At 37.8% G+C, this 57,671-nt stretch carries 60 protein-coding genes, 1 pseudogene and 2 other annotated features (1 of these 63 cut by a window edge); of the genes and pseudogenes, 53 read left to right on the top strand and 8 right to left on the bottom strand.

The genetic code is table 11. From position 1 onward, the window contains the following. A protein-coding gene (locus ACFFIX_RS01790; RefSeq protein WP_378929892.1) for a TRAP transporter large permease crosses the window boundary here: on the top strand, positions 1-57 show its final stretch. 1,218 nt of this gene lie to the left of the window's left edge; the window shows 57 of its 1,275 coding nt (coding positions 1,219-1,275); its start codon lies off the left edge, out of view; the stop codon is at positions 55-57. A 281-nt stretch (positions 58-338) separates the two neighbouring features. Here the strand turns inward: ACFFIX_RS01790 and ACFFIX_RS01785 are convergent, their stop codons facing one another. Continuing rightward, positions 339-824: a LiaI-LiaF-like domain-containing protein gene (locus tag ACFFIX_RS01785; RefSeq protein ID WP_378929890.1), complete on the bottom strand. Its 486-nt coding sequence runs from the start codon at positions 822-824 to the stop codon at positions 339-341. 250 nt (positions 825-1,074) lie between these two features. Between ACFFIX_RS01785 and hemA the strand changes: the two genes are divergently transcribed. The 8 genes from hemA (at position 1,075) to ysxE (ending at position 9,812) form a co-directional block, all read left to right on the top strand. Then, positions 1,075-2,436 carry a glutamyl-tRNA reductase gene (gene hemA / locus ACFFIX_RS01780; RefSeq protein ID WP_378929888.1) on the top strand — a complete coding sequence of 454 codons (1,362 nt, stop codon included), beginning with the start codon at positions 1,075-1,077 and terminating at the stop codon, positions 2,434-2,436. Between the two features lie 17 nt (positions 2,437-2,453). Then, the gene (locus ACFFIX_RS01775; RefSeq protein ID WP_378929886.1) at positions 2,454-3,287 is read left to right on the top strand and encodes a cytochrome C assembly family protein; all 834 of its coding nucleotides are present in this window, start codon (positions 2,454-2,456) and stop codon (positions 3,285-3,287) included. A 24-nt stretch (positions 3,288-3,311) separates the two neighbouring features. Further along, positions 3,312-4,244 (top strand): hydroxymethylbilane synthase, encoded by a 933-nt coding sequence (gene hemC, locus ACFFIX_RS01770; protein WP_378929884.1) that lies wholly within the window; start codon positions 3,312-3,314, stop codon positions 4,242-4,244. Continuing rightward, positions 4,241-5,038, top strand: coding sequence for a uroporphyrinogen-III synthase (locus ACFFIX_RS01765; RefSeq protein ID WP_378929882.1), 798 nt, complete (start codon positions 4,241-4,243; stop codon positions 5,036-5,038). Before hemC ends, ACFFIX_RS01765 begins: the two co-directional genes overlap by 4 nt. A 1-nt stretch (position 5,039) precedes the next feature. Further along, the gene (hemB, locus tag ACFFIX_RS01760; protein WP_378929880.1) at positions 5,040-6,017 is read left to right on the top strand and encodes a porphobilinogen synthase; all 978 of its coding nucleotides are present in this window, start codon (positions 5,040-5,042) and stop codon (positions 6,015-6,017) included. Positions 6,018-6,048: 31 nt separating this feature from the next. Further along, positions 6,049-7,335 (top strand): glutamate-1-semialdehyde 2,1-aminomutase, encoded by a 1,287-nt coding sequence (hemL, locus tag ACFFIX_RS01755; protein WP_378929878.1) that lies wholly within the window; start codon positions 6,049-6,051, stop codon positions 7,333-7,335. A gap of 154 nt (positions 7,336-7,489) precedes the next feature. Beyond that, positions 7,490-8,632 (top strand): stage VI sporulation protein D, encoded by a 1,143-nt coding sequence (spoVID, locus tag ACFFIX_RS01750; RefSeq protein ID WP_378929876.1) that lies wholly within the window; start codon positions 7,490-7,492, stop codon positions 8,630-8,632. Between the two features lie 136 nt (positions 8,633-8,768). Next, entirely contained in the window at positions 8,769-9,812 is a 1,044-nt protein-coding gene (ysxE, locus tag ACFFIX_RS01745) for a spore coat protein YsxE (RefSeq protein ID WP_378930350.1), read from the top strand. A gap of 79 nt (positions 9,813-9,891) precedes the next feature. Here ysxE and ACFFIX_RS01740 read toward each other — a convergent pair whose 3' ends face one another. Beyond that, entirely contained in the window at positions 9,892-10,083 is a 192-nt protein-coding gene (locus tag ACFFIX_RS01740; RefSeq protein WP_378929874.1) for a YszA family small membrane protein, read from the bottom strand. A gap of 244 nt (positions 10,084-10,327) precedes the next feature. Continuing rightward, positions 10,328-10,575, top strand: a binding site (T-box leader). Positions 10,576-10,624: 49 nt separating this feature from the next. Here ACFFIX_RS01740 and ACFFIX_RS01735 point away from each other — a divergent pair. The 3 genes from ACFFIX_RS01735 (at position 10,625) to ACFFIX_RS01725 (ending at position 16,506) form a co-directional block, all read left to right on the top strand. Further along, positions 10,625-13,276: a valine--tRNA ligase gene (locus ACFFIX_RS01735; protein WP_378929872.1), complete on the top strand. Its 2,652-nt coding sequence runs from the start codon at positions 10,625-10,627 to the stop codon at positions 13,274-13,276. Between the two features lie 109 nt (positions 13,277-13,385). Continuing rightward, positions 13,386-14,696: a bifunctional folylpolyglutamate synthase/dihydrofolate synthase gene (locus ACFFIX_RS01730; protein WP_378929870.1), complete on the top strand. Its 1,311-nt coding sequence runs from the start codon at positions 13,386-13,388 to the stop codon at positions 14,694-14,696. 97 nt (positions 14,697-14,793) lie between these two features. Continuing rightward, positions 14,794-16,506 carry a sensor domain-containing diguanylate cyclase gene (locus ACFFIX_RS01725; protein WP_378929868.1) on the top strand — a complete coding sequence of 571 codons (1,713 nt, stop codon included), beginning with the start codon at positions 14,794-14,796 and terminating at the stop codon, positions 16,504-16,506. 80 nt (positions 16,507-16,586) lie between these two features. On the opposite strand, the gene ACFFIX_RS01720 is transcribed toward ACFFIX_RS01725, so the two are convergent. Genes ACFFIX_RS01720 through ACFFIX_RS01710 form a run of 3 tightly spaced genes read right to left on the bottom strand, consistent with a single transcriptional unit; the run spans position 16,587 to position 18,870 of the window. Further along, on the bottom strand, positions 16,587-17,849 hold the full coding sequence (locus tag ACFFIX_RS01720; RefSeq protein WP_378929866.1) for a type IV pilus modification PilV family protein: 1,263 nt from the start codon (positions 17,847-17,849) through the stop codon (positions 16,587-16,589). A gap of 10 nt (positions 17,850-17,859) precedes the next feature. Next, a complete protein-coding gene (locus tag ACFFIX_RS01715; protein ID WP_378929864.1) occupies positions 17,860-18,345 on the bottom strand; it encodes a PulJ/GspJ family protein in 486 nt (161 codons plus the stop codon). A gap of 15 nt (positions 18,346-18,360) precedes the next feature. Next, complete coding sequence (locus ACFFIX_RS01710) at positions 18,361-18,870, bottom strand: hypothetical protein (protein ID WP_378929862.1); 510 nt, start codon at positions 18,868-18,870, stop codon at positions 18,361-18,363. 217 nt (positions 18,871-19,087) lie between these two features. Here ACFFIX_RS01710 and ACFFIX_RS01705 point away from each other — a divergent pair, with 217 nt between their 5' ends. The 29 genes and pseudogenes from ACFFIX_RS01705 to pheA all read left to right on the top strand — a co-directional run bounded on the left by ACFFIX_RS01705 (position 19,088) and on the right by pheA (position 43,254). After that, entirely contained in the window at positions 19,088-19,648 is a 561-nt protein-coding gene (locus ACFFIX_RS01705) for a hypothetical protein (RefSeq protein ID WP_378929860.1), read from the top strand. Then, positions 19,645-20,706, top strand: coding sequence for a VanW family protein (locus ACFFIX_RS01700; RefSeq protein WP_378929858.1), 1,062 nt, complete (start codon positions 19,645-19,647; stop codon positions 20,704-20,706). The genes ACFFIX_RS01705 and ACFFIX_RS01700 overlap by 4 nt, the downstream gene beginning before the upstream one ends. A gap of 43 nt (positions 20,707-20,749) precedes the next feature. Further along, positions 20,750-22,408, top strand: coding sequence for a GspE/PulE family protein (locus tag ACFFIX_RS01695; protein ID WP_378929856.1), 1,659 nt, complete (start codon positions 20,750-20,752; stop codon positions 22,406-22,408). A gap of 7 nt (positions 22,409-22,415) precedes the next feature. After that, entirely contained in the window at positions 22,416-23,456 is a 1,041-nt protein-coding gene (locus ACFFIX_RS01690) for a type IV pilus twitching motility protein PilT (RefSeq protein ID WP_378929854.1), read from the top strand. Next, complete coding sequence (locus ACFFIX_RS01685) at positions 23,457-24,662, top strand: type II secretion system F family protein (RefSeq protein ID WP_378929852.1); 1,206 nt, start codon at positions 23,457-23,459, stop codon at positions 24,660-24,662. It begins immediately after the preceding gene. Between the two features lie 112 nt (positions 24,663-24,774). Next, complete coding sequence (locus ACFFIX_RS01680; protein WP_378929850.1) at positions 24,775-25,182, top strand: type II secretion system protein; 408 nt, start codon at positions 24,775-24,777, stop codon at positions 25,180-25,182. 3 nt (positions 25,183-25,185) lie between these two features. After that, complete coding sequence (locus ACFFIX_RS01675) at positions 25,186-25,956, top strand: prepilin peptidase (protein ID WP_378929848.1); 771 nt, start codon at positions 25,186-25,188, stop codon at positions 25,954-25,956. A 3-nt stretch (positions 25,957-25,959) separates the two neighbouring features. Beyond that, positions 25,960-26,895 carry a type IV pilus biogenesis protein PilM gene (gene pilM, locus ACFFIX_RS01670; RefSeq protein WP_378929846.1) on the top strand — a complete coding sequence of 312 codons (936 nt, stop codon included), beginning with the start codon at positions 25,960-25,962 and terminating at the stop codon, positions 26,893-26,895. Next, entirely contained in the window at positions 26,896-27,525 is a 630-nt protein-coding gene (locus ACFFIX_RS01665) for a PilN family protein (RefSeq protein ID WP_378929844.1), read from the top strand. It abuts the gene before it with no gap. Beyond that, a complete protein-coding gene (locus ACFFIX_RS01660) occupies positions 27,506-28,270 on the top strand; it encodes a hypothetical protein (RefSeq protein WP_378929842.1) in 765 nt (254 codons plus the stop codon). The genes ACFFIX_RS01665 and ACFFIX_RS01660 overlap by 20 nt, the downstream gene beginning before the upstream one ends. A gap of 117 nt (positions 28,271-28,387) precedes the next feature. After that, positions 28,388-28,885 carry a hypothetical protein gene (locus ACFFIX_RS01655; protein ID WP_378929840.1) on the top strand — a complete coding sequence of 166 codons (498 nt, stop codon included), beginning with the start codon at positions 28,388-28,390 and terminating at the stop codon, positions 28,883-28,885. After that, complete coding sequence (locus ACFFIX_RS01650; protein WP_378929838.1) at positions 28,882-29,388, top strand: SPOR domain-containing protein; 507 nt, start codon at positions 28,882-28,884, stop codon at positions 29,386-29,388. The genes ACFFIX_RS01655 and ACFFIX_RS01650 overlap by 4 nt, the downstream gene beginning before the upstream one ends. 179 nt (positions 29,389-29,567) lie before the next feature. Next, on the top strand, positions 29,568-30,137 hold the full coding sequence (locus tag ACFFIX_RS01645) for a Maf family protein (RefSeq protein WP_378929836.1): 570 nt from the start codon (positions 29,568-29,570) through the stop codon (positions 30,135-30,137). A gap of 66 nt (positions 30,138-30,203) precedes the next feature. Then, positions 30,204-30,893, top strand: a complete 690-nt coding sequence (gene radC / locus ACFFIX_RS01640) for a RadC family protein (RefSeq protein WP_378929834.1) — start codon at positions 30,204-30,206, stop codon at positions 30,891-30,893. Positions 30,894-31,090: 197 nt separating this feature from the next. Further along, positions 31,091-32,113: a rod shape-determining protein gene (locus ACFFIX_RS01635; protein ID WP_378929832.1), complete on the top strand. Its 1,023-nt coding sequence runs from the start codon at positions 31,091-31,093 to the stop codon at positions 32,111-32,113. Positions 32,114-32,168: 55 nt separating this feature from the next. Next, on the top strand, positions 32,169-33,056 hold the full coding sequence (gene mreC, locus ACFFIX_RS01630) for a rod shape-determining protein MreC (protein ID WP_378929830.1): 888 nt from the start codon (positions 32,169-32,171) through the stop codon (positions 33,054-33,056). Further along, positions 33,053-33,571, top strand: a complete 519-nt coding sequence (gene mreD / locus ACFFIX_RS01625; RefSeq protein ID WP_378929828.1) for a rod shape-determining protein MreD — start codon at positions 33,053-33,055, stop codon at positions 33,569-33,571. Before mreC ends, mreD begins: the two co-directional genes overlap by 4 nt. 130 nt (positions 33,572-33,701) lie before the next feature. Next, positions 33,702-34,388, top strand: coding sequence for a septum site-determining protein MinC (gene minC / locus ACFFIX_RS01620; RefSeq protein WP_378929826.1), 687 nt, complete (start codon positions 33,702-33,704; stop codon positions 34,386-34,388). 1 nt (position 34,389) lies between these two features. Then, complete coding sequence (minD, locus tag ACFFIX_RS01615; protein ID WP_378929824.1) at positions 34,390-35,196, top strand: septum site-determining protein MinD; 807 nt, start codon at positions 34,390-34,392, stop codon at positions 35,194-35,196. 162 nt (positions 35,197-35,358) lie between these two features. Then, a complete protein-coding gene (locus tag ACFFIX_RS01610) occupies positions 35,359-36,138 on the top strand; it encodes a peptidoglycan DD-metalloendopeptidase family protein (RefSeq protein WP_378929822.1) in 780 nt (259 codons plus the stop codon). After that, positions 36,131-36,995: pseudogene (locus ACFFIX_RS01605) on the top strand (M50 family metallopeptidase). Before ACFFIX_RS01610 ends, ACFFIX_RS01605 begins: the two are co-directional and overlap by 8 nt. Positions 36,996-37,084: 89 nt before the next feature. Next, positions 37,085-38,554 carry an Rne/Rng family ribonuclease gene (locus tag ACFFIX_RS01600; protein ID WP_378929820.1) on the top strand — a complete coding sequence of 490 codons (1,470 nt, stop codon included), beginning with the start codon at positions 37,085-37,087 and terminating at the stop codon, positions 38,552-38,554. Positions 38,555-38,607: 53 nt separating this feature from the next. Then, positions 38,608-38,694: a sequence feature (ribosomal protein L21 leader region), on the top strand. A 13-nt stretch (positions 38,695-38,707) separates the two neighbouring features. After that, positions 38,708-39,016 (top strand): 50S ribosomal protein L21, encoded by a 309-nt coding sequence (rplU, locus tag ACFFIX_RS01595; RefSeq protein ID WP_378929818.1) that lies wholly within the window; start codon positions 38,708-38,710, stop codon positions 39,014-39,016. Positions 39,017-39,027: 11 nt separating this feature from the next. After that, on the top strand, positions 39,028-39,363 hold the full coding sequence (locus ACFFIX_RS01590; protein ID WP_378929816.1) for a ribosomal-processing cysteine protease Prp: 336 nt from the start codon (positions 39,028-39,030) through the stop codon (positions 39,361-39,363). Positions 39,364-39,378: 15 nt separating this feature from the next. Continuing rightward, positions 39,379-39,669, top strand: coding sequence for a 50S ribosomal protein L27 (gene rpmA, locus ACFFIX_RS01585; protein WP_378929815.1), 291 nt, complete (start codon positions 39,379-39,381; stop codon positions 39,667-39,669). 272 nt (positions 39,670-39,941) lie between these two features. Continuing rightward, a complete protein-coding gene (locus ACFFIX_RS01580; RefSeq protein WP_378929814.1) occupies positions 39,942-40,490 on the top strand; it encodes a Spo0B C-terminal domain-containing protein in 549 nt (182 codons plus the stop codon). A gap of 62 nt (positions 40,491-40,552) precedes the next feature. Next, positions 40,553-41,842 carry a GTPase ObgE gene (obgE, locus tag ACFFIX_RS01575; protein WP_378929812.1) on the top strand — a complete coding sequence of 430 codons (1,290 nt, stop codon included), beginning with the start codon at positions 40,553-40,555 and terminating at the stop codon, positions 41,840-41,842. 87 nt (positions 41,843-41,929) lie between these two features. Then, the gene (thrR, locus tag ACFFIX_RS01570; RefSeq protein WP_378929810.1) at positions 41,930-42,373 is read left to right on the top strand and encodes a transcriptional regulator ThrR; all 444 of its coding nucleotides are present in this window, start codon (positions 41,930-41,932) and stop codon (positions 42,371-42,373) included. 14 nt (positions 42,374-42,387) lie between these two features. Continuing rightward, on the top strand, positions 42,388-43,254 hold the full coding sequence (gene pheA, locus ACFFIX_RS01565; protein ID WP_378929808.1) for a prephenate dehydratase: 867 nt from the start codon (positions 42,388-42,390) through the stop codon (positions 43,252-43,254). A 138-nt stretch (positions 43,255-43,392) separates the two neighbouring features. Here the strand turns inward: pheA and ACFFIX_RS01560 are convergent, their stop codons facing one another. Both ACFFIX_RS01560 and ACFFIX_RS01555 read right to left on the bottom strand, forming a co-directional pair. After that, positions 43,393-43,941 carry a transcription repressor NadR gene (locus ACFFIX_RS01560; RefSeq protein WP_378929806.1) on the bottom strand — a complete coding sequence of 183 codons (549 nt, stop codon included), beginning with the start codon at positions 43,939-43,941 and terminating at the stop codon, positions 43,393-43,395. 13 nt (positions 43,942-43,954) lie between these two features. Next, entirely contained in the window at positions 43,955-45,079 is a 1,125-nt protein-coding gene (locus ACFFIX_RS01555; RefSeq protein ID WP_378929804.1) for an IscS subfamily cysteine desulfurase, read from the bottom strand. Between the two features lie 143 nt (positions 45,080-45,222). Here ACFFIX_RS01555 and nadB point away from each other — a divergent pair, with 143 nt between their 5' ends. From nadB to yajC, 12 genes are all read left to right on the top strand, one after another. Next, a complete protein-coding gene (gene nadB, locus ACFFIX_RS01550) occupies positions 45,223-46,782 on the top strand; it encodes an L-aspartate oxidase (protein ID WP_378929802.1) in 1,560 nt (519 codons plus the stop codon). A 3-nt stretch (positions 46,783-46,785) separates the two neighbouring features. Then, the gene (nadC, locus tag ACFFIX_RS01545) at positions 46,786-47,616 is read left to right on the top strand and encodes a carboxylating nicotinate-nucleotide diphosphorylase (protein ID WP_378929800.1); all 831 of its coding nucleotides are present in this window, start codon (positions 46,786-46,788) and stop codon (positions 47,614-47,616) included. A gap of 11 nt (positions 47,617-47,627) precedes the next feature. Further along, a complete protein-coding gene (nadA, locus tag ACFFIX_RS01540; protein ID WP_378929798.1) occupies positions 47,628-48,737 on the top strand; it encodes a quinolinate synthase NadA in 1,110 nt (369 codons plus the stop codon). Between the two features lie 302 nt (positions 48,738-49,039). Continuing rightward, the gene (gene safA, locus ACFFIX_RS01535; RefSeq protein WP_378929796.1) at positions 49,040-50,629 is read left to right on the top strand and encodes a SafA/ExsA family spore coat assembly protein; all 1,590 of its coding nucleotides are present in this window, start codon (positions 49,040-49,042) and stop codon (positions 50,627-50,629) included. A 201-nt stretch (positions 50,630-50,830) separates the two neighbouring features. After that, positions 50,831-51,562 (top strand): YhcN/YlaJ family sporulation lipoprotein, encoded by a 732-nt coding sequence (locus ACFFIX_RS01530; protein ID WP_378929794.1) that lies wholly within the window; start codon positions 50,831-50,833, stop codon positions 51,560-51,562. 485 nt (positions 51,563-52,047) lie between these two features. Beyond that, complete coding sequence (locus ACFFIX_RS01525; protein ID WP_378929792.1) at positions 52,048-52,596, top strand: BofC C-terminal domain-containing protein; 549 nt, start codon at positions 52,048-52,050, stop codon at positions 52,594-52,596. A gap of 112 nt (positions 52,597-52,708) precedes the next feature. Next, positions 52,709-53,314: a Holliday junction branch migration protein RuvA gene (gene ruvA, locus ACFFIX_RS01520; RefSeq protein WP_378929790.1), complete on the top strand. Its 606-nt coding sequence runs from the start codon at positions 52,709-52,711 to the stop codon at positions 53,312-53,314. 12 nt (positions 53,315-53,326) lie between these two features. Next, a complete protein-coding gene (gene ruvB, locus ACFFIX_RS01515; RefSeq protein WP_378929788.1) occupies positions 53,327-54,328 on the top strand; it encodes a Holliday junction branch migration DNA helicase RuvB in 1,002 nt (333 codons plus the stop codon). Next, positions 54,325-54,525 (top strand): DUF2905 domain-containing protein, encoded by a 201-nt coding sequence (locus tag ACFFIX_RS01510; RefSeq protein ID WP_378929786.1) that lies wholly within the window; start codon positions 54,325-54,327, stop codon positions 54,523-54,525. Before ruvB ends, ACFFIX_RS01510 begins: the two co-directional genes overlap by 4 nt. An 18-nt stretch (positions 54,526-54,543) precedes the next feature. Then, positions 54,544-55,572 carry a tRNA preQ1(34) S-adenosylmethionine ribosyltransferase-isomerase QueA gene (gene queA, locus ACFFIX_RS01505; RefSeq protein WP_378929784.1) on the top strand — a complete coding sequence of 343 codons (1,029 nt, stop codon included), beginning with the start codon at positions 54,544-54,546 and terminating at the stop codon, positions 55,570-55,572. A gap of 22 nt (positions 55,573-55,594) precedes the next feature. Beyond that, complete coding sequence (tgt, locus tag ACFFIX_RS01500; RefSeq protein WP_378929782.1) at positions 55,595-56,740, top strand: tRNA guanosine(34) transglycosylase Tgt; 1,146 nt, start codon at positions 55,595-55,597, stop codon at positions 56,738-56,740. Between the two features lie 24 nt (positions 56,741-56,764). Continuing rightward, positions 56,765-57,028, top strand: coding sequence for a preprotein translocase subunit YajC (gene yajC, locus ACFFIX_RS01495; RefSeq protein WP_378929780.1), 264 nt, complete (start codon positions 56,765-56,767; stop codon positions 57,026-57,028). A gap of 266 nt (positions 57,029-57,294) precedes the next feature. Here yajC and ACFFIX_RS01490 read toward each other — a convergent pair whose 3' ends face one another. Further along, positions 57,295-57,657: a TIGR04086 family membrane protein gene (locus ACFFIX_RS01490; RefSeq protein WP_378930348.1), complete on the bottom strand. Its 363-nt coding sequence runs from the start codon at positions 57,655-57,657 to the stop codon at positions 57,295-57,297. Between the last annotated feature and the right edge of the window lie 14 nt (positions 57,658-57,671).

The raw sequence follows: 57,671 nt of genomic DNA, 5'->3' as shown, positions 1-57,671 counted from the left end.
GTTCTACTTTCCTTCTTCCCAGAGATTGCTACATTCTTAGTAGATAATGTGGAATAAGTAAAACTTATAAAATCGTTACAAGGTTAAATGACCGAGTAACGATTTTTTATTTTTGTAAAACTTTTAGTTAAAATGTACCACCAATCAAAAATATTTTTAGGAAATTCAGCCTGAATTTTGACGTATAATACTCAAACAAAACTTTATATCATCTAGACATAAAACGCTCCTGAATCAATTCTTTTATCAATTCTAGAATATAAATAAAAACCAATTCGCATTTTGAATTGGTCCTACAATACACGTTTTTAAATCTAAGTAAACAGAAATGGTATATTCTACTTCCTTTTAATGAATAATAAGTATATACCACCAATAATTAACAACAGTGGCCAATATGTCTCAATCAGACCTACACCTTGCTCGATCCAGCTCAGTGATTCAATAATCCTCTGGAAAAAATGCAGAAATGCACCAATTAGGAGCAAGGAAATACTTTGTACATAGCCAGTTTTTGTACGTAATGATCTTAAAAGTAAGCCTAATCCAACGATGAATAAAAAGGCAGCTGGATGATCTGGCCAAAAAGTAAAATCACCATGACTATGAAAATGGATACCGAGCCCTGCCAAGATGATCCCTGGTAAGATCGTGTTGTCGTCTTTTTCAAAATGACCACTTATTAAAAAAGCTGCACCTAAAATGATCAGGATCGTTGGCCATGTGTTTTGATTTTCAAATAATAAGATATTAAGTTTTTGTAAGAAGTAATAACTTCCAAGTCCAAGCAAAATGACTGCTGTAAATAGTGATTTATTTTTCATAGTCCACCTCTTAATGAAAACGATTTACTTGATTGAAATGTGATTTTTTGATAATGTACAGAGTGGATGACATGAGAGATCATGTCTAAATATGTAGAATTGCTTTAACGACCAACTATTAAACAAGTTTTTAAAATTATATCATAGGTCTAAAGAGGTTTCATACACTGTTCACAATTAATAAAAGATATAAAAGAGAGTCATGTTATACTATTACTAGAGATCTTTGCATGTGGGGGTGTAAAGGGAAATGCATATTCTTGTTGTCGGGTTAAATTATAAAAGTACCCCTGTTGAAATTCGCGAAAAGCTCAATTTTGATCCAAGTGAGCTAGCCAATGCGATGAAACAGTTGAAAAATCAAAAGAGTATTCTAGAGAATATCATCGTTTCAACATGTAACCGAACAGAAATTTATGCGGTTGTTGATCAAATGCATACGGGTCGCTACTATATTAAAGCATTTTTAGCGGACTGGTTCGGATTAGATAAAGATGAGTTTTCACCGTATTTAACGATATATGAAAGTGATGGTGCACTTGAGCACCTTTATAAAGTAGCGTGCGGGTTAGACTCGATGATTTTAGGGGAAACACAAATTTTGGGACAGGTACGATCTAGCTTCTTGCTTGCTCAAGAAGAGCAAACGATCGGTACGGTTTTTAATCAATTATTTAAGCAAACCATCACGCTAGCAAAACGCGCACATTCAGAAACGGAAATTGGTGCGAATGCAGTTTCTGTTAGCTATGCGGCTGTTGAATTAGCGAAGAAAATTTTCGGGGATCTAAAATCAAAGCATGTTCTGATTTTAGGTGCAGGGAAAATGGGCGAGCTTGCTGTTCAGAATTTACATGGTAATGGCGTACGCAAAGTTACCGTAATGAATCGAACTGTTGAAAAAGCTCAAGCTTTGGCTACTCGCTTTGAAGGTGAAGCAAAAGGCATGAATGAACTGCAATGTGGATTAGTTGATGCAGATATTGTCATCAGTTCAACGGGTGCGAAGGATTTTGTTATTACAAAGGATCTGATGCAACAAGTTGAAAAAATGAGAAAAGGACGTCCTCTTTTTATGGTGGACATCGCTGTTCCTCGTGATTTAGATCCAAAATTACAGGAATTAGAAAGCGTCTTTCTCTATGATATCGATGATCTTCAAGGCATTGTTGAAGCAAACCTTCAGGAGCGTAAAATAGCTGCAGAGCAAATCGAATTGTTGATTGAAGCGGAGATCGTTGACTTCAAACAATGGATTAATACATTAGGCGTTGTTCCAGTCATATCAGCTCTTCGTCAGAAGGCACTTTCGATTCAAGCTGAAACAATGCAAAGCATTGAACGAAAAATGCCGAATTTAACTGAGCGTGAAAAGAAAGTTCTAAACAAGCATACGAAAAGCATTATAAATCAACTCTTACGAGATCCTATCGTAAAAGTGAAAGAATTGTCTGCTGAACCGAATGCTGAGCAATCCTTAGAACTGTTCATGAAAATCTTTGATATCGAAGATGCTACCGAAGAGCAAAAAAGAAGAGAAATAGATCTACACCAAGAGCACAACTTCCGCGTGGAGAAGACTGCTAATCATCGAGTTTCACTTCAATCGTAAGTGAAAGGACTATTTCTATGATTGAGATGAGTTTGACTAGAATCAATGAATTAACGATACTTGTATACGCTTTATGTGTATTGCTATATTTTATAGATTTTCTAAATAATAACCGGAAGGCGAAAGTAACTGCCTTCTGGTTACTTTCTATTGTTTGGCTCTTACAAACAATTTTTTTATTTACTCGAATGTTTGAGACCGGAAGATTTCCTGTTTTAAATGTATCTGAGGGGCTTTATTTCTATACGTGGGTACTTGTGACTTTATCACTCGTATTAAATAAACTAATCAAAGCAGAATTTATTATTTTTTTCACAAATGTAATTGGCTTTATGATGCTGGCCATTCACACATTTGCACCATCGCAATATGAATCCGCTGCTGTTTCAAGTCAGCTAATATTAGAGTTGTTATTCATACATATTACAATGGCGATACTATCGTATGGAGCGTTTTCACTTTCATTTGTCTTTTCAGTCCTGTACTTAATTCAATACAATTTATTGAAAAAGAAAAAATGGGGCAAGCGGCTTTTACGATTAGAGGATTTATCTAAGCTTGATCATATGTCCTATGTATTAATAGTAATTGGAGTACCGATGCTGTTATTAAGTTTAATTTTAGGAGTCGTGTGGGCCTATCTTAAGCTCCCGAATTTCCACTGGTATGATGCCAAGATATTAGGGTCTTTCACGGTATTAATGGTCTATAGCTTTTACTTATATAATCGCATTGTCAGAGAGCTACAGGGTAGGGCAGTTGCTGTGTGGAACACCGCATCATTTCTTGTCCTGTTAATTAATTTCTTCTTGTTTGGGAGTTTATCACAATTCCATATTTGGAATTCATAGAGCTAAAGGTGTAGGAGGATATTCATGAGAAAAATCATCGTAGGATCTAGACGTAGTAAGCTTGCGTTAACTCAAACAAATTGGGTGATTGATCGTTTAAAAGAATTCGGTCTGCCCTTTGAGTTTGAAGTGAAAGAAATTGTGACAAAAGGCGACCAAATTTTGGACGTGACACTTTCTAAAGTCGGCGGAAAAGGTCTATTTGTAAAGGAAATTGAGCAAGCAATGATTGATGGTGACATCGACATGGCTGTACATAGCATGAAAGATATGCCAGCTGTACTTCCTGAAGGTCTTACAATCGGCTGTGTACCAAAACGCGAAGACCACCGTGATGCACTTATTTCCAAGGATCATAAAAAACTAGCAGATCTGCAAGCAGGCTCAATTATTGGTACGAGTAGTTTAAGAAGAAGTGCACAACTGTTAAAAGAACGTCCAGATCTTGAAATCAAATGGATTCGTGGAAACATTGATACACGCCTTGAGAAACTCAAATCAGAAGAATATGATGCAATCATTCTAGCTGCTGCAGGTCTTGCTAGAATGGGCTGGAGTCAAGATGTTGTCACAGAATTTTTAGATCCTGAATTATGTTTACCAGCTGTAGGTCAAGGTGCTTTAGCAATTGAATGCCGTGAAAATGACCTGGAATTGTTGGACTTGTTTTCAAAGTTCACGGATGAAGCAACCTATTTAGCAGTTCAAGCTGAGCGTACTTTTTTAAATAAAATGGAAGGCGGCTGTCAAGTGCCAATTGCAGGCTTTGCAACCGTCACGGAAGATGAAATTACTCTAACAGGATTAATTGCCTCACCAGATGGGAAAGAAATCTATAAACAAGCATTCACTGGAACGGATCCTGTGACTATCGGTGAAAGGGTTTCCGCTACGTTAACTGAGCAAGGTGCGAAAGCTCTAATTGACCGTGTAAAAGAGGAGCTAGATCAACAATGAATACCGAGCTTCCTCTAAAGGGAAAGCGGGTACTGATTACAAGGGCAAAAGAGCAAGCAAAAGATTTTGCTAATAAAATAGAAAAAGCTGGCGGAGTGGCCATCACAACTCCGCTACTTCAATTCAAAGCAAATGAGATTGGGCAAAAATTAATCAAAGAAACTCTTCAAAAGCTGCCAACATATGATTGCATTGTTTTTACAAGTGGGAATGGTGTTACCTTTTTTAAGCATTTTCTGGATCAATGGAGTATTCCCGTTTCAATGTTGAAGAATTTAAAAATTGCCTCTGTGGGCCGAAAAACGAGTCAACAATTAGATGAAATCGGGATATCCGTTACCATAATTCCTGAAGAATTTGTCGCTGAGCGTTTAGCGAAGGAGATTAGCAGCAATCTTAGTGAAGGCGCTAAAGTATTGGTGATTCACGGTAACCTATCAAGGCCAATTTTAGTTGAAACCTTGAAAAGCAAAGGCTTCGATGTAACAGATTTAGTTGTCTATGAAACACTACATAATTTGCAAGAACAAGAAAAAATTAAGAAACTCATTTTCAAAAATCAGCTGGATTTTATTACATTTACCAGTTCTTCAACAGTGGATAGTTTTATGAAAGTGCTAGATACCAGTGAGTTAGCAGATCACCTAAATAAAACTACCTTTATCTGTATTGGCCCGATTACATATAAAACACTGAAAGAATACGGTTACGAAGCGCTTGTTCCTAAAAACTATACAACAGATGATATGCTGAACTGCATGCTTGAGTCGTTAAAAACTAAGGGAGGTTATTAAAATGGAATTACAGTTTTCACGTCATCGTCGCTTGCGTCAAAGTGCAGGCATGAGGTCACTAGTTCGCGAAACCTATCTACATACTGAAGATTTAATTTACCCTTTATTTGTTGTTGAAGGTGAGAATAAACGAAATGAAATTCCTTCTATGCCAGGGGTTTATCATATATCACTAGACCATTTGAATAAAGAAATGCAAGAAGTTGTCGACCTTGGGATTAAATCTGTGATCTTATTCGGAGTACCTGATGAAAAAGATGCAACTGGAACCGGTGCTTATCATGATCATGGAATAGTTCAACGAGCAATTTCTCAGACAAAAGAAGCTTTTCCAGAATTAGTTGTTATTGCAGATACTTGTTTATGTCAATACACAGACCATGGCCATTGTGGAATTGTTAAAGACGGTCAAGTCCTAAATGATCCCTCTCTTCAATTACTTGCGCAAACGGCAGTTAGTCAGGCAAAAGCCGGTGCAGATATAATTGCACCTTCAAACATGATGGACGGCTTTGTTGCAGCGATTCGTCAGGGATTAGACGAAGCCGGATTTGATCATATCGCAATTATGTCTTACGGTGTAAAATACTCTAGCGCATTTTACGGACCGTTCCGTGATGCTGCTCATAGTACACCGCAATTTGGAGATCGTAAAACGTATCAAATGGACCCTGCAAACCGCATGGAAGCATTGAGAGAAGCCGAATCAGATATGCTGGAGGGTGCTGACTTTCTAATCGTTAAGCCTGCATTGGCTTACTTAGATATCATTCGTGATGTGAAAAACACATTCAACGTTCCAATTGTTGCCTACAATGTGAGTGGTGAATATTCAATGATTAAAGCAGCTGCACAAAATGGCTGGGTCGATGAAAAAGCAATCGTTATGGAAAGCATGATTGGAATGAAACGTGCCGGTGCTGATTTGATTCTTACTTATTTTGCAAAAGATATAGCACGTTGGTTAAAAGATCAATAATAACCCAATTTCATGAAAGGGGTATTTAATAATGAGAAGCTATGAAAAATCAAAAGCAGCATTTGGGGAAGCCCTAACGTTAATGCCAGGTGGAGTCAATAGTCCTGTTCGCGCCTTTAAATCTGTTGGAATGAGTCCTATTTTTATGGAACGTGGAAAAGGCTCTAAAATCTTTGATATCGATGGAAATGAATATATTGATTATGTTCTTTCCTGGGGACCACTTATTCACGGTCATTCCAACGACACGGTTATAGAGTCAATTAAAAAGGTTGTTGAATCTGGGACTAGCTTTGGAGCGCCAACTCTAATTGAAACTGAACTTGCAAAACTTGTTATTGACCGAGTTCCATCAATTGAGGTTATTCGTATGGTTAGCTCTGGGACAGAAGCAACAATGAGTGCAATTCGACTTGCTCGAGGATACACAGGTCGTAATAAAATTATCAAGTTTGAAGGGTGCTACCATGGTCATGGTGATTCTCTTCTGATTAAAGCAGGATCTGGAGTTGCTACACTTGGTTTACCAGACAGCCCAGGTGTTCCTGAGGGTGTTGCAATGAATACCATTACAGTGCCTTATAATGACCTTGAAAGCATTCGTTATGCCTTTGAGCAATTTGGCGACGATATTGCTGGAATAATCGTTGAACCTGTTGCAGGAAACATGGGTGTTGTTCCACCACAGCCTGGTTTCTTAGAAGGGCTCAGAGAACTTACGACAGAGTACGGTGCTCTCTTAATTTTTGACGAAGTAATGACAGGCTTCAGAGTGGATTATGGCTGTGCACAAGGCTACTACGGAGTTACACCAGATCTTACTTGCCTTGGAAAAGTAATCGGCGGTGGACTTCCAGTTGGCGCTTATGGTGGAAAAGCAGAAATCATGGAACGTATTGCACCAAGCGGGCCAATCTACCAAGCCGGAACTTTATCGGGTAATCCACTAGCTATGACAGCAGGCTATCAAACGTTAAAACAATTAACTCCTGCATCCTATGAAGAATTTAGCCGTAAAGCAGATCGTTTAGAGAACGGCTTATCTCAAGCTGCACAGGAATATGAAATTCCGCACACAATTAATCGAGCAGGATCAATGATTGGATTTTTCTTCACAGATAAAGAAGTAACAAACTATGAAGAAGCTAAAACATCAAACCTTGAATATTTCGCTAAGTATTACCGTGAAATGGCAAATAATGGTGTGTTTTTACCCCCATCACAATTTGAAGGAATGTTCTTATCAACCGCACACACTGATCATGACATTGATCAAACAATTGAAGCGGCGAGAAAAGCATTTTCACAGTTAAAATAGTACAGTTATTAAAAGCACTCATTCATTGGGTGCTTTTTTATTTTTTAGATTGTTCTTGATTAAGTTGATATTTCAATCATATTTTCCTCCTATCCCACATAAATCTGTAATGTCATAGTAAATTTACTAAGCTATTCGAGAGGAGGAATTCGATTTGTCACAGGAACAACAGCAGTTACGATTTTCGGTAGAGGAATCTGTGTGGTTTCAAAAAGGACAGGAAGTCTCTGAGCTCTTATCTATCTCCTTAGATCCGGATATATCCATTCATGAGCATGATCAGTACATTTCAGTTAGAGGTGCACTTCAACTTACGGGTGAGTACAAAATAGATGAGCAAGAAGAGGTAGGAGAAGATTTACACTATGCAAATGTTCGGTATGTGAACGAAATTTCTACTAGAGAAGATGGAGTAAGCTACTTAACGCATCGTTTTCCAGTCGATATCACCATCCCGAGAAATCGTATTCAAAATCTAGAAGAAGTATATGTGACGATTGAATCGTTTGATTATGAACTTCCAGAAACACAATGCTTAAAGCTTATTGCTGATCTTTCAATTAGTGGGATTGGTACGGAAAGTGTGCAGGTAACAGCTACACCAGAAGCACAGCAAGAGGAGCAGTTCGAGGCGCTTTATCGTGGACCACAAGCAACGGCGTATGAAGATGATGTGGTGGAAACAAAAGAAGAAACTCATGAATTCCAAGAAGAACTTTCAGAACAGGTAAGAGCTGAAGAAGACGAAGAAGAAGTGGAAGAGGAAGAGGAAGAAGAAGAAGAAGTGGAAGAGGAAGAGGAAGAGGAAGAACTTGTAACCGAGAGCTTTGCTCAAAATCTTTTTGCAAACAGTAGTGAAGAAGAGCAAGAACAAGACGACAACAAAGATGATCTTTATGAGCCATTTGAGGTTGAGGTAAGAAAGTATCCACAAGAAGTTGAAGAAAAAAGTGTCTATCATAAGCCAGAGGTACAATACTCTTTATACTCTGCTCCTGAAAAAACACTAGAAGTTGAGCAAGTCTCAAATAAGCGTTCCGAACAGAAAGAAGATCAATCAAAAAGTGAAAGTGAAAACTCACACTATTTAAAGAGTCTTTTTGCTCGTGAAGAGGAAGATGAAGATTTTTCAAAATTAAAAATGTGTATCGTCCAACAAGGCGATACAATTGATACAATTTGTGAACGCTATGAACTTACCATTCAGCAGTTAATGAGGGTCAATGATTTTGGAGCAAAACAAGACGTAGCGGAAGGGCAAATCCTTTATATCCCCGTTTATGCAACGTCGAAGTAAACCACTTAAAGAGAGATTGACAAAAGATGAAAGAACAGCGTGAGGTTACTGCACCCTCAGCTGTTTTTTTCGTATCGAAATGGGTATGGATAAACGCCTTCTTAATAGATGAAAGCTAGAGGTGTGACGCATCGTGATGAAAAAGATGGTTGATGAGACATCAGTAATACTTGAGCAATACGATCTAACACCTGAATATGTGGAGACATTAAGTAATAAAGTAAAAAAGGTCTACACAAGCTCAGGTCCGTATGTGTTAAAAAAACTATCAAAAAAACGAAACACACGTTTTACAGAGTTAATTAATAGCGTTGATGAAAAAGGTTACGTTGGTTATGTACCAATTTTCCAAAACAAAAACAGAGAGCTATTCACTCCTCACTACAATGATCTTTACTATTTAATGCCATGGCTTCCTAATGAACCAGAGGGTGAGAAAGATGAGCGACATCAGTATTTATTTAGAGAAGTAGCTGAACTACATCGCAGAACAGTAAGAGAAGTAAAATTAACTGGACAGGAAGCAACCATACATTATGACGCGATTGTCAAAGGGTGGGAAGAAGGAAAAGAATTTTTTGAAAAGTATGTAGACGAGTGTGAAAAGCAACTTTATTTAGCACCATTTGAACTTCAGACCTTAACATACTATATTGAAGCAAGTCGTGCTGCAGAGTTTTCAAGGAAAAAGCTAGATGAGTGGTCAGAACGAATGAAGGAAAAGGAAGCAACACGGCTCGTTGTGAATCATGGTAGACTATCTGCCCACCACTTTCTCTACGACGAACAAGGAACGGGCTTTTTCACAAACTTTGAGCAGGCAAGACTCTCTTCACCAATCGACGACATGCTCATTTTTTTCAAAAAAACCTTAAGAGGGTACCCGAAACAATGCAATGACTGTGTGAATTGGTTTTATACGTATCAAAAAAGCTTCCCATTTAGTGAAGAAGAAATGCTCCTGTTTTTAAGCTATTTATCCTACCCAGATCGAATCGTCCGTGTTTTAAAAAACAACGCAGGGAAAGATAGAACTCTGGGTGAGCTAAATCGCAATCAAGAGCTGTTAAAAGCTTACTGGCAATTCAAAAACGTCGAGTATTTTGTTATGAAGGTTTCCGAAATTGAAGAAAAGAAAAAACTAGAACAACAACAAAAAGAAGAAGCCCAATCTTCGTGAGGATCGGGCTTCTTCTTTTTGAAGTTAACTTATGTCGAGCTGTGTCAATCGACATAGAGCTTTCCATTTATCTCACCCTTCAGAGCCAGTCATAATGATAGGCCAACGCTAAAAGTATAAGGACAGCTAGCAATAATACATCAAAAGAGGTAGGAAATAAAATAGTACGAATACCTTGGAAAATGGCTAGTGGAACAATGATTTGAATGCCAACATCACGAATCTGTCTGACCCACGGCGGGAGTGAATAAGGGTTAAATCGTTTTCTCATGAAGGAATCCTCCTCATATTCTCTATTACGAGTAGCATATGATCGGTCATCTGTGCAGGTGCCTGTTTTCAGTTTTCAAATGATTATTTATTATCAAGAAAGGCAATGCTAATGATAGTAGCTAATCATCTTCACTTTACATAATAAAAAAGAATAATAATAAAGAAAATTAGCAAGAATGATTGACGAAAAAACTTTATTTTTAGTAAAATAGATATATCAAATCTAAAACATACAATTTAACATATAAACGTTGATAGGGAAGAGTACATCTTTAACACTTTACAGAGAGAGAAATCACATGCTGGAAGATTTCTTACGTGTTACGGTGGAAGGTCGCCCTTGAGTACTTTTTTTAAAGGATGTTCAATAACTATCCAAGTAGAAAAAGTCGGCTGCAAGCCGTTATCGTAATGAAGTGCATAGGCTCCCGAGTTAGTTAAGCCTATGAAAAAAGGTGGTACCGCGAAATGAACTCCATTCGTCCTTTTCTGGATGAATGGAGTTTTTTTATTTGGATAAAAACGATGGAGGAATTAAAATGACAACAAATGAACAAACAACGCTTTCGACAAAATACGATCCGAATGCAATTGAAAAAAACAGATATAAATTTTGGTTAGACGGTAAATATTTTGAAGCAACAGGTGATCCTGAAAAAGAACCTTACACAATCGTTATTCCACCTCCAAATGTAACAGGGAAACTTCACTTAGGACATGCGTGGGACACAACATTGCAAGATATCTTGACAAGAATGAAGCGAATGCAAGGCTATGATGTATTGTGGCTTCCAGGTATGGATCATGCAGGCATTGCCACGCAAGCAAAAGTTGAAGCAAAGCTACGTGAAGAAGGAAAAACACGCTATGACTTAGGTCGAGAAAAATTCGTTGAAGAAACGTGGAAGTGGAAAGAGGAATACGCTGCACATATCCGAGAGCAGTGGGCAAAAGTTGGCCTTGGACTTGATTATTCACGCGAGCGCTTCACACTTGATGAAGGCTTATCAAAAGCAGTTAACGAAGTATTTGTTAGCTTGTACAAAAAAGGACTCATTTACCGTGGTGAACGGATTATTAACTGGGATCCTAAAACAAAAACAGCTTTATCCGATATTGAGGTCATTCACAAAGATGTTCAAGGCGCTTTCTATCATATGCGCTATCCATTAGCAGATGGATCAGGATCGATTGAAATCGCAACAACTCGACCTGAAACAATGCTTGGTGACACGGCAGTTGCTGTTCATCCCGAGGACGAGCGTTACAAACAACTAATTGGAAAGACAGTAAAATTACCTATCGTAAATCGTGAAATTCCGATTGTTGCTGATGATTACGTTGACATGGAGTTTGGTTCTGGTGCGGTAAAAATAACCCCTGCTCACGATCCGAATGATTTCGAAATTGGAAACCGTCATAATCTTGAGCGCATTCTCGTTATGAACGAAGATGGAACAATGAATGCTAATGCTGATAAATACAATGGACTAGATCGCTTTGACTGCAGAAAACAGATTGTCAAGGATCTTCAAGAACAAGGTATATTGTTTGAAATTGAAGATCACATGCACTCTGTTGGGCATAGTGAGCGAAGTGGAGCTGTTGTTGAACCTTATTTATCAACACAATGGTTCGTAAAAATGCAGCCACTTGCAGATGCTGCAGTTGAACTTCAGAACAATGATGAAGAAAAAGTGAAATTTGTTCCAAATCGTTTTGAAAACACATATATGCGCTGGATGGAAAATATTCGCGATTGGTGTATTAGTCGTCAGTTATGGTGGGGTCATCGTATTCCAGCTTGGTACAATAAAGAAACAGGTGAAGTTCATGTTGATCACGAGCCCCCAGCAGACATCGAAAATTGGGAGCAAGATAACGATGTTCTCGACACTTGGTTTAGCTCAGCACTTTGGCCATTTTCAACAATGGGCTGGCCTGACACAGACTCACTAGATTACCAACGTTTCTACCCAACAAATGCACTTGTAACTGGGTATGATATTATCTTCTTCTGGGTATCTAGAATGATTTTCCAAGGTCTAGAGTTTACTGGAAAGCGTCCATTTGATGATGTGTTAATTCATGGTTTAGTTCGAGATGAACAAGGCCGGAAAATGAGTAAATCACTTGGTAACGGTGTAGACCCGATGGATGTAATTGAAAAGTATGGCGCAGATTCTCTACGTTACTTTTTATCAACAGGTAGCTCACCAGGTCAGGATTTACGTTTTAGCTATGAAAAGGTTGAAGCAACTTGGAACTTTGCGAATAAGATTTGGAATGCTTCCCGTTTTGCCTTAATGAATATGGATGGACTAACATACGATGAAATTGACTTAACTGGGAAAAAATCTGTCGCAGATAAGTGGATTCTTACACGACTAAACGAAACAATTGAGAATGTAACAAGCCTTGCCGATCGCTATGAATTTGGTGAAGTAGGAAGACTTCTTTATAACTTCATCTGGGATGATTTCTGTGATTGGTACATCGAAATGGCGAAGCTTCCATTGTATGGTGAAGATGAAGCCGCAAAGAAAACAACAAGATCGATTTTAGCGTATGTTCTCGACAACACAATGAGATTGCTTCATCCATTTATGCCATTTATCACCGAGGAAATATGGCAGTCTCTTCCACATCAAGGAGAGTCAATTACAGTAGCAAAATGGCCTCAAGTAAACCCAGAGTTTACGGATGAAAAAGCTGCGAATGAAATGAAGCTGTTAGTCGAAGTGATTCGTTCGGTTCGTAACATTCGAGCTGAAGTGAACACGCCAATGAGCAAGCAAATCAGCATGCAAATTAAGGCGAAAAATGAAGAAGTTCTCGAGCAACTTGAAACGAATCGTGCTTACGTTGAACGATTCTGTAACACGAGCTCGCTAAACATTGCAACGAGCATCATAACAGATGAAAAAGCAATGACTGCTGTTGTAACTGGAGCTGAACTAATTCTTCCCTTAGAAGGATTAATTAACATCGCTGAGGAAATTGCTCGATTGGAAAAAGAGCGTGAAAAGCTAGACAAAGAAGTAGAACGCGTTCAGAAAAAACTCTCAAACGAAGGATTCTTGAAAAAGGCTCCCGACAAAGTCATAGAAGAAGAAAAAGCGAAACAAAACGACTATGCTGAAAAACGTGACATCGTTTTGGCACGGATACGTGAATTAAAAGGAGAGTAATCAAGGCAGAAACGCTATCCTAAGAAATCTAATGCTCGGGTGTGCCTTAAAGGTTCACCCGAGTTTTTAAAGTCATTTGAGGAACGGTCAGAGTAAAGGAGATTTGAAGATGTTTTTACACTATGAAGAAGCAGTCAATTGGATTCATTCGCGCTTGAAATTTGGAATTAAACCTGGATTAAAGCGGATGGAATGGATGATGGAACGTTTAGGTTCCCCTGAAAAAAACATCTCAATTGTTCATGTTGCAGGGACAAATGGAAAAGGCTCAACAATCGCCTATATGCAAAATATATTGAACGAAGCAGACTATAAGATTGGAACCTTTACATCACCATACTTAGAAACCTTTAACGAACGAATCAGTTTAGATGGACAGCCGATAACCGATGAAGAGATGTTAAAGCTCGTGAACGACATTAAACCGCTCGTTGATGAACTAGAAAAAACAGAGCTAGGCGGCCCAACGGAATTTGAAATTATCACAACAATGGCTTTTCTCTACTTTGGACGGATCAACACACCGGATCTTTTATTATTAGAAACGGGACTAGGAGGAAGACTCGATTCTACAAATATCGTCCAACCCCTGCTTTCGATTATTACAAATGTCGGCTATGACCATATGAACATTCTCGGCAACACGCTAAGTGAAATTGCATCAGAAAAGGCTGGCATTATCAAAAGAGGTGTTCCAGTTATTACGGGTGCGGAAAATGTAGAGGTCTTATCTGTTTTAAAACATGTAGCAAATGATAATAAAGCATCCGTTTACATTCTAGGAGAACAAATTCACATATCAGAAAAAACGCTACACCAAAACAAAGAAGTGTTTTCAGTTCAAACTAAATTCGGCAAATTGGAACAAGTGGTTTTAACAATGAAAGGCGAGCATCAAGTTAAAAATGCAGCATTAGCAATCACTGCGGTTCAGTACTTATCAGGTAAAGAGAGATTAATCATCAATGAGTCTGCGATAAGAGCTGGTCTAGAAAAAACCATTTGGAAGGGACGGTTCGAGAAGGTTGTCGAAACTCCGACTATTATCATAGATGGCGCTCATAATCGGGAGGGAATTGAAAGTTTACTTGCAACGATCAACCGTCACTATCATGATAAAAAAATTCATATTTTGTTTAGCGCACTCATGGACAAAGAATATTCTCATATGATTGAAAGACTTTCTACAATTGCAAGCAGCATGCATTTCACAAGCTTTGTTTTTCCTAGAGCAGCAGCAGCTGTAGAGCTTTATAACATGTGTCCTTTATCTCAGAAAACTCACCATGAGCATTGGGAAGTGGCTTTAGTTGAGATGATTAATCAGTACGATCACGGAGAAAATGATCTGTTTATCGTCACAGGTTCTCTCTATTTTATTTCTGAAGTTAGAGAATACTGTCGAAAATCATTTGGTTAATATTAGGGAAATAGTCCTGAAAAAGGTATGACAGATGTCTGGGGATTTGATAAAATAGTCTTTAGAACAGTGTACATATAGATTGGAGGCACGCAAATTGGACAAGAAGTTAAAAGCAATTCTGTGGATTACTTGGGGCATTTTAACGCCTGTCCTTTTAACCATTACCTATAAAATATGGCCTCCATCTATTTCTGGATATGAACTAGACATTGTCTCTTTTCTATTATTAATGTGTCTAGTTACCTTTTGGCCGATAATCGTTAATGACACACCAGTCTTCTTTTCACAAGGTGTATCACTAGCTGTTTTTCTATACTATGGTGTTTTTGTTGAAATTGTATTAACGCAAATTACAGTCATTGTTTTACTGATTAAAATTAGAGTGAGTTGGAAGGATACCTTTCGTTTTCCAACAAACTCTCTCATGTTTTTAATTGTATCGCTTGTAAGTGCGCTCGTGTATTATGCACTTGGAGGTACACATGGTGAAATAAACTTCAGCTTTGCTTTTCTTGCTGCAGTCATCGCATACGAATTTTCAATGTGTTTAACAAATCATTTCGTTTTACGTTTTATAAGAAAAGTTTTTTATCAACAAAGAGACAAGTTTGTAACAAAGGACTTTCTTTGGGAAGTCTTTACTTCAATCTTGGTGTTTCCCATCGGAGTAGTTCTATACTTTCTTTACAAGGAACTAGGCTTAAGTGCAATTTTTTATGTAGGAATCCCATTTGTTGGAATATCTATTATACTTACCCTATATCACTCAAGTCAGCGGGTAAATTCATACCTGCAGCAAGCAAGTGAAATCGGACAACAGCTAACTGAACGCTTAAATGTGGATGATGTCCTCGATATTTTCATGGAAAAAATGACATCGATGATTAAGGTGGATTATGCTTATATCGTTGATGTCATTGACAAAGAAAATCTTAAAATTGTCCGTAAATATGAAAATGGCAAGATTATTGATAATCCGAATGAAACGAAATCAATTCGGGAAGGCATAAGTGGGTATGTGTATTCCCACCGAAAAGGGGTCTTATACCGCACTAGGGATCAGAGAAGAGATATCATTAATTCGCAGCTGCCACCAAAAGTAGAAAGTGTCATGGCCGTTCCTGTTATGAGAAATCAACAAGTTGTTGGGATCGTTATTCTAGCATCTAATAAAAAACGTGCCTATGAAAACTATCAACTAATGATTGTTGATTTATTAACTGCCTACTTAGGTGTAGCCAGTGATAATGCAAAAAACTACGAAAAAACGAAGAAACAGAGCGAACGCTGTGCACTTACTGGTCTTTTCAATTATCGCTATTTAGAAACGGTCCTAGATAACGAATTTAAAAGGCTTCAATCAAAGAAGCTTACTTCTCTATCGCTAATTTTATTAGAGATTGACCATTTTAAAAATGTGAATGACACATATGGGCACCAATCAGGGAATGAAATACTAATTGGAATTGCCAAGAGGCTTTTAAAAATTGTCGGTGACAAAGGGATAGTAGCGAGGTATGGAGGAGAAGAGTTTGTTGTCCTTCTTCCAAACTATGAAAAGAAATCTTGTTATGCATTTGCAGAAGGAATTCGTCAAGCAATAGCGGGCCGTCCATTCGTTCTAGAACAAGCGATCGTAAACAGCACCAATATAAAACAATACGTCCCAATCACGGCCAGCATCGGCTACGCAACTGCCCCACACGATGCAGACGACGCGTTAGCATTAATTAGACATGCAGATCGTGCGATGTATACAGGGGCTAAGCAAGCGGGTAGGAATCGGGTAGCAGAGTATGTTAAATAAGAAAAGGTTAGCACAATTAAAGTGCTAACCTTTTTCTCATGATAAGATTTCTATTTTCATAGGAAAATAATGCACGTCCTTTATTGATAGGTTGTACGGCGATTGGTAAAATTCAAATCGTCAAAAAAATCAGCATTTGAATCGAATACTAAGGCATCTTCGCCCCCAGTGCTAACACTACAATATTGCTGGAAGTCACTCTGGTTGATGGTGGGAGAATAAACATTGTAGTCTTTTCCAGTTGGAATGCCGGCTACCGTACCAGCTACGCAAATTTTAGAAGAAGGATCAAACTTTTTTATGTCAACATCTCTAAAATTTGCAGCTCCTCCGATATAGATAGAAGAATTAGTAAAACCTTTTATCTTTCCATTTTTTTCAAAGTTAAAAGTAGCACTTCCTTTAACCACTATGGTCGAATTATTAATACCCTGATTAACCATATTAAGGTCGAGAGCCCCCCCGATGTATATATTCGAGTTGTTTATACCATTTATATGTTTAGAAAATGAGGATGAGCCTGTAATGTATAGTGTAGTAGAATCAATACCTTTATTTAAATGAGTGTCTACATCGAGATATCCATTAACCAGAACAGTTGAGTTAGAAATCTCTTCGTGTTTTTCCATTTCAATCGGAACAGAAAATTGACAGTTAGAACCCTTAAAAGGATTTTCCTTCGAAGCATCAATATAAATACAATTAGGTAGGTTTATTGGCTGTTGAATAATTTTATCAAGATTAACTTCTGCTACTCCCCCGGAAATAGTAATGTTATAAGAATTGCTATTAATGTTAAAATTCATTTCTAAATTTGTCGTAATTGCTTTTGAGACGTGAGTTCCCACAACCCCTTCACTTTCAAAAGTAACCGCTAGTGTATTAGTGTCATCGATTGAAACAGTAGGATTGAAAACAGTAAAGGAAGCGTTATTATCTTGATCGATCGTCTTACTTTCACCTACACGTTGATCTGATAAGTTGGTATTTTTGATAAAAAAAGTTTCTAGCTCGGATTTTATTAGTAATGCGACTGTTTTATGATAATCGTTTAAATCTATTGTTCCTTTTTCCTCAAAATCACTAGTCATCATATCCTTTATAATTACTTCAATTTTCCCTTCTTTCTCTAATTTAAGCAAAAAATCTTCTAACTTAACTTGAAAATAGTTAGACCCCATTTCAGCTAAATCACCCGTTTGAACAGTCTGTTCACTTTGCTTTATTTGTTTAGAGTTATTAATTGTCGAACCGAGTACCGCTAAACCAAGAACTGTGAAAATGGTAATAGTTAAAAGGACAATAATAAGTGTCATGCCTTTTTGGTTATGAAGATAGTTCATATTTTTTCCCCTACATTCTTCTAGATAAAATGGTTCTAAGTTCATATTTAAGTTCTGGATCACCTTTTTTTTGAACAACTAATTTAAATGGAAGAGTATTGAAATAAAGTGAATCTCCAGAATTCTGTTTAATTTTTATTATAGGCTCCATAAGCGTTTCTACATCACCACTTGTATTATATAAGGTATACACGTAGTCAGAATTTGACAAGGTCATAGCTTCACCATTTTCATAATGTATTGTAATAGAAGTAGCATGTGGATTTTTATCAAGGTGGATTGTATAAGAAATTTGTGTTTTATGAATTCTATCTAGCGTTGTAACAAGTAAATTGGCTTCTTGTTGTAGTAACACATTTGCTTGGGCACGGTTAGAGTAGCTTAGGCCATTTATTAGCATACTTCCGACAAGAATTAGTAGAAAAGACATAATGGCAAGTACCGCAAGCAGTTCAATTAGCGTTATTCCCATTTGACGCTGATCTAGCTTTTGCATGTAAGTATATCCTTTCTATTTAAAATTGAAATAAGTATACGTTTTAGAAAGAATATTGCGATCATCATAGACTTCGATAATCATACGATAGAGGGAGTTGGATATAATTGGAGCGTTCTCACTATCAGGATAATCTTGAGTAGATTTAATATAAACAATTACGTTGTAGTTAGGATCATATAATTGTAGCTCAAAATAATCAGTATCGTGTTTAGTTACAAGTTGTATATTACTCTTTAGGTTTAATCCACTGTATTCCGGATTTAGTTTGGAAAGGTTATAACTGGTTGTGCCACCAACTTTCATATTTATAATGATGTTTCTTATAGCGGCATGATTCTTTAGCTCCGTCTCAATTTCACGAGCAATGTTAACAGTTTTTAGCTTATCCGCATTAATAGAGTTATAGTTAAAAGCATTCGTGAAAAAAGCTAGGAAGGTTAATAATATAACCGATAATATTAACAAAGATGCAAGTATTTCTATCAAAGTTATCCCCTTATTAGAAGATAAAATATTTTTCATTATAAAGACATCCTTTAGATCAGAAGTTATTAAATCCTTCTTCACAGAACTAATTAATTTATAAAATTACAAAAACTACATAATTTATTAAGTGTTTGTGTATTCTATTATTTCAATTTCTATTATACAATAAACTTAGTCGAAATTTGTCTTTTTTTATAAAGGGAAGAGGCTTTTTCCTTATTTTTATGTATCCTATATTTTAAGAGGTGGGACTTTGGGGCAGCTTGTATTTGGATTGATCGGCTTTTTTCTTTTATTACCAATACTCCTATTATTACCAATTGGGTTTTCGGTTAAAAATAAAAGCATATTAATTTTCACTGCTCTGTGTATTTCTTTAGTTGTCATCTTTAGTTTGCAAGTATTAAGCGTGGTTACTTCTTGGGTGATACTTGTCTTGTTAATAGCAATAGCAAGTTTACTAGTTTTAAAGAGATTAAGCTTTTCTGCAGAATCGACGGATGAAGCTTTTTTTGAAGCTAAACTTGAAATGGTAAGCAATAAAAGTTTAGTAATTAGTGATTCAACATTTAATGAAGTAAAACCTGAACAAATTAAAGAGGTAATATCGCTAACGCCTCCTGAGCAGCTACAACTAACTGAGTTAGACGAAACAGATTTCTTGAATTCAAGAATTATAGATGAAAAAGTTGAAACTCGTTTGATAGAAGATAATTTCATACCAGAGCTTTCTTTCTCAAAAGAAGATGACATCGAGATTAACTTTGATGCAATATTGTCAGACAGCAACTCGAATAAGGAGAGGCGCTCATGAGAATTAAAAATCAACAAAAAGCTTTCCTAGTCCTTGCCTTTAGTACTCTGTTTATTTTTAGCTTTTCACAAATTGGTGCGTCTGCTTACACTTATCTATTTAAAGGAAGTAACGTAAAACAAGGAACTATGAATGCTTCGAACGATCTAACTTCAAGTTTAGAAACAGCCGTTTATGAAGTGAATTCAGATGACTATGAACTTCAAGATCAACTTCCTAAAACAATTATTAGTGAATCAAAAATTGGACTTGATAATCAAAATAGTAATGATTTGAAAGACAAGCTTCAAAGTGCTGTGGTTCAACCTGGTCAAACTTTCTCTTTTCAGTCTTACCTTGATGAAAATCAGCTGGATGCACTAGAAAGCGGATTTCTAAACCGAGTGGCTACTGCTATTTACACTGCAATTTTACCTACAAACCTACAAATAATTGAACGTCATATTAGTTCTGAACTCCCAGAGTATGCCGAATTAGGTAAAGAGGCGAATTTTAAACCTAATCAGCGAGATCTGATTTTCTTTAATCCAGACACGTCCGATATTGAAGTAACTTTTTTGATCACAGATGAAATGCTTTCCGTTCAAATTAAAGGTATTACAACAGAAGGTCAATTCAAAGTTGTTGTTGAAAACGAGAAAGCTTTTTCAGCTAATACTATTATTCAATATGACTCGTCACTTCCAGAGTTAGGTAAAAAGGTTGTAAGCGAAGGGAAGAAGGGGCAGTCTGTTACGGTAAAAAGGCTTCTTGTTCAAAATGATAATAGTCAACTTGAGATTGTTCTGTCAGAAGATTTCTACGCACCAATTCATCGCGTTGAAAAACATGGATTAAAAAAGGCAGAATCTTATACGCTGCCTAATGAAGTTGAAGGAAATACAGTAGATGAAAATGGACAACCTTTTTTGCCACCTGAGATCGAAATTCCTAACCAAAGTCCGAACGTGACACAGGATAATAGTAATCAAGGTGGAATGAATGGAGATGCGCGGCCTTCTACGTCAGAAGAAAACAATACAGATCGCTTATGGGAAAAACCAGAAGTCTTAAAATAATTTGTTTACTGTTAACAAGCTTTTACTAGTCAAGGAGGTTCATATGAAACAAACACGCAAAAGATTAGGTGATCTTCTCGTTGAAACGGAACTGATTACAAAGGAACAGTTGCAGATTGCATTAAAAGAAAAGCCTGATGATCAAAAGCTTGGGGATACTCTTTTGCAACGTGGGTACATTACGGAGCAACAGTTAATCGAAGTATTAGAGTTTCAACTCGGAATCCCTCATGTAAGCTTGTATCGCTATCCATTTGATATAAAATTGCTAAGCTTAGTGCCAAAAGAGGTCGCTAAACGTAATCTCTTAATTCCGATTAAGAAAGAAAGCAATAAACTACTAGTTGCAATGACTGATCCCTTAGATTTTTATTCCATTGAGGATTTGAGGCTCTCGACTGGTTTTCAAATTGAGCCAGCAATCGCTACAAAGGACGATATTCTTAGAGCGATAAATAAATACTATGATCTCGAAGATGACATCGCTGATTTAAGTGCTTATGCATATGAAAATGAACGCGAAGAAGAGAAGGCTTCAGAAACAGACTCTCCAGTTATTCGCCTTGTCAATCAAATTCTCCAAAATGCTATCCAACAAAGAGCAAGTGACATTCACATTGACCCACAAGAAACAAAAGTATCTGTTCGTTATCGTGTGGATGGTGTATTAAAAACAGAACGGACTTTACCAAAGCATATGCAGAGTGTGCTTACAGCAAGAATAAAAATCATGTCCAATCTTGATATTACAGAACAACGTGTCCCACAAGATGGAAGAATTAAAGTGAATATTGAGTTTCACCCGGTTGATTTACGTGTATCAACACTTCCAACTGTTTTTGGTGAAAAAGTGGTTTTGCGTATTTTAGATTTAGGTAGTGCACTTAACGACATTACCCAGCTTGGCTTTCATAAAGTGAATTTACAGCGCTTTACACAGATGATCAAAAAGCCATCTGGAATTGTTTTAATTACAGGTCCAACAGGTTCTGGTAAATCATCAACACTTTATGCGGCTTTAAATAAGATGAATTCTGAAGAAGTTAACATTATTACCATTGAAGATCCTGTGGAATACCAATTAGAAGGCATTAACCAAATTCAGGTGAACTCAAATGTGGGAATGACTTTTGCAAAAGGTCTTCGATCAATATTGAGACAAGATCCCAACATCATTATGGTTGGTGAGGTTCGTGACAAGGAAACAGCTGATGTTGCAATTCGTGCATCTCTTACCGGCCATCTTGTTTTAAGCACCCTCCATACAAACGATTCATTAGGAACGATTACACGTTTAATTGATATGGGTGTTGAACCATTCCTAGTTGCCTCATCTCTTACAGGTGTTATTTCTCAGCGCCTTGTTCGTAAGGTTTGCCGCGATTGTGCTGAAATAGTCAATCCAACGAATCGAGAAATCGAGATTTTTTCAAAAAGAGGAATTGAAGTTGATAAAATTACCCGTGGTCGAGGTTGCGGAACGTGTAATATGACGGGATACAAAGGAAGAATCGCCATCCATGAGCTCCTTGTGATGTCAGAAGATATGAAAAAGGTCATCATGAATGGCGAACCTTTTTCAAAACTGCGTGAGTTAGCGATCAAAAATAAAACCATTTTCTTAATTGATGATGGCTTAATAAAGGTAAAACAAGGAATTACCACAACTGAAGAAATCTTGCGCGTTGCAATTACGGAGTGATAAGACGATGAAAACAAAAATTGAAGAAATTATGCGTGCAGCTTATGAGTTAAAAGCATCTGACATTCATCTTACTGTTGGAATCCAACCGATGCTACGAATCAATGGTGATTTGAGAAAGTATGGCAACACAGAGTTAGCTCCCATTGATACGCTTCAAATGTCAAAAGCAATTGTACCCGAAGCCATGTGGAGCAAATTCGAAGAAAAAGGGGAACTAGATTTCTCTTATGGAATTCAGGGAATTTCACGTTTCCGTGTCAATATTTATAAGCAACGCTCATGTATTGCACTTGCGGTTCGTATTATTCCAACATCAATTCCAACTTTAGAAGATTTGAAGCTACCACAATCTATAAAGAAAATTGCTGAAAAGCCACAAGGTCTTGTGCTCGTGACAGGCCCAACTGGAAGTGGAAAGTCGACAACGCTGGCATCGATGATCCATTACATGAATGAGACGATGCGCCGCCACATTATTACACTTGAAGATCCGATTGAATACCTTCATAAACATGGATCGAGCATTATTGATCAACGTGAGGTTGGTTTCGATACGTTAAATTTTTCAAATGGCCTACGTGCCGCCTTAAGACAAGATCCTGATGTTATTTTAGTAGGCGAAATGCGTGATTTAGAGACAATACACACCGCAATTACGGCTGCTGAAACAGGTCATCTTGTCCTTGCAACTCTTCATACATCAAGTGCGCCATCAACGATTGACCGAATTATTGACGTGTTCCCTTCGAATCAGCAGGCACAAGTGAGAATACAATTAGCTTCTGTTCTTGTGGCGATCGTTTCACAACGACTTTTTCCAACAAAGGACAAAAAATCTCGACGAGCGGCACTTGAAATTCTCATCAATAACTCAGCTGTTGCGAACTTAATTCGTAACGAAAAAATTCATCAAATTCAAAATGTGATGCAAACGAGTAAAGCTCAGGGAATGGTCACCCTTGAAGGAAGTATTTTAGAGCTCGTTCAATCGGGAGAGATTTCTAGAGAGCTAGCTGCACCTTATTTACAGGAGAAATTAAATTAGATGGCTAAATTCAAATACGAAGGCAGAGGTAAAGCAGGTCGAGTTTCTGGGAAAATTACCAGTAGTTCGAAACGTGAGGCGGGCTTAAAGCTTCAAGAAAAAGGGATCCGCATTACAAAAATCGAGGAGATCCCCGAAACACTCTTAACAAAAGAAATTACGATTGGTAGCCCTGTTAGGCTTCAGGATATCGTGATCTTTTTAAGACAGTTTGCCACGCTTTTGAAAGCAGGAGTTTCAGTTGTTGATTCCACCAATATTTTAGCAAGGCAAACAGAAAGCAAGTCACTTAAGAAAGCTTTACTAGATATTGAGGAAGACTTACGAACGGGAAATCCGTTATCATCAGCCGCTGCAAAGCATAAGAAAATATTTACCTCGATGTTCGTGAACATGGTCAAAGCGGGAGAGGCTAGTGGAAGTCTTGACGAAACATTAGATCGACTGGCCATTCACTACGAAAAGCAACACAAAACTAGGCAAAAAGTTGTTTCAGCACTTGCATATCCAGCTGTTGTTGGTTTTATAGCGATTGCAGTCGTGATCTTTTTACTAATTGCAGTCGTTCCTACATTTGTTGAAATGTTTGCAGACTTTGGTGCAGAACTTCCGCTGATTACAAGAGCGGTGCTTGGTGCAAGTGAATGGATGCAAGTGTATTGGTGGATTGTTATTGTTGCTTTTGGTCTACTTTTCACTGCTTATCTTTTCAGTAAAAGTCAGAAGAAATCAAAATATTATCTTGATTATTTCACGTTGAAGATTCCGATCTTCGGAAAAATGATTCAAAAAGCAGCACTCGCAAGAATGACAAGAACGTTAAGCTCCTTATTTTCTAGCTCTGTTCCTATTTTACAAGCAATTTCAATTGTCGAAAATGTCGTTGACAACGAAGTGATTGCTAGAGTACTAAGAGAGTCACGTCAATCACTTGAAAAAGGTGTGTCACTCACAGAACCAATGAAAAAACATTGGGTATTTCCACCCTTGCTCACGCAAATGATTGCAATTGGCGAAGAGACCGGAGCACTTGATGAAATGCTCTCAAAAGTAGCCGATTTTTACGAAGATGATGTTGAACAAACAACTGATCGCCTAAAGTCTCTCATTGAACCATTAATGATCGTCCTACTTGCAGGAATCATTGGTGTGATTGTGACTTCTATCCTAGTACCTATGTTTGATATCTTTAACCAAATTGGCTAATAAATTTACAATAAAAAGATATGCTGTGCGAAATTTGTCGTGATATAATTAATTTAGCCTATATTACTAGGACTACTAAACTATTTTTCTTATAGGGAGAGAAAACGAACAAATGATCAAAAAACTATTAAAAAATCAGCGTGGTTTGACTTTAATTGAGTTACTTGCTGTTATTGTTATATTAGGGATTATTGCTGCGATTGCGGTGCCGAGTATTGGGAATATAATTGATAATACAGAAGATAAAGCTATTGTTTCTGAAGCTATACAGATTATTAATGCTGCTAAGATAGTAAGTAGTACGGACACGGATGCTACTATTTTTGTTCATAAGGATGAAACAACTGGTGAAATAAATATAAGTGATTATGTTGAAAATGTGGAAAATGAAGATTATACAATAACCAGAAATGCAAATGGAGATTACTCAATTTCTGATCATCCATCTGTTGGTTTAGCTAATAGCGCTGCAAATGCTACTTCTGCAACAGAAGAACAATTAATAAATTACACTAATTAAATTATGATAATTTTATTTATTTTCTTTCTTGCACTATTCGGCCTAACCCTAGGCTCCTTCTACAACGTAGTCGGCCTACGCATCCCAAACAATCAATCAATAGTTGCGCCTCGATCAGCTTGTCCGAGGTGTAAACATACCTTAACAGCAGTGGAGTTAATCCCTGTTGTTTCTTATGTTATCCAGAGAGGAAAGTGCCGCAGCTGTGGCGCGCGTATTACACCTCTCTATCCGTTTGTGGAGTTATTGACTGGTGTTCTTTTTGCCGTCGCGCCTCTATTGGTAGGTTGGTCATTTGAGCTTTTGATTGCCTTGACGTTAATTTCATTGTTTATGATTATTTTTGTCTCAGATCTGACCTACATGCTTATTCCAGATAAAATTCTTTTGTTTTTTCTAGGAGTTTTCATCGTAGAAAGAGTGATCTATCCGCTAAATCCTTGGTATGATTCGTTAATCGGAGCGTTTGTTGGGTTTACATTGCTACTTTTTATTGCCTATGTTAGCAAAGGTGGTATGGGTGGCGGAGATATTAAGCTATTTGGTTTGCTTGGCTTAGTGCTTGGCTGGAAAACAGTGCTACTCTCATTTTTTCTATCAACGTTTATTGGTGTTATCATAGGTGCGTCTTTCATGTTAGCAGGTAAACATAAGAAACGTGAGCCGATGCCATTCGGTCCATCTATCATGATTGGAACATTAATCGCTTACTTCTTTGGAGAACAACTATTAAACTGGTACTTGTCTTTAATTGGCTATACTGTTGGGGGTTAAATCATGTTTCTATCTTTTAAAGGTAAAATCGGAAACATCATTATTAAGGATCATTCCATTCGCTATGTGGAATTGAAACAAAGTCTTCCAAACGTTCTTCAAAAATGTGAAGAACGTTTACTTCCACCTGGACTTATAAAAGATGGTAAGATTGAAAACGCTGAGACGCTTGCAATGATCTTGGATGAGTGTGTTTCTGATTGGGGAATTAAGGGAAGAAAAGTGCGTTTTACGGTTCCAGATTCACATGTAGTGATCCGAAAGGTTACCGTTCCTGCTGATTTGAAACCAGATGAACTAAGGGGTCATCTGTATCTAGAAATTGGCTCTTCTATTCATTTACCTTTTGAAGAGGTTGTTTTCGATTATGTTGTTTTAAAACAGAATGCAAAAGGCCAAGACCTCCTTTTATTTGCATCTTCAGAAGAGCTTGTAACAGAGTATTCTAATCTATTTGAAGACGCACATTTAAAACCAATTACAGCTGATATCTCAACGCTGTGTTACTTTCGCTTATTTAAACAACAGCAACTTATTCAAAACAATAAAACCACACTTTTTATCCAATTCGACTTGTTCTCTGAGAATTTAAGTATTTTTCAAGACCAAAACCCTGTTTTTATGAAAAACCGTAGTAACGAAGATAGTGATGAAGATTCTAAAGAAACGTTTTCTTTACGTTTGAATGATGTGATAAAAGAGATTGACCATGTGATCAATTTTTACAAATTCACTTTAAATAATGGAACCGACGAGGTCAAACAATTTATTTTAAGCGGTGATCATCCCCTTATTACCACTGTTTATGAAGAGTTAAAAGGAAATCTCAATGAAAATGTTCAGCTTATACCAGAAGAAGTAGGCTATCTGCCTGATAAAACACCTATTCCACGTACTTTTCACTTGGCAACAGGATTAGCACTAAAAGAGGTGCACTAAATGCTGGCTAATATTAATTTACTTCCTAAGAGAGACTTAAAGAATCAAGCTAGAAATTTTCTTGGATTGATACTAGCTGTATTACTCCTGATAACATTAATAATGATCTTTTTTCAGAACAAAAGCATCATTAACGAAGGGAAAAGATTAACGGAAGAATACGCAGTAATCCAAGAAAAACTTCTGAATAGTTCACCCAAAGATAGTACCTCTACAAACAAGACTTCAATTGAAACACTTCAAAGTGGTGTAGCATATGCTGAATCCATTTCTGTTAACATTGTCCCAGTTTTAGACTATCTAACTGAACAACTACCTGATCGAGGTTTTTTATTAAATTTTCATCACACAGATGCAGGGGAACTAAACGTAGTTATTCAATTTGATACAAACAGAGAAGCGGCACACTATTTAGCAAGATTGAAAGAAGCTACCTTCATTAAAGGAGTAAAGCTTAATAGTCTGACAACAAATGAATTTGGTGAAAAAGAGGAAGATGGGACCGAGGTACCGGATAATGAAATTGACACGAATACTCCACGTACCAATGCAACCTATCAAATACTTCTTGAAGAGGATTATGAAAGTCTATTAAATGGCGGTGAAGATGATGAGCATACAACTTCATAAAAAGCATCTACTACTACTCATCACAGCAATCGTACTTATTGGTCTTCTTTACGCAGCTGTTTACTTTATCTACTTAGAGCCTCAGAAACGAGGGAATGAACAACTTCAAACATCTATCAATCTTGCACACCAACAATTGGAGTTAAGCTCTCAAAAAGAAGAGAAAGTTATAGAACCGACTATTAATTCAGTTGAACTTCAACGCAAGCTCCCGGTAAGTACTCTAGTCGAACAGTTTGTTCTTGACCTTGAACAAGCAGAAGTTGTTTCGAACAGTGTGATTCAAAGTGTTACTTTTTCAGAAGAAGGTGAGACCATTCCCCTTGTGGAGACACCATCTGAAGATGAAAAAGAAGAGAACACAGTAGAGACATCTGATGCATCTACGACCGAAGTTGAAACTAAAGATCCACTGCCACTAGCTCTTGAAGGCTTGAAGCTATTGGAAGTTTCTCTAACTGTCACTTCTTCAAATTATTATGATTTAGAAGCATTTATTAAACAGCTAGAAAATCAAACAAGAATTACTAAAGTTGACGAACTAACCTTTTCTGGACCACCTGAAATTATCGAACTGAGTCAAGAAATTGAGAGCTTAACTTATGATCTTAAACTTTCTGCTTTCTATTTTCCGACACTAACCGACTTAGACGAAGAAACCCCTACAATTGATACACCGCCTCCAAGTCTCAAACAAAATCCTTTAACACCATATATTAAGGAGAAGAATGACGAGGATTCATAATATTTGACGAAAACCCTTTAAAACAAGACGACAAATGTCTTGTTTTTTTTTTATTTTCTTATGCTAGCATTGAACCAAATACATAGCTTCGTAGACTTTTGAAGGGTGGTGGACAAAATGGACAAACCGTCTTCTGAACCAATAAGAATTAAGATAAATGGAAAAGAGCGAGAAATCACAGAGTCTAAGAAAAATAATCGAGAGCTAAAAGGGGAAATACCTTTTTCAAGCTGGCAAGAAAAAATAAACTCGGAGCATGAAGTGGCTTCCGCAAAACAAGAAGAAGAGTTTCCATGGCTTTTGCCTGATGAGGATGAGGTGTATAAAGAAGATCCAAAAGTGGTTACACCTTTTAAAAAGAAAAAACAAACGTCAAATCAAACGATTACACCTTATCAGTATTCCTCAAAGAAGAAAAACCCATCTTATCCATTAAAACAACTTGTTTCAATTATTATCTTTGCAATCGTACTAGGAGTTGGCTTTGGTTTTATTGCACTTAATTTTCTTTCAAATGAAGAAATGCCAACGACGGCTAGTGTTGAGGAACCAGTGAGTGATGGAACGGAAACATCAGCTGGGACTAGTTCTGAACCTGAAGAAAAAAACCTGTGACAACTACTGCTCTTCAATTGTATGCGGTACAAGCGGGGAAATTTTCTGCTAAACCAGGTGCGGATACTGTTGTTACTGACTTAAAATCTCAAGGGTTTGCAGGTAGTGTTATTGAAGAAGACGGAGCATTCTACGTGTTTGCCGGAGTTGGGAGTGAGAAAGCGCAAACCGAAGCAATAAACACTCTTTTAATTGGAAAGCTTGAGATCGAGCCGTGGGGAGGGAAAACCTTCTCAGTTGAACTGCCTGAACAATTCAGAGCACATGTAGGATCACTGTCATCGATAGCAGCCAAAGCAACAAGTGGACAATCTACTGATGCAACTCAAATTGCTGACATAGAAACAAAATTAAACGCAATTGAAACGAAAGACGAAGCAATTAGTGCCTTAAAAGAACAACTACTAGCAGCAACTTCTCTACTAAAAGAGCCGAGCTTAGAAAATGGCTGGAAAGCACAGCAAGCTCTATTAGATGCGATTAGTAGCGCAAAAAATAAATAAGTTCAAGATAATTAGGCCCTTAAGCGAATTCATCATGAGTTCGTTCTTTTTTTTGTACTTAATAAACTGAAAAAAAGACAAAATTTAGTTTCTGCAAATTGTCTCATGCTTAAGAGTTTGGTACGATACGAAGTGTATCTTCTAATCTGAAACGAACGAGCGAAAGGATGGAATTCATCATGACAAAACACCTCATTTTAGCATCTGGGTCTCCTCGTAGAAAAGAACTTCTTGAACATCTTCAACTTGATTTTACAGTGATCGTAAGTGATATCGATGAAGCATTTGATTCTACCTTAACACCATCTGCAACAGTAATGTCACTCGCATTCCAAAAGGCTTCACACGTTGCAAAAAGCTATCGCGAATCGTATGTAATTGGCGCAGATACAATTGTGGTATACCGCGATCAATTATTAGGCAAACCAAAAAGTGAAGAAGAAGCCATCTCGATGTTAACGATGTTGTCAGGGGAGACACACGAAGTGTTAACAGGTGTTTCAATTCTTCATGGAGATCAAAAATGTACGTTCGCTGAGAGAACAAATGTAACGTTTTGGTCATTAACAAAAAAAGAAATTTATGACTATGTGAAAACTGGGGAGCCGATGGATAAAGCGGGTGCTTATGGAATTCAAGGGTTAGGATCACTGCTTGTAAAAGAAATTCAGGGAGACTATTTTTCTGTTGTAGGTTTACCTATAGCACGAACAATGCGAGAACTCCGACATCTAGGTCTTTCAAAGTAAAAGTTTTTAAAATAGAGAGAGAAAAAGTAACAATTAGCAGAGAGGGGAAAACTAGGAGGAGAAAGCATGGAAACGGCTACTTTTAAAATCCGAGATTACCCTGAAGATGAAAGACCGCGTGAACGACTACTAAATGATGGAGCATCAAGCCTGGCAAACCATGAACTTTTAGCCATATTGCTTCGAACTGGAACAAAAAAAGAATCGGTCGTTCAAATTTCAAACCAATTGTTGAATCAGTTTGAGGGATTAAGAATGCTGAAGGATGCATCAGTAGAAGAAATAACAACCATCTCTGGCATCGGAAAAGCAAAGGCCGTCCAAATTCTAGCTGCTCTTGAACTAGGAAGAAGAATGAATAGACTCACATATGATGACAGATATGTAATTAGGTCTCCACAAGACGGTGCCAATTATGTGATGGAAGAGATGCGCTTTTTAAGTCAAGAACATTTTGTATGTTTATACTTGAACACAAAAAATCAAGTTTTACACAAACAAACCGTGTTTATCGGAAGCTTAAATGCATCAATTGTTCATCCAAGAGAAGTCTACAAGGAAGCCTTAAAGCGCTCAGCTGCTTCACTTATTTGTATTCACAACCATCCATCAGGCGATCCTGCGCCAAGTAGAGAAGATATCGAAGTCACTAAGAGACTCGCAGAATGTGGAAAAATGCTAGGGATAGAACTTTTGGATCACTTGATCATTGGTGAACAAAAATTTGTGAGTTTAAAGGAAAAAGGATATTTGTAGCACTGTTTTTTTTTATAAATTAAGCTATAATAAAGTTTATGAGTTTTTTTAGTTCTAAATATACAATTAGATTAGAAAAGATTAATGAGAAGAAAAATTAAGATTAGTTAATAGAGCTAGTTAACCCTAATCTAGCTCGGGAGACAAACTTGTAGTCAACTTAAAAAGTAATCGTTTCAGAAAGGAAGATACATTATATGTTCGGTATTGGTACAAGAGACCTTGGAATAGATTTAGGAACAGCGAACACGCTCGTATTTGTAAAAGGAAGAGGGATTGTCGTTCGCGAACCTTCAGTTGTAGCACTGCAAACTGACACAAAACAAATTGTAGCTGTTGGAAATGATGCGAAAAATATGATCGGTCGTACGCCTGGTAATGTCGTTGCACTTCGCCCGATGAAAGATGGCGTAATTGCTGATTATGAAACAACAGCTACAATGATGAAATATTACATAAGACAAGCTACAAAAGGAAAAGGCGTTTTTTCGGGAAAGCCATATGTGATGATTTGTGTACCATCTGGAATTACAGGCGTAGAAGAACGTGCAGTTATTGATGCTACAAGACAAGCTGGTGCTCGTGATGCATACACAATAGAAGAACCTTTTGCTGCTGCTATTGGTGCGAACCTGCCAGTATGGGAGCCAACAGGTAGCATGGTTGTTGACATCGGTGGAGGTACAACTGAGGTTGCGATCATTTCGTTAGGCGGAATTGTAACGAGTCAATCAATTCGAGTTGCAGGCGATGAAATGGATGAAGCGATCATCAACTATATTCGAAAAACGTATAACCTGATGATTGGAGATCGTACTTCAGAAGCGATTAAAGTGGAAGTAGGGTCTGCAGGTGTTCCAGAGGGTGTTGATAACATGGATATTCGCGGTCGTGATCTGTTAACAGGTCTACCAAAGACAATTGAAATCACAGCTAAAGAGATTGCCGAGGCGCTCCGTGACACAGTCTACACAATTGTGGATGCTGTTAAAAATACGTTAGAAAAAACCCCGCCAGAACTTGCTTCAGATATTATGGACCGTGGAATTGTTTTAACTGGTGGTGGCGCACTACTTCGTAATTTAGATAAGATTATTAGTGAAGAAACAAATATGCCTGTAATAATTGCAGAAAACCCATTAGATTGTGTTGCAATTGGAACAGGAAAAGCTCTCGAGCATATTCACTTATTTAAAACGAAAGCAAAAGACAGCCGCTGATAAATGAGGATTATTTGGTTTAATCTGAAATTCATAGTAAGAGGGTGTAAATCATATGCCACAGTTCTTTCTAAATAAACGCCTAATCTTGTTGCTAGTCAGTATCATCGTGTTAGTGGCATTGATTGGTTTCTCCTTAAAAGGAGACAGAAAGCTGACTTGGCCAGAGCAATTTCTAAAGGATTCAACAGGTCTTTTTCAAACTGTATTCCATCGGCCCGCGCAATATGTCGCGGGTTTCTTTGAGAATGCGAGTGACCTAAAAAACACGTATGAAGAGAATAAATTGCTTAAGAGCCAGTTAGATGAATTTATGCAGCTTGAAGCTGATTTACAGGATTATAAGATAGAAAACGAAGAGCTTAAAGAAGATATTGGACAACTTGATACACTAAGAGAATATAACCCGATTCTAGCAACAGTTGTTGCGCGAAATCCTGATCGCTGGTACGAATACATTGCAATTGATAAAGGTTCGCAGCATGGAGTCGAAGAAAATATGGCAGTCATCACGGCTCAAGGATTAATTGGCAAAATTAAAACTACTTCCAAATTTAATTCAACTGTCCAATTGCTAAGTGCACCGGATCGTAAAAATCGTATCTCTGCAGAAGTTTTACCGGAAGAAGGACAGGAACCTGTATTTGGTTTGATTGAAGGCTATGACAAGGAAAGAGAAGCCTTACTACTTCGGAGAATTGAATCAGACGCAAAGCTTGAAAAAGGACAGTTAGTTAAAACGTCTGGAAAAGGTGAAGTATTCCCTCAGGGTATAGTAATTGGTGAAGTGATGGATATTGAGCCCGACTCCTATGGTTTAACACAAATGGCCTATATTAAGCCTGCCGCTGATTTTTATGATATTGATCGTGTGTGGGTGGCGAATCGTGTTGCAGAAACAGTAAATATTGAGGAAGAATTGATAGAGGAGGAAGAGGAATGAGGCGTTTATTCCTTCCTTTAATCATGCTGGTCATTTTTATTAGTGAAAGTATTTTCGTAGATCTTGTCCATGTTCCTTTCTCTAACAATGACCAACTTTTTATACCTCACTTTTTAATGTTAGCAATCACCTTCGTTACAGCCTATGTAAATCAGTCGTATGGAATGATTTATGGAATTGTGTTTGGACTTTTGTTTGATATCATCTACACAGAAGTAATAGGAGTATATTTGTTTTCATTTGGATTATTTGCTTATTTGATGTCAAAAGCCCTGAAAATCCTTCATGGAAACGTGTTGATTGTTCTTTTTTTAGGACTATTGTCTATTTCAGTGCTAGAATTCTATGTGTATGGAATTCATTTGTTAATTGGGACTACCACGATGTCTTTGTATAATTTTACGACATTACGATTACTGCCGACGCTTGCATTAAACTTGAGTGCTGGCATTCTGTTAATCTACCCACTAAAAGGATTCCTTACGAAACTTAAAATTGAGCAATTTGATGAATAACGAATGATTAAGAAGTTGTTTAAAAGAGATTCATTCCTCAACTTTTGCACTCTAATTTCAAGAAATTCGCCTGAGGAAAAAGGATTTGGAATGTTTCTGTCGAATATGTTAAGTCGTTGAGGTGAACGTCGTGAAGGCTCAAAAACAGCAATTTGTCACTATTAAAGGCACAAAAGATGGTTTAACGTTGCATCTTGATGATTCATGTTCTTTTGAACAACTGCTTCATGAACTCGAGGAAATGTTATCCTTAAAACAATATATACAGGATAATGGGCCTATTATCGGTGTTAGTGTAAAAGTTGGAAATCGATATGTGACAGAAAACCAGCAAGAAGAATTAAAAACAGTCATCCGTAAAAATAGAAATCTCGTTGTTGAGATCATTGATAGTAATGTCATCACAAAAGAAGAAGGTCTCCGTCTAAAACGAGAAACAGAAGTTGTATCTGTAGCAAAAATTATCCGTTCAGGACAAGTTCTAAAGGTTATCGGTGATCTTCTTTTAATTGGAGACGTTAACCCAGGTGGTACTGTGATTGCAACAGGGAACATTTTTGTTTTAGGATCATTAAAAGGCATTGCACATGCAGGCTTTGATGGAGACACACATGCTGTCATTGCTGCTTCTATGATGAAGCCATCTCAGCTACGTATTAGCGATGTATTAAACCGTGCCCCAGATCATATTCCGAAGCACGAAGGAAATGAAATGGAATGTGCTTACATAGATGAAGATGAGAACATCACGATTGAAAGATTGCAGCAACTGACTCATTTACGACCTAATTTAACAAGGTTTGAAGGGGGATTCTAGCGTGGGTGAAGCAATTGTCGTTACCTCGGGTAAAGGTGGCGTTGGTAAAACAACGACATCGGCAAATTTAGGTACAGCTTTAGCAATTTTGGGAAAACGTGTTTGTTTAGTCGACACAGACATAGGATTAAGAAATCTAGACGTTGTAATGGGTTTAGAAAATAGAATCATTTATGACCTTGTTGACGTGATTGAAGGTCGCTGTAAAATTCATCAGGCATTAGTAAAAGACAAGCGCTTTGAGGATTTGCTCTACCTTCTTCCTGCTGCACAAACAAGTGATAAAACGGCAGTTAACCCTGAACAAATGAAAAAACTAGTTGAGGAATTAAAGCAAGACTATGATTATATTGTAATAGACTGCCCAGCTGGTATTGAGCAGGGCTTTAAAAACGCAGTAGCTGGTGCTGATAAAGCAGTTGTGGTCACAACACCTGAGATCTCAGCGGTGCGTGATGCAGACCGAATTATCGGATTACTAGAAAAAGAAGAAAACATAGAGCCGCCACGTTTGGTCATTAACCGTATACGGAACCACTTAGTAAAAAACGGCGATATGCTAGACGTTGATGAAATTGTTACGCATTTATCAATTGACTTGATTGGTATAGTTGCTGATGATGATGGTGTAATAAAAGCATCAAATAACGGTGAGCCAATTGTTATGGATCCTAACAACCGAGCAGCGATTGCTTACCGTAATATCGCACGCCGAATTTTAGGCGAATCCGTACCACTTCATTCACTGGACGATCAAAACAAAAGTGTTCTGACAAAGTTAAAAAGGTTTTTTGGAGTACGAGTTTAATAGATTTAAAGGGGCAGTCACAAGACAATGTGACTGCCCCTTTTTTTGTTGCGTAAAAAAAATAAGAAGGTGCAAAGAATATATCTTTACATCATTTTGTTCATATCCCATCTGGACAAGGCATAAACTTGTACAAAACTCACTTAAAGGATTGATGGGGATATGAGTCATCGCGCGGATGAAATAAGAAAAAGAATTGCTAAGCGTAAAAGAGAGCGAGTGGGGGAACAGCCTACTAATGAAGGAGTAAAGAGAACGTCTCTATTTCTTAGTGATGAAGAAAGATATGGCTCTGGTTCTTATCCAATGTACGAGGGAGGGCCGGGGAATAATAATGGCTCACATCCATTGTTCCGAGCTGATGTGTTTATTTTTAAGCTTTTATTGTCTGCATGTCTTGTTTTAGTAACTGCGATCATTTTTAAAGATGATTCTCCTGTTTTTCAAGAAGCAAAAAGCGTCGTACAAAGTACATTAGAGGAAGAATTTCAATTTGCAGCTGTATCTAAATGGTACAGCGATCAGTTTGGTGAACCACTGGCCCTTTTTCAACCTAATCAAGATACAAAAACAGAGCAAGCAGTTGAATCAAATGAATTTTCAGTTCCTGCATCGGGACGTGTGCTAGAAACTTTCCAAGACAATGGCCAAGGAATAATGGTTGAAACAGAAAGTCCTTCTGTGGAAGCGACGGAAGAAGGAATGGTTGAAAAAATTGAAAAGTCGGATAATGGGTTAACAATCGTTTTACAACATGCGGATGGGACGAAGTCTTGGTACGGGAATCTTAATGAGGTAGACGTGACTCTTTATTCTTTTGTTAAAAAAGGTACTGAGCTAGGAAAAATTAAAACAACTGAAAATGAAAAAGGCACATACTATTTTGCTATTAAAAAGGGCGATAATTTTATTGACCCCATTCAGGTGATGTCATTTGATTAATTTTCTAACGCTATTTCAAAAAGTCCATATTCATCCGTTATTATGGGTAATGATTGCCATTAGTGTTGTAACAGCAAACTTCAAAACACTTATTCTGTTAATGCTGATTGTTTTTGTACATGAAATGGGCCATGCAATAAGTGCTCATTTTTTTCTTGGAGAATAAAGCGTATTATGCTTCTTCCTTTTGGTGGAGTGGCAGAAGTGGATGAGCATGGAAATCGTTCCTTGAAAGAAGAGCTTATAGTAATTTTATCTGGTCCTGTTCAACATATTTGGCTTCAAGCAGCAGTCTTTCTTTTGTCTCTTTTTGGAGTTGTTAGTGGTACGGATTATGAACTTTTTACGTTCTATAATCTATCTATTTTATTTTTTAATTTACTGCCAATCTGGCCTTTAGACGGTGGGAAGCTTCTTTTCTTACTTTTTTCTTATTATCGATCATTTCAGCTAGCACATCACTATATGTTGATCGCATCAACCATTTTTTATCCATTTATGTACTCGTCATTTTGATATTTAGTCCTACACAGCTTAATTTGTGGGTCATAACGACATTTTTTGTATATAGCTTGTATCTGGAGTATAAACAAAGGATGTATACATGCATTCGATTCTTATTAGAAAGATACTACGGAAAGCAAGCGACAATCTTTCGGTTGAAACCAATTATTGTAAACGAATCAGATAGTGTGTATGGGGTGTTGCTTCAATTTCAACGGGGATGTAAGCACCCAATTATCGTCGAGCGAAACGGACAAAAGCTTTCCGAGTTGGATGAAAATGAACTATTACACGCTTATTTTGCCGATAAGCGAACAACATCAACTGTGGGTGATCTCGTATATGCCTATTAGTAGGGCTCTAACAAGAAGCTTGCTCTTCTACTAAAAAAATGAGTAAATGATGAGAGGTATTTGTCACTTGTTAGAAAGAGGGAAAGATTTTGCGAAAATTAATTATTGATGAAAAAACGTCAGAAAAGCGCTGTGCGATTCTTGAAGGAAACCGCTTCACAGAAATTCATTATGATCAACAACAGCGCGCTGAAATTGTTGGGAATATTTATACGGGGCGAGTAACAAAGGTGTTGCCTGGAATGCAAGCTGCTTTTGTTGATATTGGTCACACTAAAAATGGGTATCTGTCACTCAAAGACATCGTTGACTATCAATTGTCAGAAAAGGAAAAATCGACGCACCTCTCGATTTCTCACTTCGTTCATGAAGGACAACAAATTATCGTACAGGTGCAGAATGAAGGAAATGAACAAAAGGGTCCTAAGTTAACGACGAATGTTGAGTTCGGTGGCGGAATGCTTGTTTATATGCCGCACGGGAATTACTGTGCTGTTTCGAAAAAAATAGACGAAAGCAAAGAGCGAGAACGTTTGTTACATCTTGCGAAAAAGCTCCGCGTTGGTCATGAGGGGCTTCTTTTTCGTACGGCGAGTAGTGGGGTTAGCGAGGAACAACTCACCCGAGCTTACGATTCATTAAAGGAGCAGTACTTATCGCTCACGACGGCAAAAGTGAAAGCACCCTCCTGTCTCTTTGTTGCACGAGAGTTTATACCAAGAATTCTCCATGAACTATCCCTGAACTCTTCTGATTCGATTGTGTGTGACACAATTGATCGTGTGCAAGATTTAAGAAAAATCTACCCTGATACTGGAATTGAACTTTATGATAAACGGGAGTCTATCTTTACATATTTTGGTTTGGAGCAAGAAATAGACAAGGTTTTAAAGCGAATGGTATGGCTGAAAAATGGTGCGTATATCATTATTGAGCGAACGGAAGCGATGGTCATCATTGATGTAAACACTGGAAAATTTTCTGGGAAATCTTCTTTAAGAGATACGGTATTGAAAACAAATGTAGAGGCAGCAAGAGAGGCTGTCGCTCAAATACGGCTTCGTAATTTGAGTGGAATGATTTTAATCGATTTTATTGATATGCGCTTTAAAGAGGACCAGCAACAGATTCTTGATACAATTTCAAGAGAATTAAGGAATGATCGTGTACAAACAAAAGTCATCGGCTTTAGTGAACTGAACATCCTTCAGCTTACAAGAAAAAAAGTTCGTCAACCAGTTGAAGCAAATTTAACAGCGACTTGTCCAACATGTAAAGGAAGCGGTCGAGTTCCTTCACCAGAGTCGATTGCATTTAAACTTGAGCGAGAGCTTTGGGGTTATCAGTACATGGACGATGAAGCCATATGGGTAGAGGCTTCAGAAGATGTTGTTGAGCTTTTTAAAGGAGATAATGTTGAACATCTCAAGCAATTGGAACGCACGCTAAAATTTAAAATTTTATTAACAATAGAAGATTCACATTTTCCTTATTATCACCTTAAGCACAAAGGAGATTACGAAACAATTTCAAAACGTATAAGTGAACATCAAAAATAATGTTGCAAGCTCAAAGGATTTCTGTTATTATTTATATGTTATGGTTTGTAGCACCCGTGCTACAACCGCTCAGTGACAGGTTTAAGTAACGATGACATTTTTTGATCGTTCACCTAGTACTGGCGAGTCTGAGTCTAATAGGAGGTGCAAAGAATGTACGCAATTATCGAAACTGGTGGAAAACAAATCAAGGTTGAAGAAGGTCAAGCTATCTACATCGAAAAGCTTGGTGCTGACCAAGGTGAAACAGTAACGTTTGAAAAGGTTTTATTTGTTGGTGGTGACACTGTACAAGTTGGTAGCCCAACTGTTGCAGGTGCGACTGTAACTGCGAAAGTAGAAAAAAACGGCCGTGCGAAAAAGATCACTGTATTCAAATATAAAGCTAAGAAAAACTACCGTAAAAAGCAAGGTCATCGTCAACCATACACTAAAGTTGTTATTGAAAAAATTAACGCGTAAGGTAATTAATAATGATAAATGCTAAGATTTATCGTTCTAATGACGGACTAATTACGTCGTTCATATTATCCGGACATGCTGACTTTGATGAGCATGGAAAGGATATCGTTTGTGCTGGAGCATCTGCTGTTACGTTTGGTGCCGTTAATGCTGTAATTGCCTTAACGAACATTGAGCCGTTGATTGATCAAGGAAAAGACGGAGGATATCTAAAGGTAGACCTCCCTCGAAATCTCGACCAAGAAACGAATAGCAACGTCCAACTTTTATTAGAAGGTATGCTTATTTCATGGCAAACGATTGAAAGAGACTATGGACAATACATGAAAGTAACAATAATCAACTAACAGGAGGTGAAAGTCATGTTAAGATTAGATCTTCAGTTTTTCGCGTCTAAAAAAGGTGTAGGTTCGACTAAAAATGGTCGTGATTCTCAGTCTAAACGTTTAGGTGCTAAACGTGCAGATGGTCAATTAGTATCAGGTGGTTCGATTCTTTACCGTCAACGCGGTACAAAAATCTATCCAGGTGAAAACGTAGGCCGTGGTGGTGATGATACTCTATACGCTAAAGTAGAAGGTATCGTTAAGTTTGAACGTTACGGACGTGACCGTAAAAAAGTGAGCGTATACCCAGTTGCTCAAGAAGCATAAGGTTAAAAAACTCTAACCCGACGGTTAGAGTTTTTTATTTAAATTGATGATTCTCATTTAAATTAATCAAATTCGAAGAAAGGATAGAAACAATTCTATGTTTCCTTTGTATTTGAATAATAAGTAGGACTGGGCTTTTGCCTTTTCCTTCATTTTTGACGAAATGCCTTATGTTCAGGTTCAATGTTTGTTATAATTTTTAATACAATCTCATGTTCTTAGCTTTACTCCTGACATAACCTGAGATCATTTTCTTAAATAGGAGTGCATTTATGAAAAGAAATCATAATGAATGGGGTACTGTTGATTTATTAAGTCATTCACGCCATGACTGGATGAATAAACTCCAACTTATTAAAGGGAATTTATCATTAAATAAATATGAACGGGTAAATGAAATTATAGAAGAAATTGTTATTGAAGCTCAAAATGAATCAAAACTTTGTAATTTAAAAATGCTGTCTTTTGCAAGTTTACTTATGACCTATAATTGGATTCAAGCTCATTTCACTTTAGAATATGAAGTATTGGGAGACGTTGTTGATTTATCTTCTTTTGATGAATTTATGACGAAATGGTGTTCTTCCTTTTTTTATCTGCTAAACGAAACGATTGACCGAAGTCGCGAAAATCATCTATGTATTTCAATTGAAACAGTACCAAGTTCTGATGAAGTTCGTTTCTTTTTTGATTTTAATGGCATAATAACGGAGAAAGAGCAATTACAGGTATGGCTGGAATCTGAGAATGCACAAAAGTTTCTCAAACAGTATGAAATAAGTACATACGAATTGACAGCAATGATTGCAATAAAAAAATGACGCTGCATCTAATTTTTTTTGGAGCGTAATTGATTCACAGAGTATAGATCGGAGGAAGACAGATGTTTGTCGATCAGGTAAAGATATATGTAAAAGGTGGCGACGGTGGTAATGGAATGGTTGCGTTCCGTCGTGAAAAATATGTACCAAATGGTGGTCCCGCAGGTGGAGATGGCGGTAAAGGTGCCGACGTTATTTTTGAAGTAGAAGAAGGTTTGCGTACGCTAATGGACTTCCGCTATAAACGACATTTTAAAGCACCTCGTGGTGAACATGGAATGTCAAAAAGTATGCATGGTCGAAATTCAGAGTCCATGGTCGTAAAAGTTCCGCCGGGTACAATTGTCACAGATGAAGACACTGGACAAATTATTGCGGATTTAACTGAGCACGGTCAACAAGCTGTGATTGCAAAAGGTGGCCGGGGTGGACGTGGAAACTGTCGTTTTGCTACACCTGCCAATCCTGCACCAGAAATTTCTGAAAATGGTGAGCCAGGAATAGAGCGAAGTGTTGTTCTTGAACTGAAGGTATTAGCGGATGTAGGGTTAGTGGGCTTCCCGAGTGTGGGAAAATCAACAATACTATCTGTTGTATCATCTGCAAGACCAAAAATTGCAGAATATCACTTCACAACTCTAGTACCGAATTTAGGAATGGTCGAGACAGAAGATGGACGCAGCTTTGTTATGGCAGATCTTCCTGGGTTAATTGAGGGAGCTCACGAGGGAGTAGGTCTTGGACATCAATTTTTACGACATATTGAACGGACACGTGTTATTGTGCATGTCATTGATATGTCAGGCCTAGAAGGTAGAGATCCTTATGAGGATTACTTGACCATTAATGCAGAGTTAAGTGAATATAATCTGCGTTTAACAGAAAGACCACAAGTAATTGTTGCCAATAAAATGGACATGCCAGATGCAGAAGAAAATTTAGCGAAATTTAAAGAAAAGCTCGAAGAAGACGTAAAAGTTTACGCGATTTCAGCAATTACTCGTGAAGGTGTTCGTGATTTGTTGTATGAAGTTGCCGATAAAATTGAAACGACTCCAGAGTTTCCTCTTTTTCAAGAAGAAGAGGAAACATCTGAAAACAGAGTACTTTATAAATTTGAAAAAGAAGAACCGAATTTTGCCATCTCAAGAGATAGTGAAGGTTCGTATGTGTTATCTGGAGCGAAAATTGAAAAGCTCTTTAAAATGACAGACTTCTCACGCGATGAATCCATTCGTCGTTTTGCAAGACAATTGCGCGGTTTAGGTGTAGATGAGCAGCTTCGTGAACGAGGGGCAAAAGACGGCGATATTATCAAGTTACTTGAGTATGAATTTGAGTTTATTGAATAAACCATATGTGAGAGCTGTTACTAGCTCTCCATTTTTATAGTTGTAATAGACTAATTATTATGAATAATTTCTAACGGAGGAAGAGAAATGAAGGATGAAACATTTTATCTTGTTCGGGAAGATATTTTACCTGAGGCAATGAAAAAAACGTTAGAAGTGAAAAAACTGATCGAAAGAGGTAAAGCGGAATCTATTGCGGAAGCTGTACAGAGGGTTGATATGAGCCGAAGTGCGTTTTACAAGTACCGTGATGCTGTTTTTCCATTTCACACAATGGTAAAAGAAAAGCTAATTACTCTTTTTTTTCATCTCGAAGATCGGTCTGGAACGCTGTCACAGCTTTTATCAGTTGTTGCAAATGCAGGCTGCAATGTTCTAACGATTCATCAAACCATTCCCATTCAAGGGCGGGCTAATGTTACACTATCCCTTAGTACGAATGGAATGACGGAAGATATTAATCGGGTAATGGCTAATCTAAAAAGATTAGAATTTGTAGAAAAGGTCGAAATATTAGGTCAAGGTGCTTAAGGGAGTGATAGTTCATGATAAAGAAGGTTGGTTTTTTAGGTCCGAAAGCGACATTTACACATCTTGCTGTACAGACTTTTTTTAATGGTGAAACAGAGTCGGTTGCTTATTTAACAATTCCACAGAGTATGGATGCAGTTGCAAATGGAGAAGTAGATTTGGCAGTTGTCCCGATTGAAAATGCATTAGAAGGTTCTGTTAATTTAACGGTTGATTACCTAGTTCATGAACAGCAAGAGTTATCTATTATTGGAGAAATCATCGTACCTATTCAACAACATCTGATGGTCCACCCTTCAAGAAAAGATAAATGGCAAGAAGTCACTAGGGTTTATTCACATTCACATGCGATTGCACAATGTCATAAGTTTTTACATAAAACATTCTCTAATATCCCCTATGAATATGCGACGTCAACAGGGGCAGCAGCAAAATATGTTAGTGAACACCAAAATGAAAACATCGCGGTTATTGCCAATGAATTAGCAGCGAAAGAATATGGACTCAGTATTGTAAAACATCATATTCATGATTACCATTACAACCATACTCGTTTTGCTATTGTGAGTAAAAGCAACGATGTGAAATTTACTTACAATCAAGAACTTCCGATAAAAGAGAAAACAACGCTAATGGTGACCCTCCCTTCAGATCAATCAGGGGCGCTTCATCAAGTATTGTCTGCTTTCACTTGGAGGAAATTAAATTTATCAAAAATAGAGTCAAGACCAATGAAAACAGGATTAGGAAACTACTTTTTTATCATTGATATTGATAGGCTTTATGACGAAATTCTCATTCCAGGGGCAATAGCTGAATTAGAAGCCTTAGGGTGTAGCGTAAAATTGCTAGGATCCTATCAGGCTTTTACTATATCGTAATATTTTTATAGAAGGACGTTCAGGAATTTGGATATATGAACGAGAACCGAAATATATGCACGAGAAATGGGATATATGCACGAGAATCGAGATAATTGCACGAGATCAGAATCCTCGTGCAATATCATTTAACTAAACCTAGTCATTAACAAGGAATTTTGCTTCTTCAAGCTCGAGACAAACTGCATCTAATTTTTCTTGAGAGTCAGCAGTCAGAGTATGGAGATGGAGACCGTCAGTTAGTTGCGATAAATAGGCCGCATTGGAGCTTTGAATTTTTTTGATAAATCCCTCTACTTCTTTGCGGTTACTAACCATAATCGATGCCGTTAAATCCCCATATACCGGGTGTTCGACAATTACATCCTTGACGGTTACTCCATGATCAACAATTAGACTCAGTTCCTCTTTCGAACGTGACGGATCATGTTTACAGGCAATGATACGTTCGACAAAATATCCGGACGGATCATCTGCTTGTAGAAAAAGATAGCCTTGACTTGTTGCAATTATTGGCTCATTTTTTGCCTTTAATAAGGAGATGTCTTGAACGATTACTTGACGACTGACATTTGTTTTTGAGGCTAATTCGCTTCCTTTTAAAGGAGTATCTGCTTCTTTTAACCATTTTAATAGGAGGCTTCTCCGTTTTTCTCCAAGTATTTTTTCATCCTTCACGTTTTTCATCCTTTCATTTTGATTAATTCTTAGAAATTAAATCTTTCAAAACAGTTGAAAGTTGATCCATATGATCCATCGTCGTTTGTTTTCCAAGTGATATGCGAATATATTGTTTCGCTTGATCAGGTTTCATACCTAGGGCAAGCAAAGAACGAGAAGGTTTTTGCATGCCAACTTGACAGGCACTCCCTGTTGATATCGCAAGTCCGTACCGATTACATTCTAGCATCGTATATTGCCCCTCGATGCCATTTATCGTCATGCCAATGATATGTGGTAATTGGTTTTCATTATTTAGAATCGTAAGCTCATTTTGGTAAGCTGATAGTTTTTCGAATAAGTACGTTCTTAGCTGATAGATTCTAGCATGTTCATTCTCCATATTGTCGTATATTTCCTTAGCAGCTGTAGCAAAGCTGGCAGCTCCTGGTATATTAACGGTTCCTGGTCGGAAGCCCGATTCATGGGTTGTGCCTGGAATCGTGGGCGTCCAGTAGACGCTTGGATTAAGATAAACAGCACCTACACCCTTTGGACCGTATACTTTGTGACTTGAGAATGAGAGAGCAGCTATGTTGAACGCTTTCACATCGATAGCTACCTTTCCAAATGATTGAACACAATCACTGTGAAGTAAGATTCCATGCTGTAATAATAATTCGCCAATTTCTTGTAAATTTTGAATAGTTCCAAGCTCACCACTTGCATGCTGAATGGAAACTAATCCAGTATCCTCACGAAGAGCTAGCTTTATCGACTCTAAATCTATTGATCCCTTTTCATCTGGTAAAAGAAAAGTAACCTCATATCCTTTTGTTTGAAGGAATGTGAGATACGTATGAATCGATGAATGCTCAATCATTGTTGAAATGATGTGTTTTTTTTGTGGTTGAACACCGTTTAATAACGATTGAATAGCGAGTACATTTGACTCACTTCCACCGCTAGTAAAATAAATCCCTCTCGCGTCACCGCCAATTAAGCTAGCAAGTAACTCCCTAGAGCCTTCTAATAAAGCTTTTGCACTTTCACCTACGTCATGTAAACTATTGCTATTTCCAAACGCTTTTCTTGAAACTTCTATATAAACGTTGAGTGCCTTTTCACTTATAGGCGTTGTTGCAGCATAGTCCAAATAAATCAATTGCCTCACTCCTCTCCTAGTAAATTATAGTCTCTTTCTATACTTTAACAGAGCTTAGGATAGAAAAGAAAAAACTCTTGTCATTCGTTTCATTTTATGTAAATATAAGTGTCAAGACACATGTATATATCAGGAGGGGTTTTATGCCCGGGGCCGATGTGATTATTATTGGAAGCGGGCTTGCAGCACTGTCTGCAGCCTATCATCTGCATCATAAGAAAAACATCACAATTATAACTAAAGCCAAGTGGCTAAATAGTAACTCCATGTTAGCACAAGGTGGTATTGCTGCTGCTCTCAGTAAAAATGATTCTTGGCTTTCCCATTTTGAAGACACATTACGAGCTGGGAATTTCCACAACGCCGAGGATGCAGTTATCCAGCTTGTTCAAGAGGGACCAGAAGATATTCTTGGGTGGATCGACAAAGGAATGCCTTTTGATAAAGATCGTAATGGTGATTTTTTGTTGGGTAAAGAAGGTGCGCATTCACACAATCGCATCGTTCATTCTGGTGGTGATGCAACTGGGAAAGCAATGACTCAATTTATTTATAATAAATTAAAAAATAACATCACCATTACAGAAGGAGAATTGGCAACAGATTTAATTGTAAAAAACGGAAAATGTTATGGTGTTAAAACGATATCAAGTAGTGGAGAGGTTAAATCTCATCATGCAAGCAAAACGATCCTTGCGACAGGTGGAGTCGGAGCTGTTTATGGTCATACCTCAAATGCAACAGTGATTACAGGAGATGGAATCGCAATGGCCTTTCGAGCAGGAGCTGCATTGGCAGATATGGAATTTATTCAATTTCATCCAACGATGCTTTACGCAAATGGCGAGTGTGTGGGCTTAATATCTGAAGCTGTAAGAGGAGAAGGCGCTTTTCTAATTGATCAAAATGGAAGAAGAATCATGAAGAGCGTTCATCCTGAGCAAGATTTGGCTCCAAGAGATATTGTCTCCAGGACAATTTTCGATGAAATAAACAGGGGTAATCAGATTTACCTTGATATCTCTCCCGTTCATGACTTTGAAAAGAGATTTCCGACAATTACAGGTTTATGTAACCAACACGGTATTTCCTTAATAGAGGGGAAAATTCCAGTAGCACCAGGAATGCACTTTATCATGGGTGGAGTTCAAACAAATGGTTACGGAGAAACAACAATTCCAAACTTGTATGCGGTCGGTGAAGTCGCATGTACTGGTGTGCATGGAGCAAATAGATTAGCAAGTAATTCATTGCTTGAAGGACTTGTTTTTGGACGTCGCGTAGCTGAACACATGTTAGCAGCTGAATTTATCGAGCCTTCAACCATTACTCATCATGAACTATTTTTTGATCAACCTACAAAAGCAAAACCGAACCTTCCACAAAAAAGTGAGGTTCAATTCATGATGACGAGGTATGTTGGGATACAGCGTACGAAAGAGGAGCTACAAATTGCACAAACCTGGTTTGAGACTTTTCAACAACAATTTTCTTTTTGGGACATTAATGTGAATGATTTCACATTTGAAGAAGTTGAAATGCTTAATATGTTACTTGTTGGCTGGCTTATCACAACTTCTGCTTTAACAAGAACTGAAAGTAGGGGCGGACATTATCGGTTGGATTTTCCATTAGTTGATGATGATAACTGGCTAAAAAAACAAATTGTTAGAACAAAACTTGACATGCATGTAGGGGTGTAAAAAATGAATTCAATTAAGCTCAAAAAAAAGCTAGAAGAATTTTTCTTAGAGGACCTTGGAGAAATTGATCTTTCCAGTCAAACAATATTTTCAGAAAATCATCTTGGTGAAGCGGTAATTTCTGCGAAGGAAGATGGCATTTTATCTGGCGCCAATATTATTCAACAAGGCTATTTGTTATTTGAGGGATCTTCAACAGTGGAGCTATTTAAGAATGATGGAGATACCCTTAAGAAGGGCGACGAAATTGCAAGGATCAATGGCTCAGTTTCAACTATTCTTAGTGGAGAACGTGTGATTTTAAATTTACTTCAACGTATGAGTGGAATCGCGACGTTAACAAATCAAGCTGTAACGATACTGGATTCAGGTACTACACGTATTTGTGACACGCGGAAAACTTCACCAGGGTTAAGGATGTTTGAAAAGTATGCGGTTCGTTGTGGTGGCGGCTTTAATCATCGATTTGGTTTGTATGATGCGATTATGATAAAAGATAATCATATTGCTTTTTCAGGTAGCATCACGAATGCCGTTCAAACGGTCAAAAATAAAGTTGGACATATGGTGAAAATTGAAGTTGAAATTGAAACTGAAGATCAACTTCTTGAAGCAATTGAAGCGGGTGCAGATGTGATTATGTATGATAATTGTCCACCAAGTATTGTAGAAAAATTTGTGCAGCTTACACCAGATCATATTATTACTGAAGCTTCAGGAGGCATCAGCCTTAATAATCTCGCAGACTTTCGGAATACAAAGGTCGATTATATTTCTCTTGGGATGTTAACACATTCCTATAAATCATTAGATATCAGCTTAAATGTTAAGTAGGGAGGATCACAATGAACTTATTAGAAATCTTGAACCATGATAAAAAAGAAATGATGCCAGAATCCTATAAAACAAAAACAACGGAAGAAATGGTACAAAGAGTAATCGAAATTAAAGAAAAATTCGGGGATAAGCTTTTTATTCCGGGTCATCATTATCAAAAAAATGAAGTGATTCAATTTTCAGATGTCACAGGTGATTCCTTGCAATTAGCGCAAGTAGCCGCACAGAACAAGAAAGCGGAATACATTGTTTTTTGTGGTGTTCATTTCATGGCTGAAACAGCTGATATGCTCACAACTGATCAACAGGTCGTCATTCTTCCTGACATGAGAGCAGGATGTTCAATGGCAGATATGGCCGACATTGACCAAACTGAACGAGCTTGGGTAAAGCTACAGGAACTTTATGGGGAGACCATTTTACCATTAACTTACGTAAACTCAACTGCTGCAATTAAAGCATTTGTTGGGAAATATGGTGGAGCAACCGTTACCTCCTCAAATGCCGAAAAAATGCTAAAGTGGGCATTTGCACAAAAAGAAAGAATTTTGTTCCTTCCTGATCAGCATTTAGGACGTAATACCGCCTATGACCTTGGCATTCCCTTAGATAAAATGGCAATTTGGAACCCAATCACAAATGAATTGGAGTATCAAGGCAACTTTGAGGATGTCATCGTAATTCTCTGGAAAGGTCACTGTTCAGTACATGAAAACTTTACGGTTGCAAACATTGAACAGCTTCGTGAAAAAGATCCTGATGTGAAAATAATTGTTCACCCCGAATGTAGTCGAGAAGTGGTTAGCTTGTCAGATGATGCGGGCTCTACCAAGTATATTATTGACCAAATTAATGCCGCACCTGCTGGAAGTAAGTGGGCAATTGGAACAGAGATGAATTTAGTAAACCGACTGATCGGGCAACATCCTGATAAACAAATTGTCTCTCTTAATCCAAGTATGTGCCCATGTCTTACAATGAATCGAATTGATCTACCTCATTTACTATGGACTTTGGAAAACTTAGAAAACGGCGTTGTTCAAAATCAAATCACGGTACCATTAGACATACAAGAAAATGCTGTACTAGCACTAAATCGAATGTTAGAAAATGTGTAATATTTACTTTTAATTTACCCGAAAAAATAAAAATTGCCAGCCATAATTGATCTCAATGATCTTTTATGGTTTTTTTTGTTCAAGATGAATTTCTATGTTTTCTATCTTTCAAGTGTCCCTCTAAACATGGACCTTACTCAATTTTTTCACGTTTCATCTTTAATTTTGTAAAACAGAATGAGCAACTTGACTACGAAAGTAATCATAAAACTTAATACTTGAACATAAATTGTGATGAAGAATAATGGCATCATGCCTATCGTTTATATGGTTGTATAAAGATGTATAGGAGGGGGAAAACCTTGAAAATTCATATTGTCCAAAAAGGCGATACACTTTGGAAAATCGCGAAAAAATATGGAGTAAATTTCGATGAGTTAAAAAGCATGAATACACAGCTTAGCAATCCAGATCTTATTATGCCTGGCATGAAAATTAAAGTACCTTCTGGGAACGTTCCGGTGAAAAACGATGCGAAGGTTAATTTTTCTTCTAAAAAGGAAATGCCAATAGCTGATCACCCGTTTGCGAAGGAAAAACCAAAGATGGTAGCAGAGATAGAAGATACAAAACCGATGCCGATGGATAATAAGCCAAATATGCCGTACGTTGCACCAGTTCCAAATATTCAACAGCCCGCATATCCTGAAGTTGATGTGAATAATTACTATATGTTGAATATGGCGATGATGCCGCAAATGCCGAAACCACAACTTCCGCCAAAGCCGAATAATGTAATGCCAGAAATGATGAAACCGGTTCAGGAAGAAAAAGCAAAAGAAGCTCCTAAAACGCCGCCATATGCTGTATCACCAGCGCAACAAAAAGAGGAGCTAGAAGATATGGCCAAAATGCCTAATATGCCGAATACGCCACAAATGGCACCAATGCAAAACATGCCAATTCATACTGCACCGGCAATGCAATCACCACAATACATGGTACCTGTATCACCTGTTATGCCTGGATATGGTTTCTGTTATCCGACATACCCTAGTCAAGCTGCACCTGGGTTTTACCCTGCAATGATGCCAAATCAACCTTTTCAAAATGCAGTGAGTCCAGCTGAATATGATGAAGATGAAAATGAAAATGAAGAAATGGTTGCAGGAGCAATGGATAATATGCCAAATATGCCTTATCAGCCATATCCTAGTCAAGTTGCGCCTGCATACTATCCACCACCGATGGGGTATCCATATCCATATGGATGTGTTCCAGTAAGTCCAATCATGCCTGGTTCAGGTTTCGGGTATAATCCTGTGATGGGAGCTTACGGAGAGAATCCACAAATGGTTAGTCCGTATATGGATGATGATGACGATGATGATTATGAATACGATAATGTCTCACCGATGGCTGGCAATATGCCATATCCAAATCAAGTCTCTCCTGTTTATGATAATGGAAAAGACGATTGTGGATGCGGCGAGCAGCCTTATCAACAAAATCATCACGGGCAAATGAATCCATATCAACAAGGACCATTTGGTTATCAACAACCTGGTTACCCAATGGGACAATTCGGCCAACAACCTGGTTACCCAATGGGGCAATTTGGCCAACAGCCAGGTTACCCAATGGGAGGACAATTCGGCCAACAGCCGGGTTACCCAATGGGGCAACAATTCGGCCAACAGCCAGGTTACCCAATGGGAGGACAATTCGGCCAACAGCCAGGTTACCCAATGGGAGAACAATTTGGTCAACAGCCAGGTAATCCAATGGGACAATTCGGTCAACAACCCGGTTATCCAATGCAACAACAATACGGAGCACAAGGCCAACCTTTTAACCAACAAGGTGGTTATGGCTACAACCAAGGACAAATGGGCCCACAAGGCCAGATGTTCGGAATGCCTGATTATGATGACGATAATGATGATGATTAATAGTTAAGAAAGACATGAGACGGTGCAAATCGTCTCTTTTTGTATTTTGGATCTACGGTTGCACTTTATATTTCAAAGATTTTCTCCAATATGTTATTGAGTTACCGTTAACTAACAGATTGATTTTGCCTTAATGGTACAACCTATTGATGAGCGGATATTAATTTGCTCATTAAACGTACCTTCAAGGGGGTTTTTGCATTGAGGAAGACAGCTTCTACATTTGCAGCACTTGCAATCATGTCAACAAGCTTAGTGGCTTGTAACACTGATGAAGGTGCAATGGATACACGCTACGATAATAGCGCACGACCCATTGGTTACTATTCGAATGAAAATGTTAACCAAGGGAATGGTGCTAATGTTGATAATGATGGTCCAATCACTGAAATGATGGACGGTCAAGCAGATAACAATAATTATTTTACTCGAGTTAATAATCGTCATAACAACTTCAATAACGGCCAAATGGATAATCCAACGGTTCCACTAGGAACAAATGATGAAGGGTTAGTCAGAGATAATCGTTATAGTCATGGTGATGCAAATTATCATAACCATACGAAAGAAGTTGGTAATGATAATCGTGGCGACAAAGAATTATCTGAAAAAGTGGCGAACAAAGTTGGGAAAGTAAACAATGTTAATGATGTACAGACCCTTGTTACAGATGACAATGTTTTAGTGGCAATCGACACTAATGACCGAAATGATGCAGATATGAAAGAAAAAATTACCCGTGAAGTACGTAAAATGGTAAAAGGAAGAAATGTACAAGTTGTCACAGATGAAGGAACATTCACACGTGTTCGTGATATTAACAACGATATTCAAAACGGTGGCGAAAGAACTGATATTGACAATGATGTAGAAGAATTAATGAATGACCTTGGAGATGCCATTCAACGTCCATTTACTGGGGACCGCGACTAAGGAAAGTAAGGGGGAACTCCTCCTTACTTTTTTTATATTCGAATCAATAAAAGAAATGTCGGAAAAGGCGGTATCTTGTTGAAACGTCGATAAAATGAAATTTCGAAGATAAAACCTCTCTTTTCGTAGATAAGGTATTCCTTCAGCTACAATCCTAGAGGTGAAATTCCCCCGTATCACCATGTAAATCATAGAAAAAAACGATTAGAGTGACGAAATGACGTTTAGAGACAGAAAAGCGCTTTACTAATCTTATTATTTGAGCCTTTTACTCAAATCGACCTCAGTTTTTGGTTAGTCTAATTCAATCCTCATGCTCTCTTACCTGTTCATTGTTCACTATTCACACAGTGGATTCTTAGACCTAATCTGAAAACTCAATTGATATTTTTTGGTTAAAACTTCTATTTATGGTCACACTAAAAATGTGTAAGAAATAGAAGTTTTTTGTCATTTTCATTATTAAATTAGTAGAGGTGAGAGAGATGAAATTTCATCGCATTCAAATTCTTTTCGTCTGTTGGTTGAGTGTAGCTGCTTTTGTATTCTTTGTTACGACTCAACATGGTGCATCCGAAGGGACTAAATTAAAAGAAGAGAATGCAAAAGAAGTTAACGGACCGCTCACTGTTAGTGTTATTTTAGAACGGGTCTATTTGGACGGGGAAGTTAGCGAAGAAGTCACCCAAGAAACCATATGGTCGATGGAGGATTTTTGGGCAGCTTATCATGATTGGCAATTAATAGATCAAGATGAGGAACAAATTGTTTTTCAGAAAGAAATAGATGACATATCACCGCTTTTAAAGGCGAATGGTTACTTTGGAATTACGGGTGATAACACACTAACCATCTTTAATGGAAAACCATCAGATTCTGATGAAGTGATTCAATCCTTTTTTCAGTTAGATGTAAAAAAACTTGAAAGTAAAAAACGCGATGAGCTTAGAAAAGGAATCAGAATCGTCACGAAGGATCAATACTTAGAAGTGATTGAAACGTTTAAATCATATTCTTCAATAGAAGTGAAGTAGCATACAAAGTTAGTGCACATGCGCTAGCTTTTTTTGCCTTCAATAGAAAAATTCTTCTGCTAGCGTTCAATTTTTGATACAATGGGGTACAGTCGCAGGAGAGGTGAAACATATGATCGAATTTATTAGAGGATCAATTGATTACGTGACTCCAGAGTACGTTGTCATCGATCATCAAGGAATAGGCTATAAAATTCATACACCTAATCCATTCAGTTATTCAAAAAATACCCAAGATATCGTTGTCTATACATATCAACATGTTCGCGAAGATATTCTTGCTCTATACGGTTTTCAAACGAGAGAAGAAAAGGCTTTATTTATAAAATTATTAAATGTGACAGGCATTGGTCCTAAGGGTGCTTTGGCAATTCTTGCTTCAGGTAATCCTACACAAGTAATTGAAGCGATAGAGAATGAAAATGAAACCTTTCTTGTTAAATTCCCGGGTGTTGGTAAAAAAACAGCTCGTCAAATAATCTTAGATTTAAAAGGAAAATTAGGTGACGTTGCAACACATTATGCACCAGACTTGTTTACACATGATGATCATGACGCAAGAGAAACGTCGAATATCGCCTTAAATGAAGCGTTAGAAGCACTTAAAGTCCTAGGTTATGCAGAACGTGAAATTAAAAAAATCGTCCCTGCTCTTATGGAAGAAAGCTTAACGACCGATCAATATATTAAAAAAGCGTTGCAAAAGCTATTAAAGTAAGGTGATAAAATAATGGATGAACGCCTAGTATCAAGTGAAGCCGAATTGGACGAATCCTATCTTGAACAAAGCCTAAGACCACAAAATCTTGCCCAGTATATCGGACAAGATAAAGTGAAGGAAAACTTAAAAGTCTTTATTGAAGCTGCAAAAATGAGAAGTGAAACGCTTGATCATGTTCTATTATATGGCCCACCTGGTTTAGGAAAGACAACACTTGCGACAATTATTGCGGGTGAAATGGGTGTGAATATCCGCACAACCTCGGGGCCAGCTATTGAGAGACCTGGTGATTTAGCAGCTATTTTAACTGCATTAGAGCCAGGGGATGTTTTGTTTATAGACGAAATTCATAGACTTCAGAGGTCAATAGAAGAGGTCCTTTATCCTGCTATGGAAGATTTTTGTCTTGATATCGTGATCGGAAAAGGCTCGACAGCTAGGTCAGTTAGATTGGACTTGCCTCCTTTTACCCTCGTAGGCGCGACAACACGAGTTGGGCTTTTAACAGCGCCCTTGCGAGATCGGTTTGGTGTTTTAAGTAGACTTGAATATTATACAGAGAGTCAGCTTGCCAACATTGTAGAAAGAACAGCTGAAATCCTAGCGATTGGAATTGAAACTGAGGGTGCGTTAGAAATTGCGAGGCGTTCGCGAGGAACCCCGCGTATTGCCAATCGGTTGCTTCGTAGAGTGCGTGATTTTGCTCAAGTAATCGGAGAGAATAGTATTTCTAATCTACTTGCAAATGACGCATTAGAAAGGCTTCAAGTGGATCGTCTAGGTTTAGATCATATTGATCATAAACTACTCTTAGGTATAATTGAAAAATTCCGCGGTGGCCCTGTAGGAATTGATACAATTTCGGCGACAATAGGAGAAGAGTCACACACGATTGAGGATGTGTATGAACCGTATCTTTTACAAATTGGTTTCTTGCAACGAACACCAAGAGGAAGAATTGTAACAGAGTTGGTTTACAAGCATTTTCAGATGGAGGTTCCAGAAACATGATGGATTTTCCAAAAATACTGATGATAATTGGTGGCGTTTTGCTTCTCGTGGGCTTCTTTATGCAATTCATTGGAAAGCTTCCAGGTGATATTGTTTTTAAAAAAGGAAACACAACCGTATACTTCCCAATCATTACATCAATTGTGATCAGTATTATCTTGTCGGTCTTGTTTTCGTTTTTTGGTCGAATGAAATAAAGAAATTAGGTGAACAAAATGAAAGTAGAATTATTTGATTTTCATCTTCCAGAAGAGTTGATTGCACAGGTTCCTTTAGTAGAGCGAGATGCCTCTAAATTAATGGTACTTGACAAAGAAACTGGTAAGGTTGAACATTCTTCCTTTAAATCAATATTAAATTTGTTAAATGGTGGAGATTGCCTCGTTTTAAATGATACTCGTGTCTTGCCAGCAAGGTTATTTGGTGTGAAAGAGGATACGGGTGCTAGCATCGAGATTTTACTTCTAAAGCAGCAGGAAAATGATGTGTGGGAAACGCTCGTTAAACCAGCTAAACGTGTGAAGGAAGGCACAACCCTTACATTTGGGAACGGCGTGTTGAAAGCGCTCTGTGTGGGTACGACAGAACACGGTGGTCGACTGCTTCAATTTCAATACGAAGGTATTTTTTATGAGGTGCTAGAGTCACTCGGAGAAATGCCACTTCCTCCATATATTAAAGAAACATTAGATGACCAAGAGCGGTATCAAACTGTTTTTTCTCGCGAGCGTGGGTCAGCAGCGGCGCCTACAGCTGGTTTGCATTTTACAGAAGAGATTTTAGAACAGTTAAAAGAAAAAGGGGTCCATATTGCTTTTATTACGCTTCATGTAGGGTTGGGTACGTTTCGCCCTGTTAGTGCAGAGCGTGTTGAAGAGCACGAAATGCACTCAGAATTTTATCAAATGACAGAAGGTACGGCTAGGCTGTTAAATTCAGTGAAAGAGAGTGGAGGCCGAATTATTTCGGTAGGGACCACTTCCACAAGAACTCTTGAGTCAATTGCAACGAAGCATAACGGTACATTTGTTGAAGAAAGTGGCTGGACTTCTATTTTTATTTACCCAGGATATGAATTCAAAGCGATCGATGGAATGATTACGAATTTTCATCTCCCGAAATCATCACTCATTATGCTCGTAAGTGCGTTAGCGGGTCACCAAACAGTTATGAAGGCATACGAAACAGCTGTCGCTGAAAAATATCGTTTCTTTAGCTTTGGAGATGCAATGTTAATTTTGTAAAAGTTTGTTAGGAGGAAATAAGGTGTCAACATCACCAATTCGTTATGAGTTTATTAAAACATGTAAACAAACAGGTGCCAGACTAGGGAAAGTACACACTCCACATGGTTCCTTTGATACACCTGCCTTTATGCCAGTTGGTACACTTGGAACAGTCAAGACAATGGCTCCAGAGGAACTGAAGGAAATGGGTGCCGGGATTATCTTAAGTAACACCTACCATCTGTGGTTAAGACCAGGACATGAAATCGTTAAGGAAGCTGGCGGACTTCACAAATTTATGAATTGGGATCGGGCAATCTTAACGGATTCTGGTGGATTTCAAGTATTCAGCTTAAGTGATTTGCGTAAAATTGAAGAAGAAGGCGTTCATTTTAGAAATCACTTAAATGGTGATAAGTTATTCCTCTCACCTGAAAAAGCAATGGACATTCAAAATGCACTAGGATCAGATATTATGATGGCATTTGACGAGTGCCCACCTTTTCCAGCGGAATATGATTATATGAAGAAATCAGTCGAACGAACGAGCCGTTGGGCTGAACGTTGTTTGACTGCACATAAACGCCCGAACGAGCAAGGGTTATTTGGGATCATTCAAGGTGGAGAATATGAGGAGTTAAGAAAACAAAGTGCAAAAGATTTAGTATCACTCGATTTTCCAGGATATGCAGTTGGCGGCTTATCTGTGGGAGAACCAAAAGATGTTATGAACCGTGTTTTAGAGTTCACAACTCCATTGATGCCAGCTAATAAACCACGTTACCTCATGGGGGTAGGCTCGCCTGACTCATTAATTGACGGTGCGATTCGTGGTATTGATATGTTTGACTGTGTACTGCCAACGAGAATTGCTAGAAATGGAACTCTGATGACGAGTGAGGGAAGACTCGTAGTCAAGAATGCGAAATATGCGAATGATTTTAGACCTTTAGACGAGAATTGCGATTGCTACACGTGTAAAAATTACTCGAGAGCATATATTCGTCATTTAATTAAATGTGAAGAAACGTTCGGAATTCGATTAACATCTTATCATAACCTTCATTTTCTGTTAAAATTAATGGAGCAAGTCAGACAAGCTATAAGAGAAGATCGTCTAGGTGACTTCCGTGATGAGTTTTTTGAGCAATACGGGTTCAACAAACCGAACGCACGAAACTTCTAATACCATTTGAAAGGGGTGAAAAAAATGGATATGTTAACAACAGTCTTACCTTTGGTTTTAATGTTTGCAATTTTTTATTTTCTGTTAATTAGACCGCAACAGAAGCAACAAAAGAATGTTCGCACAATGCAAGAAAGCCTTCAAAAAGGTGATAAAATCGTAACAATCGGAGGCCTTCACGGCACTCTTGATTCAATTGACGAAGACAAAATTATTATCAAAGCTGGTGACGGATCACACTTAACGTTCGATCGCAAAGCAATTCGTGAAGTTGTAGAGAAAATATAATCTACATAGAAATAAAAAGCGGAAGCGCCTTGGTCAGCCCCGACAAGCATAAGACGATTATAAATAGAAGGCGGTTTTTGCCTTCAATTTATAATTGACTTATGACCTCGAGGCAGTTACAACCGCGACGTCCTGTCGCTGTAACTGCACTAGTGCGTCGGGGCTAGGCGCTGAAGCTGGATTCAGAAACGCAATCTCAGTAAAAAAGTGCGGATAATACCCGCACTTTTTATATGAGAAGACAAGCTATGTGTAGAGAACAATAATTAACTTCTTTCTGATGACAAATTGACCCCAAACACCCCACCAAACATCGCTACAAACAAAAATCCAACATGATATAAGGTTTGCTCAATGGTAAAGTTTTGGCCGTAGCCTAAAAACTGAAAAAGGTAAATGATGAGTGTATAAAGAAGAGCGGTAATCCCGCCAATTAACCAGCCCTTTTCCTTTCCCTTTCCACCAGAAACAAAGCCACCGATAAATACAGCAATAAAGGATATCCCTATTAATAGCCACGTAATTGAAGACTCAGTTAAATCTGTAAACTTTAATAACAGTGAAAAAACTAAGCTAGTTAACAAGGCAATAACAAAAATAGTCATAAGCCCATATGAAATTCCCTTCATCCATCTTTTTGGTT

The sequence above is a fragment of the Metabacillus herbersteinensis genome, assembly GCF_042433335.1.
Classification (GTDB): domain Bacteria; phylum Bacillota; class Bacilli; order Bacillales; family Bacillaceae; genus Metabacillus; species Metabacillus herbersteinensis.
Note: the sequence above shows the minus strand (reverse complement) of the source record. Positions and strands in the feature narration are given on the sequence as shown.

Excerpts from the sequence above, each read along its gene's own strand:
- ACFFIX_RS01785 (WP_378929890.1), bottom strand. The coding sequence starts at position 824 with ATGAAAAATAAATCACTATTTACAGCAGTCATTTTGCTTGGACTTGGA.
- hemA (WP_378929888.1), top strand. The coding sequence starts at position 1,075 with ATGCATATTCTTGTTGTCGGGTTAAATTATAAAAGTACCCCTGTTGAA.
- ACFFIX_RS01775 (WP_378929886.1), top strand. The coding sequence starts at position 2,454 with ATGATTGAGATGAGTTTGACTAGAATCAATGAATTAACGATACTTGTA.
- hemC (WP_378929884.1), top strand. The coding sequence starts at position 3,312 with ATGAGAAAAATCATCGTAGGATCTAGACGTAGTAAGCTTGCGTTAACT.
- ACFFIX_RS01765 (WP_378929882.1), top strand. The coding sequence starts at position 4,241 with ATGAATACCGAGCTTCCTCTAAAGGGAAAGCGGGTACTGATTACAAGG.
- hemB (WP_378929880.1), top strand. The coding sequence starts at position 5,040 with ATGGAATTACAGTTTTCACGTCATCGTCGCTTGCGTCAAAGTGCAGGC.
- hemL (WP_378929878.1), top strand. The coding sequence starts at position 6,049 with ATGAGAAGCTATGAAAAATCAAAAGCAGCATTTGGGGAAGCCCTAACG.
- ysxE (WP_378930350.1), top strand. The coding sequence starts at position 8,769 with ATGAAAAAGATGGTTGATGAGACATCAGTAATACTTGAGCAATACGAT.
- ACFFIX_RS01740 (WP_378929874.1), bottom strand. The coding sequence starts at position 10,083 with ATGAGAAAACGATTTAACCCTTATTCACTCCCGCCGTGGGTCAGACAG.
- ACFFIX_RS01735 (WP_378929872.1), top strand. The coding sequence starts at position 10,625 with ATGACAACAAATGAACAAACAACGCTTTCGACAAAATACGATCCGAAT.
- ACFFIX_RS01730 (WP_378929870.1), top strand. The coding sequence starts at position 13,386 with ATGTTTTTACACTATGAAGAAGCAGTCAATTGGATTCATTCGCGCTTG.
- ACFFIX_RS01720 (WP_378929866.1), bottom strand. The coding sequence starts at position 17,849 with ATGAACTATCTTCATAACCAAAAAGGCATGACACTTATTATTGTCCTT.
- ACFFIX_RS01715 (WP_378929864.1), bottom strand. The coding sequence starts at position 18,345 with ATGCAAAAGCTAGATCAGCGTCAAATGGGAATAACGCTAATTGAACTG.
- ACFFIX_RS01710 (WP_378929862.1), bottom strand. The coding sequence starts at position 18,870 with ATGAAAAATATTTTATCTTCTAATAAGGGGATAACTTTGATAGAAATA.
- ACFFIX_RS01700 (WP_378929858.1), top strand. The coding sequence starts at position 19,645 with ATGAGAATTAAAAATCAACAAAAAGCTTTCCTAGTCCTTGCCTTTAGT.
- ACFFIX_RS01695 (WP_378929856.1), top strand. The coding sequence starts at position 20,750 with ATGAAACAAACACGCAAAAGATTAGGTGATCTTCTCGTTGAAACGGAA.
- ACFFIX_RS01690 (WP_378929854.1), top strand. The coding sequence starts at position 22,416 with ATGAAAACAAAAATTGAAGAAATTATGCGTGCAGCTTATGAGTTAAAA.
- ACFFIX_RS01685 (WP_378929852.1), top strand. The coding sequence starts at position 23,457 with ATGGCTAAATTCAAATACGAAGGCAGAGGTAAAGCAGGTCGAGTTTCT.
- ACFFIX_RS01680 (WP_378929850.1), top strand. The coding sequence starts at position 24,775 with ATGATCAAAAAACTATTAAAAAATCAGCGTGGTTTGACTTTAATTGAG.
- ACFFIX_RS01675 (WP_378929848.1), top strand. The coding sequence starts at position 25,186 with ATGATAATTTTATTTATTTTCTTTCTTGCACTATTCGGCCTAACCCTA.
- pilM (WP_378929846.1), top strand. The coding sequence starts at position 25,960 with ATGTTTCTATCTTTTAAAGGTAAAATCGGAAACATCATTATTAAGGAT.
- ACFFIX_RS01665 (WP_378929844.1), top strand. The coding sequence starts at position 26,896 with ATGCTGGCTAATATTAATTTACTTCCTAAGAGAGACTTAAAGAATCAA.
- ACFFIX_RS01660 (WP_378929842.1), top strand. The coding sequence starts at position 27,506 with ATGAGCATACAACTTCATAAAAAGCATCTACTACTACTCATCACAGCA.
- ACFFIX_RS01655 (WP_378929840.1), top strand. The coding sequence starts at position 28,388 with ATGGACAAACCGTCTTCTGAACCAATAAGAATTAAGATAAATGGAAAA.
- ACFFIX_RS01645 (WP_378929836.1), top strand. The coding sequence starts at position 29,568 with ATGACAAAACACCTCATTTTAGCATCTGGGTCTCCTCGTAGAAAAGAA.
- radC (WP_378929834.1), top strand. The coding sequence starts at position 30,204 with ATGGAAACGGCTACTTTTAAAATCCGAGATTACCCTGAAGATGAAAGA.
- ACFFIX_RS01635 (WP_378929832.1), top strand. The coding sequence starts at position 31,091 with ATGTTCGGTATTGGTACAAGAGACCTTGGAATAGATTTAGGAACAGCG.
- mreC (WP_378929830.1), top strand. The coding sequence starts at position 32,169 with ATGCCACAGTTCTTTCTAAATAAACGCCTAATCTTGTTGCTAGTCAGT.
- mreD (WP_378929828.1), top strand. The coding sequence starts at position 33,053 with ATGAGGCGTTTATTCCTTCCTTTAATCATGCTGGTCATTTTTATTAGT.
- ACFFIX_RS01610 (WP_378929822.1), top strand. The coding sequence starts at position 35,359 with ATGAGTCATCGCGCGGATGAAATAAGAAAAAGAATTGCTAAGCGTAAA.
- rplU (WP_378929818.1), top strand. The coding sequence starts at position 38,708 with ATGTACGCAATTATCGAAACTGGTGGAAAACAAATCAAGGTTGAAGAA.
- ACFFIX_RS01590 (WP_378929816.1), top strand. The coding sequence starts at position 39,028 with ATGATAAATGCTAAGATTTATCGTTCTAATGACGGACTAATTACGTCG.
- rpmA (WP_378929815.1), top strand. The coding sequence starts at position 39,379 with ATGTTAAGATTAGATCTTCAGTTTTTCGCGTCTAAAAAAGGTGTAGGT.
- ACFFIX_RS01580 (WP_378929814.1), top strand. The coding sequence starts at position 39,942 with ATGAAAAGAAATCATAATGAATGGGGTACTGTTGATTTATTAAGTCAT.
- obgE (WP_378929812.1), top strand. The coding sequence starts at position 40,553 with ATGTTTGTCGATCAGGTAAAGATATATGTAAAAGGTGGCGACGGTGGT.
- thrR (WP_378929810.1), top strand. The coding sequence starts at position 41,930 with ATGAAGGATGAAACATTTTATCTTGTTCGGGAAGATATTTTACCTGAG.
- pheA (WP_378929808.1), top strand. The coding sequence starts at position 42,388 with ATGATAAAGAAGGTTGGTTTTTTAGGTCCGAAAGCGACATTTACACAT.
- ACFFIX_RS01560 (WP_378929806.1), bottom strand. The coding sequence starts at position 43,941 with ATGAAAAACGTGAAGGATGAAAAAATACTTGGAGAAAAACGGAGAAGC.
- nadB (WP_378929802.1), top strand. The coding sequence starts at position 45,223 with ATGCCCGGGGCCGATGTGATTATTATTGGAAGCGGGCTTGCAGCACTG.
- nadC (WP_378929800.1), top strand. The coding sequence starts at position 46,786 with ATGAATTCAATTAAGCTCAAAAAAAAGCTAGAAGAATTTTTCTTAGAG.
- nadA (WP_378929798.1), top strand. The coding sequence starts at position 47,628 with ATGAACTTATTAGAAATCTTGAACCATGATAAAAAAGAAATGATGCCA.
- ACFFIX_RS01525 (WP_378929792.1), top strand. The coding sequence starts at position 52,048 with ATGAAATTTCATCGCATTCAAATTCTTTTCGTCTGTTGGTTGAGTGTA.
- ruvA (WP_378929790.1), top strand. The coding sequence starts at position 52,709 with ATGATCGAATTTATTAGAGGATCAATTGATTACGTGACTCCAGAGTAC.
- ruvB (WP_378929788.1), top strand. The coding sequence starts at position 53,327 with ATGGATGAACGCCTAGTATCAAGTGAAGCCGAATTGGACGAATCCTAT.
- ACFFIX_RS01510 (WP_378929786.1), top strand. The coding sequence starts at position 54,325 with ATGATGGATTTTCCAAAAATACTGATGATAATTGGTGGCGTTTTGCTT.
- queA (WP_378929784.1), top strand. The coding sequence starts at position 54,544 with ATGAAAGTAGAATTATTTGATTTTCATCTTCCAGAAGAGTTGATTGCA.
- yajC (WP_378929780.1), top strand. The coding sequence starts at position 56,765 with ATGGATATGTTAACAACAGTCTTACCTTTGGTTTTAATGTTTGCAATT.
- ACFFIX_RS01490 (WP_378930348.1), bottom strand. The coding sequence starts at position 57,657 with ATGAAGGGAATTTCATATGGGCTTATGACTATTTTTGTTATTGCCTTG.